Below are 56,717 nucleotides of genomic sequence, written 5' to 3' on the forward strand. Positions count from 1 at the left end.
GCTTCATCAACGCGGTCCCGTTCATGATTCCGGCGCTGGAAGCCGCGCACGGCACTCCGCTGTCCGAAACCGGGCTGCTGTCGGTCATGCCGAGCCTGGGCATGGTGGTGACGTTGATCGGCTGGGGCTACGTCGCCGACCTCATCGGCGAGCGGATCGTGCTGACCCTGGGCTCGATCATCACCGCGGCGGTTGCGTATGCCGCCTCGGCGGTGGATTCCCTGTTGGTGATGGGCGTGTTGCTGTTCCTCGGCGGCATGGGCGCGGCGAGCTGCAATCCCGCGTGTGGCCGGTTGGTGGCGGGCTGGTTCCCGCCCGAGCAGCGCGGTTTGGCGATGGGCGTACGCCAGACGGCGCAGCCGCTGGGGATCGCGATGGGCGCGCTGGCCATTCCCCGACTCGCCCAACATGGTCCACCCGCGGCCGGCTTGTTGTTTCCGGCGTTGGCGTGCGCGATGTCGGCGGTGGTCGCCGCCGTCGTCGCGCACGACCCGCCGCGTAAGCCGCGCACCGAGGCGCACGACGGCGAGCTTTCGAGCCCGTACCGCAACTCCGCGGTGTTGTGGCGGATCCACGGGCTGTCGGCGCTGATGGTGATGCCTCAGTCGGTGACCGTGACGTTCATGCTGGTGTGGCTGGTCCGAGAGCACGGGTGGCCGCTCGAGGATGCCGGCACGTTGGTGAGCTTCACCGCACTGCTGGGCGCGGTGAGCCGCATCCTGGCCGGCCGGTGGTCCGACCGCATCGGTTCGCGTATGCGACCGATCCGCCTGGTTGCGCTCGCCACCAGCGTGGCCCTGATGTTGCTGGCGTTCACCAATGACTTCTATCCCCCGCTGGCCGTGGGGCTGATGGTCGCCGCCGCGGTGATCACGGTGATGGACAACGGCTTGGAGGCGACCGCGATCACTGAGGTCGCCGGACAGTTCTGGAGCGGCCGTGCACTGGGTGTGCAGAACACCACACAACGACTGATGACCCTGGCCGGTCCGCCGATGTTCGGCGTGATCATCGGAGCATTCGGCTTTCCGGTGGCGTTCGCGCTGTGCGGCCTGTTCCCGCTGGCCGCCGTACCGGTGGTGCCGACCGGACTGGTACCACCCGGGCTCGAGGAGCGGGCGCAGCGACAATCCGCCGGTCGCCGGGTGGTTCGGTAGCCCATCGCGCCGCGTCGCCTGTGCGAGCATTGGCGGATGCCCGAAGAGCAGGCCGGCGCGGTCAGGCGCTGGTCGATCGTCGTCGTCTCGGTGTTCGTGACGGCAAGTGCCTTCCTCTTCATCAACGGCGTCGCCTTCCTACTCCCCCGGCTGGTCAGCGGACGCGGGACCCCGTTGGCCCAGGCAAGCCTGTTGGCGTCGATGCCCAGCTGGGGCATGGTGGTCACCCTGGTCGCCTGGGGCTACGTATTGGACCGGGTGGGTGAGCGAATCGTGTTGGCGCTCGGTTCGGGCCTCACCGCGGCGGCCGCTTACGCCGCGGCATCGGTGCATTCGCTGCTGGGGATGGGGGTGTTCCTGTTCCTCGGCGGCATGGCAGCCGCCAGCTGCAACACCGCCGGTGGCCGGTTGGTGTCGGGGTGGTTCCCGCCGCAACAGCGCGGGTTGGCGATGGGCATCCGTCAGACCGCGCAGCCCATCGGAATTGCCTTGGGCGCGTTGGTGATTCCCGAACTAGCCGAGCGCGGCGCCCATGCCGGGCTGATGTTCCCGGCGGTGGCGTGCGCGTGCGCAACAGTGGCCAGCATCGTCGCGGTGAAAGATCCGCCGCGCAAGTCCCGCCACACGGCCACCGACACAGAGTTGGCCAGTCCATATCGCGGTTCGTCGACGCTGTGGCGGATCCACGCGGCGTCGGCGTTGCTGATGATGCCGCAGACGGTGACCGTCACTTTCATGCTGGTCTGGCTGATCAACCACCACCACTGGTCGGTGGCAGCGGCCGGCGGGCTGGTGACCATCTCGCAACTGATCGGTGCGGGGGGCCGCATCCTGGCGGGACGGTGGTCGGATCGCATCGGTTCCCGAACCCGGCCGGTGCGCATCATCGCCGTCAGCGCCGCGTTGACACTGTTCCTGCTGGCTCTCTCCGACCAGATGAACACGCGATTCGATGTGTTCCTGATGGTCGCCATTGCGGTGATCGCCGTCCTCGACAACGGTTTGGAGGCCACCGCCATCACCGAGTTCGCCGGACCGTACTGGAGTGGACGCGCGCTGGGCATCCAGAACACCACGCAGCGGTTGATGGCGGCCGCCGGACCGCCGATGTTCGGTGCGCTGATCACCGCCGCCGCATATCCCCTGGCGTGGGCGCTGTGCGGCCTGTTCCCGCTGGCCGCCGTCCCGTTGGTGCCGACCCGCCTGTTACCGCCGGGCCTGGAGACTAGAGCGCGGCTGCAATCCGTGCGCCGGCATCGCTGGTGGCAGGCCGTTCGTCCCCGCGAGTCGCCAAGTATTGGGCTACGGCCCGATCCACCCGCGCTGCCGCCGCGTCCTCACCAAGATGGGCCAGCAGCAGCGCCACCGACATGATCGCCGCGGTCGGGTCGGCGATGCCCTGGCCGGCGATGTCGGGCGCGCTGCCGTGCACCGGCTCGAACATGGACGGATTGGTCCGGGTGGCGTCGATGTTGCCGCTGGCGGCCAGACCGATGCCGCCGCAAACCGCGGCGGCGAGATCGGTGATGATGTCGCCGAACAGGTTGTCGGTGACGATCACGTCGAAGCGGCCGGGATCGGTGGCCAGGAAGATGGTGGCCGCATCGACGTGCTGGTAGGCCACCTCGACGTCGGGGTACTGCGTGCCGATTTCCTGCACCGTCCGCAGCCACAATCCGCCTGCGAACGTCAGGACATTGGTCTTGTGCACCAGCGTCAGATGTTTACGACGCTTGCGCGCCCGTTCGAACGCGTCGGTCACCACCCGGCGCACACCGAACGCGGTGTTGACGCTGACCTCGGTGGCCACTTCGTGCGGGGTGCCGACGCGGATTGCGCCACCGTTGCCGGTGTAGGGCCCCTCGGTGCCTTCGCGCACCACCACGAAGTCGATCTCGGGGTTGCCCGCGAGCGGACTGTTGACGCCGGGGTACAGGCGGGCCGGCCGCAGGTTGACGTGATGGTCCAGCTCGAAACGCATCCGCAGCAGCAAGCCCCGCTCCAGCACGCCGCTGGGTACCGACGGATCCCCGATCGCACCCAACAGGATGGCGTCGTGCTCGCGCAGTTCGGGCACCACCGACTCGGGCAGCACCTCACCGGTGGCGTGGAAACGCCGGGCGCCCAGGTCGTAGGTGGTCTTCTCGACTCCCGGTTTGACGATGTCGAGCACCTTGAGCGCTTCGTCGATGACCTCCGGGCCGATGCCGTCGCCGGCGATGACCGCGAGTTTGGTCATGACAGGTCAACCACTTCGAGCTTGTTGGCGCCCACGGCCTGGGCGATCTCGGCGCGCACGTCGTCCGGAACATCCTGATCCAACCGCAGCAGGATGGTCGCCCTGTCACCCTCGGTGTCCTCGGACAGCTGCGCGGCCTGGATGTTCACCCCGGCCGATCCGAGCAGCGTGCCGATCTTGCCCAGTGCGCCGGGCTGGTCGGCGTAGTTGACCACCAGGTTGATGCCCTGGGCGCGCAGGTCGAAGTTGCGGCCGTTGATCTGGACGATCTTCTCGACCAGCTGCGGCCCGGACAGCGCGCCCGCGACGTTGACCACCGAGCCGTCGGCGGCCACGGCCCGCACGTCGACCACGCTGCGGTGGTTGGGACTCTCGGTGGCCGTGCTGATTTCGGCGGTCACCCCGCGTTCGGCGGCCAGCGCAGGTGCGTTCACAAACGTCACCGAGTCTTCGATCACCGCCGAGAACAGTCCGCGCAGCGCCGACAGCTTGAGCACCCCGACCTCTTCGGCGGCCAGTTCGCCGCGCACCTGCACCGACACCGACACCGGAAGTTCGTCCGACAGCGCCGCGGTCAGCACGCCGAGCTTGCGCACCAGATCCAGCCAGGGCGCCACCTCCTCGCTGACCACGCCGCCGCCGACGTTGACCGCGTCGGGCACGAATTCCCCGGCCAGCGCCAGCCGTACGCTCTCGGCGACGTCGGTGCCGGCCCGGTCCTGGGCCTCGGCGGTGGACGCACCCAGGTGCGGGGTGACGACCACCTGCGGCAGCTCGAACAACGGGCTGTCGGTGCACGGCTCGGTGGAGAAGACGTCCAGGCCGGCGGCCCGGACGTGGCCGTCGGTGATGGCGTCGGCCAGCGCCGCCTCGTCGATCAGGCCGCCGCGGGCGGCGTTGACGATGATGACGCCGGGCTTGGTCTTGGCCAGCGCCTCCTTATTCAGCAGGCCCTTGGTCTCAGGCGTCTTGGGCAGGTGCACCGAGATGAAGTCCGCGCGGGCCAACAGGTCGTCCAGGGGCAGCAGCTCGATACCCAACTGCGCCGCGCGCGCCGACGACACGTACGGGTCATAGGCGACCAGGTGGGTCCCGAAGGCGGCGAGCCGCTGGGCCACCAGCTGCCCGATCCGGCCCAGACCCACCACGCCGACGGTCTTGCCGAAGATCTCGGTGCCGGAGAACTTCGACCGCTTCCAGGTGTGTTCACGCAGGGTCGCGTCGGCCGCCGGAATCTGGCGGGCCGCGGCCAGCAGCAGGGCCAGTGCGTGCTCGGCGGCGCTGTGGATGTTCGAGGTGGGGGCGTTGACCACCAGCACGCCGCGGGCGGTGGCCGCATCCACGTCGACGTTGTCCAGCCCGACGCCGGCGCGGGCGACGATCTTGAGCTTGGGGGCGGCGGCCAGCACCTCGGCGTCGACGGTGGTGGCCGACCGCACCAGCAGCGCGTCCGCGTCGGGCACCGCGGCCAGCAGCTTCTCCCGGTCGGGTCCGTCCACCCAGCGCACCTCAACCTGGTCTCCCAGGGCAGCGACGGTTGATTGGGCGAGTTTGTCGGCGATCAATACAACAGGCAAGTTCACGCGGGCCAGCGTAGCGGCGTTGCCGCGGGCGCGGCAGCAGAGTCCCGGTCGGGCGCCGCGGGTCACCCGCATCGCCCCCGGCGGCGGCCGTCGGCACGACGGAGTCAGGCGGATCTGCCAGCGACCACCAGCGCTGCTGGGTACGATCCGGCCGTGTCCTGCCCTGCACGCCCAGCGATCTGCGTCAACATGATCGTCCGAAACGAGGCGGGGATCATTCGGGAGACCTTGGACAACATCGCGCCCTACATCAGCTCCTGGGTGATCGTGGACACCGGTTCCGACGACGGAACCCAGAACGTCATCCGCGATCACATGGCGCGCCACGGAATTCCCGGGGCGCTCCATCAGCGGCCGTGGCGCAACTTCGGGCACAACCGGTCCGAGGCGTTGGCCCTCGCTCAGGGCCACGGCGACTACATCTGGGTTCTCGACGCTGACGACAAGGTCGTCGGCAACCTCGATTTCGGCCAGTTGGGCGACGACCTCTACCAACTCCGTTATGGCCCGAGCTCCGACATGAATTGGCGACCGAACCTGTTCCGCGACGGGCTGCCGGTCCGCTACGAGGGCGTGATCCACGAGTACGTCATGGTGGACTCCGATTTCAACCACGACCGAGTCGATGGTGACTACTACATCGAGTCTGGCCGCCTCGGTGCCCGTAACTCGAATCCGCAGCAGAAGTACGAAAGCGACCGCGACCTGCTGCTCACCGAGCTCGAACGTAACCCCGAAGATGCCCGGTCGGTGTTCTATCTGGCGCAAAGCTATTTCGACTTGGGCGATTTCGAGAACGCCCGCAAGTGGTACGAGCACCGCGTCGAAATGGGCGGATGGGCCGAAGAGGTGTACTACTCGATGTACCGTGTCGGAGAGTCGATGTCGTCGATGGGTGCGCCCTGGCCGCAGGTGCAAGACGCCTACCTGCGGGCCTGGGAGTTCCGGCCGACTCGCGCAGAAGCGTTGTACGCCATCGCTTTTCGGTACCGCCTCGATAAGCGCTACCGACTGGGCTATCTGTTCGCCAAGCACGCCGCCGAGATCCCGTTACCCACCGAGGACACGTTGAATGTCAGCGCCGATACCTACAATTGGGGCGCGCTCGACGAGGCGGCCGTGTGCGCGTCGTGGATCGACGAGCACGCCGAAGCCGTGACACTCTGGCGGCGCATATTGGCCCGGCCCAACATCCCCGACCTCGATCGGCAACGGATTGCAGCCAACTGTGACAACAGTGCGCGGTTGATTTGAGCTGCTGCATCGACGTATGGCAGACGGGTGGCCGATGCCTGCCTGCCGGCGGCCGCCCCCGCGCTAATGCTCGAGCGGTATCTGTATCTGGAATTCTGTCCGTTCGCTACCGGGCGAGCCCGCGAGCCACACTCTGTGGCTGATACGCGGCCGGCAGGGCACCTGGTTTCTCCGGGACGCCGTCGGCTGTAATGGACGTATGGACGTCACCGTCGTCGGCAGCGGGCCCAATGGGCTTGCCGCGGCCGTCATTTGTGCACGCGCCGGACTGAAAGTCCAGGTGCTGGAGGCCCAGCCCACCTTCGGCGGCGGCGCCCGCACCCAGGTCGACGTCGAATACTCCGGCGTTTCGCACGACGTATGTTCGGCGGTGCACCCGTTGGCGATCGCGTCCCCGTTCTTCGCCGAATTCGATCTGGCCGCACGGGGTGTGCAACTGGCCATCCCGGAAATCTCCTACGCCAACCCGCTTCCGGACCGCCCGGCCGCGATTGCCTACCGCGATCTGCAGCGCACCTGTGCCGAGTTGACCGATGGCACGTCCTGGCGACGCTTTCTGGGCCCGTTGGTACGCGAGGACGACGCGGTGGTGAACTTTCTGCTCGGCGACAAACGGTCGGTCCCCGGTTCGTTGCTCACCACGGCGCGGTTGGGCACGCGGCTCCTGGCTCAGGGCACCCCGGCGTGGGCCACGCTGGGGGGTGAGGATGCCCGCGCATTGTTCACCGGCGTTGCCGCCCATGCGATCACGCCGCTGCCGTCCCTCGCGTCGGCGGGCGCTGGATTGATGTTGGCCACTCTCGCCCATTCGGTCGGGTGGCCTGTTCCGGTGGGTGGCACCCAGCTGATCTCCGATGCGTTGATCGCCGATCTGCGCGCGCATGGCGGTGAGTTGACGGCCGGCGTCGAGGTCACGTCTGCGCCGGATTCGGTGACCATTTTCGACACCGCGCCCACCACTCTGCTTCAGGTGTACGCAGACACAATTCCGGCCGGTTACGCGAAAGCATTGCGCCGCTATCGTTTTGGCTCAGGTGTCGCGAAGGTGGATTTCGTGTTGAGCGGTGAAATTCCGTGGGCGGACACGCGACTGCGCAACGCCCCGACGCTGCATCTCGGCGGTACCCGCGCACAGATGGCGCGCGCCGAGGCCGAGATCGCCGCCGGCCGGCATGCGGAATCGCCGATGGTGCTCGCCTCGTTGCCGCACCTCGTCGATCCCGGCCGGGTCGACGAGGCCGGCCGCCGGCCGTTCTGGACCTATGCTCACGTGCCGTCGGGGTCCAACGTCGACGCCACCGAAACGGTGACGGCCGTCGTCGAGCGGTTCGCGCCCGGTTTCCGCGACATCGTGGTAGCCGCCCGCGCGGTGCCGGCGGCGGCGATGGCCGACCACAACGCCAACTACGTCGGTGGGGACATCGCGGTAGGCGGGGCGTCGGTTCTCCGGGCAACGCTGGGCCCGACGCCGCGGCTGAACCCTTGGAGCACACCGATTCCCAAGGTTTACCTGTGTTCGTCCGCCACCCCGCCGGGTGCCGGTGTGCACGGGATGGCGGGCTATTACGCGGCCCGCACCGTGCTGCGTCGTGAATTCGGCATCACTGAGATGCCCGGGCTGGGCCCCGCAGCAGCGGATGATGCGACCGCAACGCGGTAGCGCGCTCAACCTCGGGTCGGTCGCCGGTACCGGCTCGAGGGTCGGGATACCGGGGATCGGTGCAGCGGACCTGGGCGAAGTCGTGCAACTCCCCGATGGGCGGTATGTCGCCATTTTCGGGGACGCGTTCGGCGGCGATCATGTCGGCGCCGAGCTGCACTACGCGTCGGTGGCGGTGCCGGTGGCGTTCGACGCCAACGATCGCCCGAGTTTCGGTGCTCCGCTGACCGGGCCGACGAACAGCCCGAATGTGTTGTTCCCCACTCCCCCACCGGCCCGCGGCTCCAACACACTGCCGGCGGGCAGCATCCGGATGCGCGACGGCACCGCCTTCGTGATGGTCACGGGCACAACGAGTTTGCGCCCCGACGGCGGCTCCTGGCTGGTTCTGGTTACCAACGATCCCGGGTCGGGCTGGCCGCCGGTGCGCGGATCATGGCGCCCCTGGACCCCCGGCGAACACGGAACCAGCCCGCTCAGCCACCCTACCCAGATCAGCGGATATCAGGCCGCCGACGGTTTCGTCTACATCGCCGCCGACTCGTTCGACCGCTCCCAGCCGGTAACCATGTATCGCGTCGCCGCGGGGCGGGTAGCCGACCGCGGCGTCTGGCGGCCCTGGACCGGTGCCGGATGGGGCGCCCCCGGCAAGGTCGCCACCGTGCCGATCGGCCGGGACCGGTTCGGTGAACTCAGCTTCCGGGAGATCGACGGCCGACCGGTGCTGGCCGGCTTCAACGCGTCCAACGGGCCCGGTGCGGTCGAGGTGCACGTCGGTTGCGGCAGCCCACCAGAAGTGCTCGCGCCGAACGCGTCTCGCACGATCGTCGTACAACAACACGATCCGGATCTACCCAACTTCGTCCCGCAGAACTACGGGGGTTACCTTGTGCCGCTGCCTGATTCAACGCTGGACAAGCTGAATCTGTTCGTCAGCCAGTGGCACACCCCCCACGATGGCCAGGGACGTCCGATCGGCCCACAGATCTACAACACCCAGCACATCGTCGTCAATGCCAACCGGGACCGGCCTACGCTGACCTCATGACCAAACTCGCGATCATTTACTACTCCGCCACCGGCCACGGCACCACGATGGCCAAGCGCGTCGCGGCCGCCGCCGAAGCCGCGGGCGCCGAGGTCCGGCTACGCCACGTGGCAGAGACCCGCGACCCCGACTCGTTCGCGCACAACCCGGCGTGGACGGCGAATTACGAAGCGACCAAAGACCTTCCAGCAGCCACCGGCGACGACATCGTGTGGGCCGACGCGGTGATCTTCGGTTCCCCCACCCGCTTCGCCGCCACGACATCGCAGTTTCAGACGTTCATGGACTCGCTCGGGGGTCTGTGGGCCCAGGGCAAACTGGCCGACAAGGTATACGCGGCGTGGACGTCCACCGAATCACCACACGGCGGGCAAGAGACCACGCTGGTCAGCCTCTACATGTCGTTGATGCACTGGGGCGGGATCCTGGTGCCGCCCGGATACACCGACCCGCTGAAGTTCGTCGACGGCAACCCCTACGGGGTGAGTTTGGTCGCCAACCGCGAGAACATCACCGAGCTCGGCGAAGCCACGATCAACGCACTGGATCATCTGGCCCGGCGGGTGGTCTCGGTGGCAGGGCGACTGGCCGCCGGTTGAGCGGGCCGCCCGTCGCGCTGATGCGGCACCCAAGTCCGCCGAGCGTCACGCTGGAGCAACGATCGGCGCCGAACGCCACTCTGGCGTGACGCTCGGCCCGCCGAACGCCACTCTGGCGTGACGCTCGGCGCCCGAGGTGCGGTAGGGCTGCCCGCCGCTAGGCGGTCTCGGTGATCGGGCGGTCCACCCAGCTCATCAGATCGCGCAGCTTCTTGCCGGTGACCTCGATGGGGTGCTCGGCGTTCTCCTTGCGCAGCGCCTCGAGCTCCTTGTTGCCGCCCTCGACGTTGGCCACCAGCTTCTTGGTGAAGGTGCCGTCCTGAATGTCGCGCAGGATCGCGCGCATCCGCTCCTTGGTGTCGGCGTCGATGACGCGCGGGCCGGACAGGTAGCCACCGAACTCCGCGGTGTCGGACACCGAGTAGTTCATCCGGGCGATGCCACCCTCGTACATCAGGTCCACGATCAGCTTGAGTTCGTGCAGCACCTCGAAGTAGGCCATCTCCGGCGGGTAACCCGCCTCGACCATCACATCGAAGCCGGTCTTCACCAATTCCTCGGTGCCGCCGCACAACACGGCCTGTTCACCGAACAGGTCGGTTTCGGTCTCGTCTTTGAACGTGGTCTTGATGACGCCGGCGCGGGTACCGCCGATGGCCTTGGCGTAGGACAGTGCCAGCGCCTCACCGTTGCCGGTCGGGTCCTGGTCCACAGCGATCAGCGCGGGCACACCCTTGCCGTCGACGAACTGACGGCGCACCAGGTGGCCGGGGCCTTTGGGGGCGACCATCGCGACGGTGACATTGGCCGGCGGCTTGATCAGGTCGAAGTGGATGTTGAGCCCGTGGCCGAAGAACAACGCGTCGCCGTCGTTCAGATTGGGCTCGATGTCGTTGGTGAAGATCTCGGCCTGCGCGGTGTCGGGCGCCAGCAGCATGATCACGTCGGCCCACTTGGCCACCTCGGCGGGCGTGTCGACCTCGAGGCCCTGCTCCTCGACCTTGGCCCGCGACTTCGAACCCTCTTTGAGGCCCACTTTCACCTCGACGCCGGAGTCGCGCAGGCTCAGCGAGTGCGCGTGCCCCTGGCTGCCGTAGCCGATCACTCCGACCTTGCGACCCTGGATGATCGACAGGTCTGCGTCGTCGTCGTAGAACATCTCCAATGCCTCTGGCACGTCTCTATCTCCTTGTAGTTGGGCAGCGAAAAATCTACTTGGCGGTGCCGATGCCGCGCGAACCGCGGGCCATGGACACCACGCCGGATTGGACGATCTCCTTGATGCCGAACGGCTCCAACAGCCGCAGCAGCGCTTCGAGCTTGCCGCGGTTGCCGGTGGCCTCGACGATCAGCGACTCCGGGGACACATCAATCACATTGGCGCGGAACAGGTTTGCCGCTTCGATCACCTGACTACGGGTGCCCGCGTCGGCTCGCACCTTGATCAGCGCCAACTCGCGGTCCACCGAATTGTCGTTATCCTGCTCGACGATCTTGATCACGTTGATCAACTTGTTGAGCTGCTTGGTGATCTGCTCGAGCGGAGTCGCCTCGGCGGAGACCACGATGGTCATCCGGGACATGTCCTTCTGCTCGGTCGCGCCCACAGCCAGCGACTCGATGTTGAAACCGCGCCGGGAGAACAACGCCGCAACGCGGGCCAGCACACCGGGCTTGTCTTCGACCAGCACCGACAAGGTGTGGGTCTTCGTCGAACCGGTAGCCATCAGGCGTGCCCTTCGGTGATGTCGTCGAACAGGGGACGAATCCCGCGCGCAGCCTGGATCTCGTCGTTGCTGGTGCCCGCGGCGACCATCGGCCAGACCTGAGCGTCGGCGCCGACGATGAAGTCGATCACCACCGGGCGGTCGTTGATCTCGCGCGCCTTCTGGATCATGTCGGCGACGTCTTCCTCACGCTCGCAACGCATTCCGACGCAACCCAGCGCCTCGGCCAGCTTGACGAAGTCGGGAATGCGGTGCGAGTGCGTGGCCAGGTCGGTCTGGGAGTACCGCTCCTCATAGAACAGGGTCTGCCACTGCCGCACCATGCCCAGGTTGCCGTTGTTGATCAGCGCCACCTTGATCGGGATGCCTTCGATGGCACAGGTGGCCAGCTCCTGGTTGGTCATCTGGAAGCAGCCGTCGCCGTCGATCGCCCACACCTCGGTGTCGGGCAGCGCGATCTTGGCGCCCATGGCCGCCGGGATCGCGAAGCCCATGGTGCCCAGACCGCCGGAATTCAGCCACGTGCGCGGCTTTTCGTATTTGATGAACTGCGCGGCCCACATCTGGTGCTGTCCGACCCCGGCCACGTAGATGGCGTCCGGGCCGGCGATCTCACCGAGTTTCTCGATGACGTACTCCGGTCCGAGGCTGCCGTCGCTCTGCGGGTCGTAGCTCAGCGGGTAGGTCTTGCGGACCCCCTCCAGGTACTCCCACCAGCCCGTCATGTCGATGTTGCCGGGCACCTCGTAGTGGCGCAGCATCTCGATCAATTCGGTGATGACGTTGCGGACGTCGCCGACGATCGGCACGTCGGCGTGCCGGTTCTTGCCGATCTCGGCGGGGTCGATGTCGGCGTGGATGACTTTGGCCTCGGGCGCGAACGAGTCGAGTCGTCCGGTCACCCGGTCGTCGAAGCGGGTGCCGAGCGCGATCAGCAGGTCGCTGCGCTGCAGCGCCGCCACGGCGCCGACCGTGCCGTGCATGCCCGGCATGCCGAAGTTCTGCGGGTGGCTGTCGGGGAACGCGCCGCGCGCCATCAACGTGGTGACCACCGGGATTCCGGTCAGTTCGGCCAGCTGCCGCAGTTGCTCGGTCGCCTGACCGCGGATCACCCCGCCGCCGACGTAGAGCACCGGCTTGCGGGCGGCGGCGATCAGCTTGGCCGCCTCGGCGATCTTGCGGTTGTGCGGCTTGGTATTCGGCTTGTAGCCGGGCAGATCCATCCGCGGCGGCCAGCTGAAGGTGCACTGGCCCTGCAGCACGTCCTTGGGGATATCGACGAGAACAGCGCCAGGACGCCCACTCGCGGCGATGTGGAAGGCCTCGGCGATCACCTGCGGGATCTCGTCGCCGGTGCGCACCAGGAAGTTGTGCTTGGTGATCGGCATCGTGATGCCGGAGATGTCGGCCTCCTGGAAGGCGTCGGTGCCGATCAGCTGTCGTCCGACCTGACCGGTGATGGCCACCACCGGGATGGAGTCCATCTGTGCGTCGGCCAGCGGGGTCACCAGGTTGGTGGCACCCGGGCCCGAGGTCGCCATGCACACCCCGACGCGACCGGTGGCATGGGCGTAGCCGCTGGCGGCGTGACCGGCGCCCTGCTCGTGGCGGACCAGCACGTGTCGCAGCTGCTGGGAGTCGAACAGCGGATCATAGACGGGCAGTACCGCGCCGCCCGGGATGCCGAAGATGACGTCGACGTCGAGCGCCTCCAACGATCGGATCACCGCCTGGGCACCGGTAACTTGGTGCGGCGCAATGCGTTTGGGCTGGCCCGTGGCCGGCTTCCGCGCGGCTTTGCCGGCATCGGAGGCGATGCTGGCCGCCTTCTCGGATGCGGGTGTGGGGGCCGGTGCCGGTGACTGCGTGGGTGCGCTCACTGTGTCCTCTTCGGGTGTTCTTCTTCGGCGTCTCGGGGCAAGAAAAAACCCCCGTCAGCTGGGCTGCTGTACGAGGGTCGCGTTGGTGCTCGATAGAGCTAGTCAGGCACCAACGCGCCGACTAAGTACTACGAGCATTCCAGACTTCATAGCGTCCGACGGTAGCCTTCGCACTGCTCAGCAGTCAAATCCCGGCGGCGATGCGATGATGCGTGGGTGGTTACCAAGTCGCCCGTCGTGCTCAAAGTGTCCCCGATGGCGCATCTCGCGGTGGGTTTCCTGACGTTGTGCCTGCTGGTCCCGGTACTGGCGTGGCCGCCGAGCGCTCCGGTGCTGGTGATCCCGGTGCTGCTGTCGGCGCTGATCGTCCGGCTGCGCACCGTGGCCGATGCCGACGGCGTGACGGTGCGGACCCTGCTCGGCAGCCGGTCGGTGGCGTGGGACGACATCGACGGGCTGCGGTTCCACCGCGGTTCCTGGGCGCGCGCGCACCTCAAGAGCGGCGCTGAGCTGCGGCTACCCGCCGTGACATTTGCAACGCTGCCGCTGCTGACCGAAGCCAGTGCCGGACGGGTTCCCAATCCGTACCGCTGATCAGGCGATTCGGTTGAAGCACTCCTCGATGTTGTCGAGTACGCCCGCCCGAAACGCGATGATGCGGGTGAAGCCGGCCGGGGTGTTGCCGCCGTTGACGTCACTGGCGGCTACACCGTTCATCAACAGCCCGATCAGCGCCTTGTCCAGGTCACCTGCCGTCAGCACCAGTTGCTTGCCGGAGGGGATCGAGACGGGCTGCGCCATGCCGCGCTGAGCGGCACCGGTCAGACACGCCGTCCGCACCGCGGTCATCGGCGTGTCCAGCGACAAACTCCGCTCGCGCTGCACCGCCAGCGCGTACCTCGAGGCGACGATGGACAGCGCGGTGTTGTCGCCCTGCAGCATCTGCGGATCGGTCATTCCTTTGCGGCCGCCGGGTTTGCCGATCTGCTGCAGGCTCGCCAGGTCGGCGATGACGGTGTTGCTCGCCGGGCAGTACGAGGCGCCCTGGGTGGGCTTGGCGTCCGAGCAGCCGCTGGACGTAAACGACAGGGTGGGCGGCGATTTCGGCGCAAACACCACGTTGAGGATGTCGACCAGCGTCTGAACGGTGTCTTCGTTCACGGTGACCTCGCCGGCCTCCGTGCCACCGGAGGAGCTTTCCTGCAAGGCCACCGGCAGGCCCTCACGGCGCTTCTTGATCTCGGAGGTGTCGATCTTGGCGCAGGTCCCCGACCCGCTGTCGAAGCCCATCTGGAACGCGCTGACCCGGTCGAACCCGGAGCCGTGCTCGGAGTCTTCGGACTCCTCGTATTCTTCCTCGTTCATGATCGGATCTGATGTCTTCAACATTCCGGCGATCACATGGCTCAACGCATCGCCGGTGCTCAGCGTGAACCGCGACGAGTGGCCCGCCGCGACCCACTGCAGATAGACCCCGGCGAAACAATCCGCCTGCTGCTCCATGACGATCGTCGGGGTCCGCGAACTGATCAATCCCCCGTTGTGCTGCAACGAGTGCCCGAATTCGTGGGCGAGAATCCCGACCACCGCCATATCGCCGAAATACTTCTGCGCCGCGGGGAACAACTGGCCCCGGTCCCATTTGACGAGATTGCAGCTCGGCGAGTACGAGGCATTGATAGACCCGGCGGACCTGTTCCGGCAGATGACCGGACTGCGCGAATCGCGCGAGTCATAAGACCAGACTTCACTGACGGCTTTGAATGGACGTTTGGCGGCGTCGGGCCAATTCGCCTTCCAGAATTCTTCGATGTCATTGAGTGCCAACATGGACAACCGGTCGATTTCGCCGTTGTCGGAGTTTTTCACCGCCCCGGTCGGTTTGGGCGCGTTCGGGCGGGGGCCGCTGGGCCCCTCACTCAGCGGCAGCCCCCCGACTTCGGTGGGGTCGTAGACACCTGACACGGCCCGTCCACTGACCATGGTCGTCTTGCCCGACGAACTGCAGCCGGCCAGGGCCAGACACGTAATCGCGGTCACGGCAACAACTTTGCCCCACTTCGTGGCCCGCTTCACTTGCCGCCGTCCAACTGGGGCAGCCCCACCTCGTAAGTGCCGTCGTCATCTTTGAAAGTCACCTTCACCTGGCGCGACTTTCCGCGAACGTTGACAGTGCAGGTGAAACTCTCACCTTTGTCGACCGTAGGGTCTTGGCCGCCATTGCATTTGACGTCCTTGATGTCACCGGAGCTGTAACCGGTGACCCGGTCCAACAGGACTTGTTGCACCTGAGCCTGCACATCGGCGACGGCGATTTTCTTGACGTCCTGATTCACCACCGCGGTCACGAGCACAACGACGATGACCACAATCAAGGCGGCGGCAATTCCGCCGATAATGAGGATTGGTTTATTCTTCGATCCGCTTTTCTTCGGCAGACCGGGCGGCGGACTGGGCTGACCGTATTGCCCCGGGGGTGGAGCATATTGGCGCGCCGGCGGTTGACCGTATGGTCCCGGCGGTTGACTGTAAGGCCGCGGCGGCTGACCGTATTGCGGCGGTCGCTGTACCCACGGGTTGCCGGGCTGCGGGGGATATCCGGCCGGGCGCCGCGGATCCGGTCGCTGCGGCCAAGGCGGCTGGTTGTAATCGCGGGGTGTGCTCACCGTGACCCCCATGGTCGACCCGACACCGACTGAACCACCGTCGCACGGAGCGACAACGGCTCTCAGGCTAAGTTATCAGCGGCCGGCTGACGAGGAGAATCTGCCGAATCAAGCCAGCGGATTGACGCCGTTGAGCAGCACCCACACCGTGATACCGGCGGCGATCCCGCTCAGCAGCGCCACGAACGAGCCGATGAAAGGCCGGGTGGCCCAGCCGCGGCCCGCGTCCAGACCGTAACGACCGGGACCGGCCAGGATGACGGCGACAGCCATCACGATCAGGCTGATCTGGTATTCGTGCCCGTCGGGCAGGAAATAGGTGAACGTGTTCGAGCGCGGCCGGGCCGAGGCGCTGGCGAGCAACCCGTTGATCAGGAAGGCCAGTGCACCCGCGGCAGCGATCGGGGTGAACAGTCCCAGCACCAGCAGTACGCCTGCCACGATCTCCCCGCCGGCACTCACGTAGGCCAGGATGTCGGCGTGCTGGTAGCCGACGTCGGTCAGCGAGTTCTTGAATGCGTGCAGACCTGAACCACCCCACCAACCGAACAACTTCTGCAGTCCGTGGGCGATCAACACCGCACCGAGTCCGATCCGCAGCACCATCAACCCGAAGTTCTGGGTACCGCGCCGCCCGGCGGTGTGCAGCCGATCTTCCTCGTCGTCGATGTCGATGGCGGCCGGCGCCACCGGCACCTGGCGGGCGGGTTGCGGCGAATGGACGTAGGGCAGCGGCTCCTGCGCGTCGAGCAGGTGGTACCCCGAGCCGCTCTCGCCGGCATCGAGGGGCGGGATGATGGTCGTGGTTCCGGTGTTGCCGAAGTTGGTGGAATACCCCGCCGGGGTCAAGTCGTCCTCGGGGTCAACCAGGCTGGCCGTAGCGGGACGGCTGGAGGTTGGCACTGCGGTACTGCCCGGCCGCTGCCAATGCGAATCATTCGAACTGGTCACGGGTGCCAGGGTAAGGGCAATTTCGCCGGAAGCTGGGATTTGAGCGGCGCTTCTGTCTGTTAAATCCGCAGTTCGGCCGATCGGCAGGCTGTCCCGACCACGATTTCCCGTAGCCTGTCGGTCATGCGATTACGGCGGTCGGTTCGGTGCGCGCTGGTGGCGCTGTCCGCCGCGGTGCTGGTGTCGAGCGGTTGCGCGCGGTTCAACGACGCCCAATCACAACCGTTCACCACGGCGCCCGAGCTCAAGCCGCAGCCCAGCTCGACGCCGCCCCCACCGCCCCCGTTACCGGCGACGCCGTTTCCGAAGGAATGTCCGGCACCCGGGGTGATGCAGGGCTGCCTGGAAAGCACCAGCGGTCTGATCATGGGGGTCGACAGCAAGACGGCGTTGGTCGCCGAGCGCACCACCGGCGTGGTCCGGGAAGTCTCCGTCAGCGCCGAGCCCAAAGTGAAGATGGTCATCCCGGTGGACCCGTCCGGGGACGGCGGCTTGATGGATATCGTGCTGTCCCCCACCTTCTCGCAGGATCGGCTGATGTACGCCTACGTCAGCACTCCCACCGACAACCGGGTCATCCGCATCGCCGAGGGCGACGTGGCCAAGGACATCCTGACCGGAATTCCCAAAGGCGCCACCGGCAACACCGGGGCGTTGATCTTCACCAGTCCGACCACCCTGGTTGTGCTGACCGGTGATGCCGGCAACCCGGCACTGGCCGCGGATCCGAAATCGTTGGCGGGCAAGGTATTACGTATCGAACAGCCCACCACGCTGGGTCAGGCGCCGCCGACGACGGCGCTGTCGGGCATCGGTTCCGGTGGGGGCCTGTGCATCGACCCCGTCGACGGGTCGCTCTACGTCGCCGACCGCACCCCCGGCGCGGACCGGTTGCAACGCATCACCAAGAAGTCCGAGGTCTCCACCGTGTGGACCTGGCCGGACAAACCCGGCGTGGCCGGCTGCGCGGCGATGGACGGCACCGTGCTGGTCAACCTGATCAACACCAAGCTCACCGTCGCCGTCAGGCTCGCAGCCAAGACCGGTGCGGTCACCGGCGAGCCCGACGTGGTGCGCAAGGACACGCACGGCCACGCGTGGGCGCTGCGGATGTCGCCGGACGGCAACGTCTGGGGCGCGACGGTGAACAAGACGGCCGGGGACGCTGAGAAGCTCGACGACGTGGTGTTCCCGTTGTTCCCTCAGGGTGGCGGATTCCCCCGCAACAACGACGACAAGACCTGACGGTCAGGGCACGTCGAGGGTGAACCTCAGGCCGTAGCGGCCGTTCACATCGGACCGGCTGCCGTCGTGCAGGCGCTGCGGAGCTTCCTGGCCGGGATCGAGATCCTCGTCGAGATCGGACAGGTACAGCAGGTCCTCGGGGCCGTCGGGCGCCCACGCCGCGACCGGTTCCAGCAGGTAGGCCACATGATCGCCGACCGGGCTGCGGCTGTAGGTCCGCGCGACGAACCAGGCCGCCGCGTCATCGAGGATCGGCATTCCCGCCGGGCCGCCGCGCCAGGGACAGCGGGCGAAGGTCTCGGCGGCGCCGTCGCCGCGGCGCCCGAAAAGCTCAGCCAGCACCTGCTGGTTGCGCGGCAGGACATGCAGCGCTACATATTCCGACCGATTCGCCACCTCGTGGATGCGACTGTCCAGCGGCACACTGACCATGAAGCTGGGCGGTTGCACGCTGGTCTGGCTGGCGAAGGCGACCAGAGCTCCCGCCGGCTGACCGTCGGCCTGCGTCGTCATCACGAACGCCGGCGAATCCAGCATGGACATCAGGACATCGAACGGTTCCTCGATCACCTCACCATGATGCGCGGTCGGCGGCCCGTCCTGACGGTTTTTCTGGTGGATCGAAGGCCGGATTCATAGCGAATACCGAACAACGGGTTACGGGTCGTGGCCGGGTTTGACGTCGAGGACGTCGGCGAACCTGATGACCTGCACATCGCTGTCGGCGAACCAGGCGTCGACGGGTTCGAGGAGATAGCCGGTGTGGTCGCCGAAGTCGATGCGTTTCACTGTCTTGCCGACCATCCAGGCCGCCGCGCCGTCCAGAATCGGCATGTCCTGCGGACCGTGGTGCCAGGCACAGTGCGCGAACTTGTCCAGCTCGTCGTCGGTTTCGCCGCCGAAGAGCCGGGCCAGGTTCATCTCGCGCTTGGCGAGGAGGTGCACGGCGAGGTGGTCGGAGCGCCGCGCCACGCCGAAAGTGTGGTTGGTGCGCGACAGTCCCACCAGGAACCGTGGCGGATCGATACCGACCTGGGTGGCGAAACCGACCAGGCAGCCTGAGCGTTCGCCGTCGGCCTGGGTGGTCACCGCGATCATGGCGGCGTCCATCAGCTCAGTCAGCCGGTACAGCCAGTCCTTGCCCACTCGATCATGATGTACCACCGGATCGTCGGCCGATCACGCGTGTCCGGGCCGGAAAGCCGCCTACCCCTGTCCGCACGCCGCCAGCACGAGCTCGCGCACCCGTGCGGCATCGGCCTGTCCCCGGGTGGCCTTCATCACCGCACCCACGATCGCGCCGGCCGCGGCCACCTTGCCACCCCGGATCTTCTCCGCCACATCAGGATTGGCGGCCAAAGCCTCGTCGACTGCGGCCTGCGTCACCGAGTCGTCGCGCACCAGCTCCAGGCCGCGCGCCGACATCACCTGTGCCGGTTCACCTTCCCCGGCCAGCACCCCTTCGACCACCTCGCGAGCCAACTTGTTGGACAGCTTGCCCTCCTCGACCAGCGCGATGACCGCCGCGACCTGGGCCGGGGTGATGGGCAGTTCGTCGAGCCCGGTGCTGGCCTCGTTGGCCTTCTGCACCAGGAAGTTTCCCCACCACGATCGCGCCTCTTTGCTTGCTGCGCCGTGCTTGACGGTCGCAGCGACCAGCTCCACCGCACCGGCGTTGACCAGGTCGCGCATCACCTCGTCGGAGATGCCCCACTCGTCCTGAATTCGCTTGCGGCTCAACCACGGTAGTTCAGGGATGGTGTGGCGCAATCTCTCCACGAGCTCGCGGCTGGGCGCCACGGGCTCGAGGTCGGGTTCGGGGAAATACCGGTAGTCCTGCGCGGTTTCCTTCGCGCGACCCGGGCTGGTGTAGCCGGCCTCGTGGAAATGCCGGGTTTCCTGGACGATTTCGCCGCCGGCCAGCAGCACGGCGGCCTGACGCTGCATTTCGTAGCGCACCGCCACCTCGACGCTTTTCAGCGAGTTGACGTTTTTCGTCTCGGTGCGGGTGCCGAATTCGGCGGCGCCTTTGGCCATCAGCGACACGTTGGAGTCACAGCGCATCGAGCCCTGGTCCATCCGGACATCGGAGACGTCCAGCGATCGCAACACCTCGCGCAGCGCGGTGACGTAGGCCCGTGCGATCTGCGGTGCCCGGTCCCCAGCACCCACGATGGGTTTGGTGACGATTTCGATCAGCGGCACACCCGCCCGGTTGTAGTCGATCAGCGAGGTGGTGGCGCCGTGGATCCGGCCGGTCTCGCTGCCGATGTGGGTGAGTTTGCCGGTGTCCTCCTCCATGTGCGCGCGTTCGATCTCGACCCGCCAGGTGGTGCCGTCCTCCAGCGGCGCCTCCAGGTAACCGTTGATGGCGATAGGCTCGTCGTATTGCGAGATCTGGTAGTTCTTGGGCATGTCGGGGTAGAAGTAGTTCTTCCGGGCGAACCGGCACCACGGCACGATCTCGCAGTTCAGCGCCAGCCCGATGCGAATGGCCGACTCCACCGCAACCTGGTTGAGCACCGGCAGCGACCCGGGCAGACCCAGGCACACCGGGCACACCTGCGTGTTGGGCTCGCCGCCGAACACGTTGGCGCAGCCGCAGAACATTTTCGTGGCGGTGGACAGCTCGACGTGCACTTCCAGTCCGAGTACCGGGTCGAACTGTGCGATGACCTCGTCATATTCCAGCAGGTCAGCCCTAGCAATCGTCATGGACACCGATCCTAACGGTGACTGCGGGGGCGGTCCCGCCAGCGTCAGCCGAAGAAGGCGGCGGCGTCGTCGTAACGGCTTTCGGGCACCAATTTGAGTTGACGTACGGCGTCGGCCAGCGGAACCCGGCCGATGTCCTGGCCCCGCAGCGACACCATCTGTCCGTACTCGCCGGCGTGCGCCGCATCGGCGGCGTTGACCCCGAACCTGGTGGCCAACACCCGGTCGTAGGCCGTCGGAGAGCCGCCGCGCTGGACGTGACCCAGCACGGTCACCCGCACGTCCTTGTTGATGCGCTTCTCCACTTCCGATCCGAGTTGGGCCGCCACCCCGGTGAACTTTTCGTGGCCGAACTCGTCAATGCCGCCTTCGCGCAACGCAATTGAGCCTTCGACGGGCTTAGCGCCTTCGGCCACCACGCAGATGAAGTGCGAATCTCCGCGCTGGAAGCGACGTTTGACGAGACGACACACCTCCTCGACGTCGAAGGGTTGCTCGGGAATGAGCGTCATGTGCGCTCCGGAGGCCAGGCCGGCGTTCAGCGCGATCCATCCGGCGTGTCGTCCCATCACCTCGACCAGCATCACCCGCTGGTGGGATTCGGCCGTGCTGTGCAGCCGGTCGATGGCGTCGGTGGCCACCGTCAATGCGGTGTCGTGGCCGAAAGTGACGTCGGTGCAGTCGATGTCGTTGTCGATGGTCTTGGGCACACCGACCACCGGGACATTCTCCTGCGCGAGCCAGTGCGCGGCCGTCAGCGTGCCTTCGCCGCCGATCGGGATGAGCACGTCGATGCCGTTGTCGTCGAGGGTCTGCTTGACCTGGTCCAGCCCGGCCCGCAACTTGTCCGGATTCACCCGCGCGGTGCCCAGCATGGTTCCGCCCTTGGCCAGCAACCGGTCGTTGCGGTCGTCGTTCTTCAGTTGCATGCGCCGGTTCTCGAGCAGCCCACGCCACCCGTCCTGGAAGCCGACCACCGACGAGCCGTAGCGGGCGTCGCAGGTCCGCACGACCGCCCGAATGACAGCGTTGAGGCCGGGACAGTCGCCGCCGCCCGTCAGTACTCCGATGCGCATGGGTTCATCTTGCCCCGTGGCCCGGCTGATGGCGCGAGCAGACGCAGAATCGCATAGAAACCGCTGATTTCGTGCGATTCTGCGTCTGCTCGCCAACCGTCGGAGCGGCCCTCAGACAGCGGTGGGCAGCGGCCCGCGGGCGGCTTCGTAGGCGGCTCCGACCCGGTAGAGGCGGTCGTCGGCGAGAGCGGGCGCCATGATCTGCAGTCCTACCGGCAGGTTGTCGTCCGGGGACAGCCCGGACGGCACCGACATTCCGCAGTGGCCGGCCAGGTTCAGCGGCAACGTGCACAAGTCGAACAGATACATGGCCAGCGGGTCGTCCACCTTCTCCCCCAGCCGGAAGGCGGTCGTCGGCGTGGCCGGCGAGACCAGCACGTCGACGGACCGGTAGGCCTCGTCGAGGTCGCGGGCGATCAGCGTGCGGACCTTCTGCGCCTGGTTGTAGTAGGCGTCGTAGTATCCGGCGGACAACGCATAGGTGCCAATCATGATGCGGCGCTTCACTTCTGGCCCGAAGCCAGCCGCGCGGGTCAGTGCCATCACTTCTTCGGCACTGTGTGTGCCGTCGTCGCCGACCCGCAAGCCGTAGCGCATCGCATCGAAGCGCGCCAGGTTGCTCGACACCTCCGACGGCAGGATCAGGTAGTAGGCGGGCAACGCGTAGTCGAAGTGCGGACAGTCGACTTCGCTGACCTCGGCGCCCAGCGATGTGAGCTGCTCGACGGCGGCTTCGAACGACCTGAGCACCCCGGCCTGGTAGCCCTCGCCGCTGTGTAGCTGGCGGACCACGCCGACCCGCACGCCGTTGAGGTCACCGCTCGCACCGGCCTTGGCGGCGCCCACGACGTCGGGCACCTCGGCGTTGATCGAGGTGGAGTCGCGCGGGTCGTGACCGGCGATCACCTGATGCAGCAGCGCGGTGTCCAGGACGGTGCGCGCGCACGGTCCACCCTGGTCCAGCGACGACGCGCATGCCACCAGCCCGTACCGGGACACCGTGCCGTAGGTGGGTTTGACGCCGACGGTCGCGGTCAGCGCGGCGGGCTGGCGGATCGAGCCGCCGGTGTCCGAACCGATGGCCAGCGGTGCCTGAAATGCGGCCAGGGCCGCCGCGCTGCCGCCACCGGAGCCGCCGGGGACGCGTTCGACGTCCCACGGGTTGCGGGTCGGGCCGTAGGCGGAGTTCTCGGTCGACGAACCCATCGCGAACTCGTCCATGTTGGTCTTGCCCAGGATCGGGATGCCCGCGGCCCGCAGCCGGGCGGTCAGGGTGGCGTCGTACGGCGCTTGCCAGCCCTCGAGGATCTTCGAGCCGCAGGTGGTGGGCATGTCGGCGGTGGTGAAAACGTCCTTGAGGGCCAGCGGCACCCCGGCCAGTGCCGACGGCAGCTCCTCCCCGGCGGCCACCTTGTCGTCGACGGCGGCGGCGGCCGCCAGCGCGGCGTCGGCTGCGACGTGCAGAAATGCGCCGTACTGCGCGTCGGTGGCGGCAATCTGGTCCAGGCAGGCCCGGGTGAGCTCGGTCGACGACAGTTCTTTGGCGGCGATCTTGGCGGCCAGGGTGGCCGCGTCGAGCCGGATGATGTCCGTCACTGGCTCTCTCCGAGGATCTGCGGGACGGCGAAGCGCCCGTCGACGGCTTCGGGTGCCGCGGCAAGCGCCTGCGGCTGGGTCAAGGACGGTCGGGGCTCATCCGGCCGGGTGACGTTGACGTCCTTGAGCGGGTTGTCGGTGGCTTCCACGCCGGTGACGTCGACGGCCTGGATCTGGCTGACGTGGTTGATGATGGCGTCGAGTTGACCGGCGAAACTGTCCAGCTCGGAGTCGGTCAGTGCAAGCCGAGCCAGCCGGGCCAGATGGGCCACCTCGTCGCGAGAGATCTGGGACACGAGCGAAAAGCCTAACCTCCGGCGACGATGCATCCCGGCACGGGATGTTGAGCAGCCGGAGGACGCGGCTACGGCGTTACCCTCGTCATGGATCACACCGAGCATCGGATCGATAGTCGTGCGAACAGACCTCGGGCATTACCGCCTGCTCCGGCCGCTGGCCCGGTCGCGCTGCGAAGTGTACGAGGCCGAGAACACGATCAGCGGGCAGCGGGTCGCCCTGAAGATCCTGCCGACGCGCCGCGCGCCCGACACGCTGCGCGCGCAGTTGCGCCAGGACATGACCATCACGGTGCAGCTGCGCGACGAACCTCATCTCGTTCCCGTCGACGAGTGGGGCGAACTCGACGGCCGGTTCTACCTGCAGATGCCGCTGCTGGCCGGTAGCGATCTGCAGACCCTGCTGGACCGCGACGGTCCACTCGAACCGGCGGCAGCAGCCGACCTGGTGGATCAGCTCGCCGCGGCACTGGAGGCCGCGCACCGGGCCGGTCTGATCCACACCGGGATCGCACCGCAGAACATCCTGGTCGGGGACGACGGTTCGGCGTATCTGCTGGGTCTCGGTTACCGCGATTTCCTTGCGCAATGCGAGGCGTACGACGACGTTCTGGACCCGGGCCACACGCTCGCCGATGCCCGGATCGGTTGGCCCCCTGAACAGTTCACCGGCAACGGGCTGTCCGAGCGCGCCCATGTCTACGCCCTGGCCGCGGTGGCGTATGCCTGCCTGACCGGCGCGCCCGCCGACCGGGCCGGCACTGCGACGCCCAGCCAGCTGCGCGCGAGCCTGCCCACGGCCGTCGACGACGTGGTGAATCGGGGCATGTCCCGGGATCCCGCGGATCGCTTCGCCACTGCGACACATCTGGCCCACGCGATCCGCGACGCACTGGTCGACCCGCACGTCGACGAGCCGCCGGCACAGTTCGGGCAGTATCGGTTGCTGCGGCGACTGCCGGGCCGGCGCCATGCGTGTTACGAGGCCGAGGACACCACCACCTCGGCGCGGGTTGCGGTACAGATGTTCAGGGCACGCGATGCCGACGATCCCCTGGTGCGTCGGGTGAAGCGCGAGGTGAGCATGGCGACGCTGGTGCTGCGGCCGCTCGGGGAGCCACAGCTCGTGCTGGTCGATCACGTCGGTGAGGTCGACGGCCAGTTCTACGTGCAGCTGCCCTACATCGAAGGCGTGGCGCTGGGCACGTTGCTGGATCGGTACGGACCGCTGAGCCCGTCGCGGGCCGTACAGGTCGTCAGCCACATCGCGGGTGCGCTCGACGCGGTGCACGGCGCGGTGCCGCTACCGGGAGCGGTGGTGCCGGATCGGATTCTGGTGAGCCGACACCACCTGGCTTACCTGATGTGCGAACCGGTATTGCAGGACGACGATCCCGACTCGAGTCCCCTCGACAGCGAACCGCCTGTCTTCGGGTATCTGGCTCCGGAACGCTTCCAGACCGGCGACCGCACCAATGCCGGGGACCGGTATTCGCTGACGTGCATCCTGTACGCGTGCCTCACGGGTGTGTCGCCGTTCGGCGGCAGCGCCGCAGAGCAGATCCGTGGACTGCTCGCCAACGACGCGCCCAGACCCAGCGAGGTGAACACGTGGGTGCCGCGCACCTTCGATGCGGTGATCGCGCGCGGCATGGCCAAAGACCCGCAGCAGCGCTACCAGAGCGCGGGAGAGCTGGCGGCGGCTGCCCGCGCAGCGCTGGAGTCGGTGGCAGCGCCGACGATGGAGGAAGCCATCCCGCTTCCTACCGCGGAGATCTCCGCGGTCACCGTCCCGCTGCAGCTGCCGGGCTGTGGCGTGTGCGGCCACGGCGTTGTCGTCGACAGCGGCCGGTCGCAGGCCGACGAGTTGTTGTGCGAGAGCTGCCGACGGCAGGGATTGCCGGGCGAGTTGGTTCGACGCCTGCAGGGCGCCTCGGACGAGCCGGTGACCGTCGCCGGTTTCGTGTTGCTGGAGACGCTGGACCGGGGCGGCGGACCCGGCCAGCTGTTTCGCGCCCGCAAGCAGGTCACCGGGGACATCTGCGTGTTGCGCGTGGTGGCGAAGACCGCGGTAGCCCCCGACGAGGCCCGGCGGTCGGCGCCATTGGCGGACCTGTCGGGCTTGCGCAACCCCAACGTCGTCGCCCTGCAGGAAGCCATACCGCTCGGCGAGTTCCTGTTGGTCGTCTCGGAATACTGCCCGGGTGACACGGTGCAGGGACTCGTCCGGCGGCTGGGCCGGCTCTCGGTCCGCCAGGCGATGTCAGTGGTCCTGCCGTGCCTGGACGGGATCGACGCGGCGCACAGCTTCATGCGCAGCGACGGCTCGATGGGCGTCATGCACCGCAACATCACCCCGGCCAGCCTGCTGCTGACCTGGACCGGCCCGCATCCGGTGACCAAGATCGCCGACTTCGGCTTCGCCACGCCGACACCGCCGGACCCGGAGTTCACCCCGCGGCCGCAGGTGGTCCGACCCGACCGGTCGGCCCGGGACGTCGACACCTGGCGGATGGGCGCCTGCCTGTACTACATGCTGTCCGGCGCGGCGCCCCGGCAGCCTTCGGACAGCAGAGATCCCGCCGAGGTCGTGATGAGCACGACAGCTACGCCGATCCGCCGGCTGAACCTCGAGGTGCCGCCGCGACTCGCGGCCGTGATCGACGACGCCGTGACCGACGCTCCGCACATCAGCATCCCGACGGCCAGCCACCTCGCGGCGGCGCTGCGCGCAGCGATGCGCTTCAGCTGAGAGCCGACATGCCCTCGCGGCTCGGCTGTGCAACAGTGTTGGCCGTGCCGTCGTATCTGTTGCGCATCGAGTTGATCGACCGACCAGGCAGTCTGGGGTCGCTCGCGGTTGCACTCGGTTCGGTGGGGGCCGACATCCTGTCGTTGGACGTGGTGGAGCGCAGTTCGGGGTATGCCATCGACGATCTGGTGATCGAGCTGCCGGCGGGTTCCATGCCGGACACGCTGATCACCGCCGCCGAAGCGCTGCCCGGGGTGCGGGTGGACAGCGTCCGCCCGCATACCGGACTGCTGGAGGCGCACCGCGAGCTGGAACTTCTCGACTTGGTGGCCGCGGCCGGTGGCCCGGAGGCAAAACTGCAGGTGCTGGCCGATCACGCTCCCCGAATCCTGCGGGTGGGCTGGTGCACGGTGTTGCGCAGCACACAGGGCAAGCTGCAGCGACTGGCCGCCAGCGCCGGAGCGCCGGAGACCCGCGCCGACGCTGCTCCCTGGTTGCCGATCGAGCGCGCCGCGGCGTTGGACGGTGGCGCCGACTGGGTCCCGCCGGCCTGGCGGGACCTGGACACCACCATGGCCGCCGCGCCGTTGGGTGACCCGCAGACGGCGGTGGTGCTGGGCCGGCCGGGCCCGGAGTTTCGCCCGTCGGAGGTAGCTCGGCTGGGCTACCTCGCAGGCATTGTCGCGACGATGTTGCGCTGACGACCTGCGACTCGGTCGTCCTGGTCGCGCTGTGGCGCTATATTGAGGTTCCCATCCAGGCGGGGCGAGACTTTGCTGCAAGCGCAGCGAACTGTGCGACAGGCAACGCGGCAAGGAACCGATGGACAGCTCCGCTCCTCTCAGTCTGAACGCGATCATCACCGCGGTCGCCACCAAACTCCTGGGTGCGACCACCGGCAACGCCGCGCAGATCAGCACCGAGGTGCTGGCCGACCTGGTGAGTTTCCTCGATGTCGACGTGAGTTTCCTGCGGCACAACGACCACAGCATTCATGCGACGGTGTTGGTGGCCGAATGGCCGCAGCGGCCGAACATCCCGGATCCGGACCCGCTGCACACCATCTACTTCGCCGACGCCGACCCGATTTTCGCGATGGCGGAAAACGCCAAGAAGCCGGTGCTGCTGCGGCCTGACGCCCAGAGCGACGTATACCGGCGAATCGTCGCGGAGGCCACCGGCATACCGGCTGTCTCGGCGGCGTGCTTCCCGTTGTTGTCCGGTGACGTCACCACCGGCGTGCTCGGTTTTGTGAAACTGGGCGACCGCCGGTGGGACGACGACGAGATCAATGCGATGACCATCATCGCCACAATGTTCTCCCAGGTCCAAGCCCGGATAACCGTCGAAGACCGGTTGACCTACCAGGCCGCGCACGACGACCTGACAGCGCTGCCCAACCGGCAGAGTCTGCTGGCGCACCTCGACGGGCGGCTGGCCGGCGATGACGGACCGGTGGCGGTGCTGTCCTTCAATCTCGACCGGCTCAAAGCCATCAACGACTATCTGGGCCGCGCGGCCGGGGACCAGTTCATCCGCGATTTCGCGACCGAGACCCGGGCGGCGTTGCAGGGTCGGGGCCTGATCGCCCGGGTCGGAGGTGACGACTTCGTGGTGGTGCCCACGGCGACGATGGACCTGGCGCAGGCGCGACGACTGGCGGAGGACCTCAGTGTTCGGCTCACCGACCACGTGCGGGTGGACGGCGAGATTCTCAATCGCACCGTCAGCGTCGGCGTTGCATTCGGTACGCCCGGCAAAGATTCCAGCCTGAGTTTGCTGCGGTACGCCGACGAGGCGCTGTCGGCAGCCAAGGCGTCCGGGGAGCGGATCGGCGTCTTCTCCCCCGAGATGCTCAGCCGGCGGGAGTTGCGCGCCGAGATGGAATTGCATCTGCAGCACGCCATCGAAACCGGCGCACTGACCGTCGTCTACCTGCCTGAAGTTCACATGGTGACGGGCAACATCCTGGCGGTGGAGGCGTTGGTGCGCTGGCAGCACCCGACGCGGGGGCTGCTGTTGCCCGACCTGTTCATTCCGGTCGCGGAATCGTTGAACCTGGCCGGGCAACTCGGTGAGTGGGTGCTCAACGCCGCGTGCGCCGACATGGCGCGCTGGCGGGCGGCCGGGGTGGGGGCCGCCACCATGCTGCGTGTCAATGTCTCGCCGGCCCAGCTGGTGGCGCACGACCTGGTGCGCGCGGTGGACCGCGCGATCAGCCGGTGCGGACTCGACGGCACCGCGATCGGCCTGGAGATCACCGAGAGCATGCTGATCAGAGACCTGGTCAGCACGAGAACAGTGCTGAGCGGGCTCACCGATATGGGGATCGACATCGCCATCGACGACTTTGGCACCGGGTTCAGCGGGATGGGCCTGCTCAGAACGCTGCCGGTGAGCACGTTGAAAATCGACCGGGGGTTCGTTCACGATCTGGAGACCAACAGCGACGATCTGGCGATCGTGCGCGCGGTCCTTGGCCTCGCTCAGGCCCTGGACCTCAACGTCGTCGCCGAGGGCGTCGAGACCGCAGGCGCGGCCCGAGCCCTGCTCGATCTGGGCTGCTTCCGCGCCCAGGGCTTCCTGTTCAGCCCGCCGCTGACCGCGGCGGCCACCCAGCGACTGCTGACCGTGGGCTCGGTGCGCACCGATTTCTGAGTGCGTTCAGTCGGCGCCGCCTTCCTCGACGGCCGGCCCCTCAGCCAGCAACTTTCGGAAACCGTCCTCGTCGAGCAGGGGTACCCCGAGTTCGACGGCCTTGTCGTACTTCGACCCGGGCGCGTCGCCGGCGACCACGTAGGAAGTCTTCTTCGACACCGAGCCGGCCGCCTTGCCGCCGCGGGACACGATGGCTTCCTTGGCCTCGTCGCGCGAGAAACCGGTCAGCGAACCGGTGACGACGATGGTGAGCCCCACCAGATTGCGCGGCACACTGTCGTCGCGCTCGTCGGCCAGCCGCACCCCGGCCGCCCGCCATTTCTCGACGATCTCGCGATGCCAGTCGACGGTGAACCACTCGGTGACCGCGGCCGCGATGGTGGGCCCCACCCCCTCCACCGCGGCGAGTTGCTCGGTGGACGCGGCGACGATCTCGTCCAGGCTGCCGAACTCAGTGGCCAGGGCGCGAGCCGCGGTCGGACCGACATGCCGGATCGACAGCGCCACCAACACCCGCCACAACGGCGCGGCCTTGGCCTTGTCCAGGTTGGCCAGCAGCCGTTTGCCGTTGGCCGACAGACCGCCGGCCTTGGTACGGAACAAGTCGGTACGCAGCAGGTCCTCTTCGGTGAGATCGAACAGGTCGCCCTCACTGTCGACCACATGCGCCCCCAGCAACGCCACACCCGCTTCGTAGCCCAGCCCTTCGATGTCCAGGGCGTTGCGGCTGGCGACGTGAAAGATCCGCTCCCGCAACTGCGCCGGGCAACGCTGGGTGTTGGGGCACCGGATGTCGGCGTCGCCTTCCTTGGCTGGCGCCAGCGTAGTTCCGCATTCGGGACACGTTGTGGGCATGAGGAATTCGCGCTCGGAGCCGTCCCGCAGATCGACCACGGGGCCCAGCACCTCGGGGATGACGTCGCCGGCTTTGCGGATCACCACGGTGTCACCGATCAGCACACCCTTGCGTTTGACCTCCGAGCCGTTGTGCAGGGTCGCCTGGGACACCGTCGAACCGGCGACCTTGACCGGTGTCATCCAGGCGAACGGCGTCACCCGCCCGGTGCGGCCCACATTGACCCGGATGTCGAGCAGCTTGGTCTGAGCTTCCTCGGGCGGATATTTGTAGGCGATCGCCCAGCGCGGAGCCCGCGACGTGGCGCCCAGCCGCCGCTGCAGGGCCACTTCGTCAACCTTGATGACGACGCCGTCGATCTCGTGGGCCACCTCGTGCCGGTGCTCACCCCAGTAGTCGACGCGCTCTTGCACGCCGTCGAGGTCGTCGACCAGCGCGGTGTGGTCCGACACCGGCAGTCCCCATCCCTTGAGCGCCAGGTACGCGTCGTGCTGGGTGGGCGGGCGGAAGCCTTCGGTGTGACCCAGGCCGTGGCAGATCATCCGCAGCTTGCGGCGCGCGGTGACGGCCGGATCCTTCTGGCGCAACGATCCCGCCGCGCTGTTGCGCGGATTGGCGAACGGCGGCTTGCCGTCTTCGACGAGGCTGGCGTTGAGCGCCTGGAAATCATCCACCTGGAAGAACACCTCACCGCGTACTTCGAGCACGTCGGGGACCGGGTAACGATCGTCGGCGGTGAGCCGGTGCGGGACGTCGTCGATGGTGCGTGCGTTGTTGGTGACGTCTTCGCCGGTGCGCCCGTCACCCCGGGTCGCCGCGCGGGTCAACCGGCCGTTGCGGTACACCAGCGACAAGGCCACGCCGTCGATCTTGAGCTCACACAGGTAGTGCGCCGCGTCGCCGACCTCGGCGTGCACGCGGGCGGCCCAAGCGGCCAGTTCCTCGCTGCTGAACGCGTTGTCGAGGCTGAGCATCCGTTCCAGGTGCTCGGCGGCTTCGAAGTCGGTGGCGAATCCGGCGCCGCCGACCAGCTGGGTGGGCGAATCGGGAGTACGCAGCTCGGGATGCTCGGTCTCGAGCGCTTCCAGCTTGCGCAACAACACGTCGAACTCCGCGTCGGTGATGATCGGCGCGTCGCGCACGTAGTACCGGAACTGGTGTTCACGGACCTCCTCAGCCAGGTCCTGCCACTGCCGCAGGATTTCGGGGGCAGTCTGGTCGGCTGCTGAGGAGCTCACTCTCGCAGGCTAACCGAGCGCTCCGACACGTCGCCCGGCAACAGACCGCCGCAGCTGGACAGGTCCTCGGACGGTCCGACTACAGTTTGACGATGGCACCGCGACGCCCACCGACCCGGGCGGCAGCTGAGGCCGGCAGGCCGGTGGCGGGCGACGATCTCGAAGACCGCATCCTCGACGCAGCGCTGGCGGAGTACATGGACTTCGGCATCCATCGGTCGAGCATCGACAGCGTGGCCAGACGACTCGGTGTCGACCCCAGGACCGTGACGCAGAAGTTCACCAAGGCTTCGCTGGCCGACGCGGTGATGGTGCGCGAGGCGCGGCGTTACCTGGCCAACGTGGGCCAGCGCATCGCCGGGGACACCCTCCGCGCCCGAGTCGAGGAAGGTTTCGTCGCCGGCGTCTCCCGTCGCCGCGAACAGCACATCCTGCAGGCGCTGCTCGACCGCGACCCGGTGGCGGCGATGGCATTCCTGGTAGGTCCCGACGCGGGCCGGCTGCTGGAATACGCGACCGAAGTCACCCGCAGAGCACTCGCAGAGGCGCCGGACGCGTCCGCGTACACCGCGGCCAGCCTGGACGCCGCCGCGCTCGCCATGATTCGGCTGGCGCACTCGATGTCCAACGCCCCACCGGATCGCGAGATGGACGACCACTATCTACGCTCGATCGCCCGCAGCGTCCTGCTGCCGATCCTGATGCCGGTCTGCCGCTAGTCGCCGATCTGGTCGGGATCGTCGGCGAACGCTTCAGCGGCCCGGCGAGCAAGCTCAATGGCAGTGCGCGCCCACTCCGACGTGGCGTCCGCCAGGCCGCAAGCCGGAGTGACGCCCACCCGGTCCCGCAAGGCCGCACGCCCGAACCCGAGCCGGTCGACCACGCCGACCAGGGCGACCGCGACCTCCTCGGCGGACGGCCGCCGCTCCGGGGCGGCAGCGGGCACCACGCCCAGCAGGATGCCACGACCCGAGTCGACCAAGGCCGCGATGGCGTCCAAGTCGGCGGCCTTGAGCGTGCCGACATCCACCGACACCGCGCTGAACTGACTGCGCTGCAACAGATTCCAAGGCAGGTCCGGGGCACAGCTGTGCAGCAGCGCGTCCCCGCCGACCGCCTGCACGCAGGTGTTCAGCAGGTCGGCGGCAACAGTTTCGTCGAGCGGGCGGACCGGACTCAGTGCCGTCACCCCGGTCAGGCCCCCGCCCAGTGCGGTCGGCAGCGTCGGTTCGTCGAACTGGACCACCACCGGCGTGTCGAGGCGGCGCGCCAGCGTCGCGCGATGGCGGGCTACGCCCTCGGCCAACGAAGCGGCCAGGTCCCGTAGTGCGCCGGGATCGGTGATCGCGCGGTGGCCGTTGCTGAGCTCCAGCCCGGCGGCCAGCGTGACCGGTCCCGGAGCCTGCACTTTGACCACCCGGTCGCCGCCACGCAGACCTGCTGTCTCCCAGGCCTCCTCCAGCGCATCCATGTCCTCGTCCAGCAGGCTGATCGCGCGGCGCGTCACCGCGCCCGGGCGCGCCACCACGCGGTAGCCGCGCGGCACCGTGTCGACGGCAACGTCGACCAGCAGCGCGCCCGCGCGTCCGATCAGGTCGGCACCCACTCCCCTGCCGGGCAACTCGGTCAGATGGGCCATCGCACCCGCCAGTTCGCCGACGACGACCTCTGCGGCCCGGCGCGCGACAGTCCCGGGCCAGGAGCCGATCCCGGTGGCCTTGACCGGCAGGTCCGCGAAAACACTCACCGGCCAACCGTATTCGACTTCGCTTTGCGCACCGGCTGGCAGGGGTGTTTAGTGCGTTGCACGGGTCGCGATTTTCCGTCCGCCAACAGGCGGCGCGCGGGTAGGTTTGACGCAGAAGGGTGGCAGATGGCCAGACTGCTGTGGTGTTGCGCGCTGTTGCTGACCGCCGCGTGTACCCGGGTGGTGGCCGGCGAAGCGTTGCCCAAGTTCGACGCCGTCCCGGTCGGGGTGCTCGACGCGGGCGCGGTGCTGCTGGACCAGTCGCGGATGCGCGCCATCACCGGCGCGGGTGAGCATCTGACGATCATCCCGTCGATGGACGGCAGATACCCCGTCGACGTCGACAGCCTCGCTGCCACCGCACCGCCGGAGTGCCGCTTCGTGTTCGCCGAGACCGCCACCTTCGGCCCGGAAGTGAAGGCGTTTCACAAGACGACGTTTCAGGACCCGCCACAGGGCCGGTTGATCTCGGAGGGCGCGGCGAGCTACACCGACACCGACACCGCCCGACGCGCGTTCGACGCGTTGGTGGCCACCGTCGACAGTTGCGCGGCCAGTTCGATGGGCTGGCTGCTCGTCGACGACTGGAAGGCCGGTGCCGACTCGCTGCGGATGCGGCCGGGCAACTGCGGCCGTGACTACCGGGTGCTCTCGGTGGCGTTGCTGGAAGTCACCTTCTGCGGCTTCCCGGAATCGGTGTCGGAGATCGTGCTGACGAACATCGCTGCCAACGTGCCCGGCTGACCATCCGGCCGCCCGATCACGACCCCCGGGACGTAGCCGCGATAGTCGCGCTGCCGATCACCTCGTCGCCGTCGGGGTCGGGACGGTAAAGCACCAGGGTCTGCCCGCGCGCCACCCCGCGCAACGGGGCACGCAACTGCACGACGAGTTCGTCGTCCACCAATTCTGCTACCGCACTGGTGATTTCACCGTGTGCCCGGACCTGGACCTCGCACTCGATCGGGCCGGACGGCGGGTGGCCGCCGGTGAAGACCGGCTCCCGGCCGGTCACTGCCAGCACGTCGAGGTCGGCCACGTTGCCGACGTGCACCGTCGCGGTGTCGGCGTCGATGGCCGTCACATACCGCGGCCGGCCGTCCGGGCCGGGTCCGGCGATGCCCAGCCCCTTGCGCTGCCCGATGGTGAACCCGTGCACGCCGTCGTGCTCGGCCACTACGGTCCCGTGCTGGTCCACCACGCTGCCCGGACGGACGCCGATCCGGGCGCCCAGGAACGCCTGGGTGTTGCCGGACGGGATGAAACAGATGTCGTGACTGTCCGGTTTGTCGGCGACGGCCAGGCCACGGCGCGATGCCTCGGCGCGGATCTGCGCCTTGGGGGTGTCGCCGATCGGAAACGCCGCGTGCCGCAATTGCGCGGCACTGAGCACGGCCAGCACATAGGACTGGTCCTTGGCACGGTCGACAGCGCGGCACAGTCGGCCGTCGGCGAGTCGCGCGTAATGCCCGGTGACAACCGTGTCGAAGCCGAGTGCCAATGCACGCGCCGACAGTGCCGAGAACTTGATCTGCTGATTGCACCGCACGCAGGGATTCGGAGTTTCCCCGCGGGCGTAGGACGCCACGAAATCGTCGATCACATCCGCCTGGAACTTCTCGGCGAAATCCCAGACGTAGAACGGTATTCCGAGTACATCGGCCACCCGGCGCGCATCGGCGGCGTCTTCCTTGGAACAGCAGCCCCGGGATCCGGTGCGCAGGGCGCCCGGCGCGGTTGACAGCGCCAGATGCACGCCCACGACGTCATGTCCGGCATCGACCATGCGGGCGGCGGCGACCGAGGAGTCGACGCCACCGCTCATTGCGGCGAGGACCTTCATTACGAAAGCCCCGCTGCGGCCAAAGCCGCCCGGCGCGCCCGCGCCACCGCGGCGGGCAGCACCTGCAGCGCGGCATCGACGTCAGCGTCGACGCTGCTGTGCCCCAACGACAGTCGCAACGACCCACGGGCACTGGCCGGATCGGCGCCCATCGCGAGCAACACGTGCGAGGGCTGCGCGACACCGGCCGTGCAGGCCGACCCCGTCGAGCATTCGATTCCGTTGGCGTCCAACAGCATCAGCAATGCGTCGCCTTCACACCCGCGAAAGGTGAAGTGCGCGTTGCCCGGCAGTCGCAGCGGATCGAGGGCGCCGTTGAGGTGGACGTCGTCGATCTCGGCGAGCACACCCGCCACCAGGCGATCGCGCAATGCGCGCAGCCTCGCGCTATTGACTTGCAGTCCGTCCACGGCGAGGCGGGCGGCGGTGGCCATTCCGACCGCCCCCGCGACATCCGGTGTGCCGGAACGGATATCGCGCTCTTGACCGCCGCCATGCAATTGCGGCACACAACTGACGTCGCGCCGCAGCAGCAGCGCACCCATCCCCGGCGGGCCGGCGAACTTGTGCGCGGCCACGCTCATCGCCGACAAGCCGCTGGCCGCGAAATCGACCGGCAACTGGCCGACGGCCTGGACAGCGTCGCTGTGCATGGGAACGCCGAATTCGGCGGCGACCGCGGCCAGCTCGGCGACCGGCATGACCGTGCCGACCTCGTTGTTGGCCCACATCACCGATACCAGCGCCACGTCTTCGTGGGTCTCTAGCTCCGCGCGCAGATCGGCGGCGGACACCGAGCCGTCGGGCGCGGTCGGCAGCCAGCTCACTTCGGCGCCTTCGTGCTCGGCCAGCCAGTTCACCGAGTCCAGCACCGCGTGGTGTTCGACCTCGGTGGTGATGATGCGCCGCCGGCCCGGCTCCGCGTCGCGGCGGGCCCAGAAGATCCCCTTGACGGCCAGGTTGTCGCTTTCGGTCCCGCCGGCGGTGAACAACACTTCGGAGGGACGCGCGCCCAGCTTGTCGGCAACCAGCTCACGGGACTCTTCGACCCGGCGGCGCGCCGCCCGGCCCGCGGTGTGCAGCGACGCGGCGTTGCCGACGGTGCCCAGGACGGCCGTCATCGCCTCGATGGCGGCGGGGTGCATCGGGGTGGTGGCGGCGTGATCGAGGTAGACCATGACCCGGCTTACGATACCGGCCTGTCCGGGCGACGACGCAGGCCGCAGCGGCCGCAGCCGGCCGTAGGGTGAAGAAGTGCCCAGCCCAGCCCCGCCCGCGCAACCCGAACTTCCGTGACCGACCGATCCGAGGCTGACGGCGCCCGGGAAACCCGGCGCTGGTGTTTTGCCGACCAACTCGGCCCGCACTTCCTCGACAGACCCGATCAGCTCGCGCTGCTGATCGAGTCCAGGGCGGTGTTCGAACGACGGCGTTTCCATCGCCGCAAGGCCCATCTGGTGCTCTCCGCGCTACGGCATCGCGCCGCCGAACTCGGCGGGCAGGCCGTGTTCCTGCAGACCCGCACCTACCGTGAAGCCCTCGCACAGGTTGACGGCCCGCTCAGCGTGTGCCAGCCCACGTCGTGGGCCGCGGACCGATTCGTGCGTTCGCTGCCGTCGGTCGAGGTGTTGCCGGCCCGCGGCTTCTGCACCACCGGCGACCAGTTCGAACGGTGGGCGGGCGGCCAGCGCACGCTGCGGCTGGAGAACTTCTACCGCAGCGCGCGCCGCCGGTTCGATCTGCTGATGGACGGCGACGAACCGGTCACCGGTCGATGGAACTTCGATGCCGACAATCGGGAGCCCGCGCCGAAGAACGAACCAGCCCTGGGGGTGCCCGCCCCGTGGCGGCCCGACGAGGACGAGATCGACGAACAGGTCCGCGCGGATCTGGACCGCTGGGAACGCGACGGCGAGGTCGCGTTCGTCGGATCCGACGGCCCCCGCGAATTCGCCGTCACCGCAACCGAAGCCCAGCAGTCGCTCGAGGTGTTCCTCCGGGATCGGTTGCCGCACTTCGGTCCGCACGAAGACGCCATGCTCGCCGGTGACCGTTTCATGGCGCACAGCCTGCTCTCGGCCCCGATGAACCTGGGCCTGCTGGATCCGCTGCAGTGCGCCTATGCCGCCGAGGACGCCTACCGGGACGGCACTGCGCCGTTGGCAAGCGTGGAGGGTTACATCCGCCAACTCATCGGCTGGCGCGACTACATCTGGCACGTCTATTGGCATTTCGGCCGAAATTACCGCCGCCGCAACGCATTACATGCCCACGCCGCTCTCCCGGACTGGTTCGCCGAATTGGACGCCGACGCCGTCGAAGCGCACTGCCTCAGGGACGTACTGGCCCAGGTCCGCGACCACGGCTGGGTGCACCACATCCCGAGGCTGATGGTGCTGTCCAACTATGCGCTGCAACGGGGTTGGCACCCGAGTGCGGTCACCGACTGGTTTCACCGTTGTTTCGTCGACGGCTACGACTGGGTGATGGTCGCCAATGTCGTTGGCATGTCATTGCACGCGGACGGCGGGTTGATGGCGACCAAGCCGTACGCCGCGGGCGGGGCATACATCAACCGGATGAGCGACTATTGCGGTGGCTGCCGGTATCGTCCCGGTGTCCGCGTCGGCGACGACGCCTGCCCGTTCACTGCCGGGTATTGGTCCTTCCTGTCCCGGAATAGCGAAGCGCTGCAGGGCAACCACCGGATGAAGCAGCCGCTGGCCGGCCTGGGCCGGCTCAAGGATCTCGACGAAGTACTGGCCCAGCAGCGTGGAATGGGCAATCGCCCACCTTAATTGGCGGCCAGTAGCAACTTTTCGATGCGATGCAGCGCCAGCGCACACACCGTCAGGTACGCCGACGCCCACCACGGCGCGCTGAATGTGACCCGCGCTCCGCCCTCGGTCGGGTCGACGCGGTGTGACGTCGCGGGGATACCGGCGACCTTCCACGCCCAGAATCTGCCCGGCTGGAACTCGGTGACCAGGAACGGCACTCGCACCAGCAGCGATGTCTGAACCACACCCGCTGCTCCCAGCGCGAGCTCGGAGTACAGCGGGTCCAGTTCGGCGCCGCTGATCGAAGGCCCCCATTTGGGCCATGCGTCCAGATCGACCAGGAGCTGCCAGGCCGCCTCGCGCGACGCGGATATGGTTCGGTGCACACTGAGCATCTGCAGGGGTTTCCCCGCTGCGCGGCTACCAACCGCTCGATCCCGCAATTCCCTTGAACGGACCGGCAATCCGGCTGGTGATCCAGCCACCGTAGAAGCCGCCGGGTTGCGGAGTCACCTCCTCGCCGTCCACCGTGCACCGGTCCACCCGGGCCGCCAGCACCGCGATCGCGTGCGCGATCGCGGCGAACGGCGCTGTCGGCCGCTCGTAGGTCCATGCCGCGCCCGGTGCCTGCCGTTGGGCGGTCACCAGGTCGAAGTAGCTGGCCCGGCCCTTCCATTCGCACCAGGACGCCCCGGGGGCCGGATGTAGCGCGCCTTCGACGAAGGCCTCGCGGGGCAGGTAGTACGTCGGCGGGTGACTGGTCTCCAACACCCGCCACGAACGGGTTACCCTGGCGATGGTCTGACCACCCAGTTCGATGGTTATCGAGCCGGTGAAAACGTCCAGCCGCGGCGGCCGCGGATAGTCCCACACCGATTCCTGTCCGGGTCCCGCAGGATCGGGCTGCGGCCAACGACTCAGCACCATCGCCCCATTGTCCATGCGACTACGCCGTCAGCGCGTATCCGTGACCCTGACCGACGGTCTCGGTGGGTCCCCGTACCGCGGACTGGCACCGTCGGGCCAGTGCCCGCCGGTCCGCACCCGGCAGTTGCAGGGATTCCACCCGCACCCTGGCGATCGTGCGGCGCACCTGAACCACCCGGTAGACCGATCGCAGCAGGGTGTCGCTCCCGACGAAGGCCGGCGCGGTCGACACGCTGCCGTCGATGTCGTGATAGGTCAGCCGCAGCGGCTGCACCGGACGGGCGGCGTCGATCGCGGCCTGGAACATCGCCGGGTAGAAGCTCCCGTAAGCCAGACCGCACCACGTGGTGCCCTCCGGGAAGGCCACCACCGTGTGACCGGCCCGCAGCCGGCGCGCCACGGCGTCCACCACGCCGGGCAGCCGTCGCAGACTGGTCCGTTCGATGGGGATGATCTGCAGGATGCGGGCCACGATGCCGGTCGCGGGCCCGCTGAACATGTCGGCCCGGGCCACGAACGAGCCGGGCAGCACCGCACCGATGGCGAAAATGTCCAGCCAGGACACGTGGCTACTGACCACCAGAACGCCCCGTAGATTTCGGATGGGGCTGCCCGACACCGTGATTCGCACGCCGAGGACGCGCAATGCAAGTCGGCAGTAGGCGCGCTGCAGATGCGTGCGACCGGGTAGCGGCACGCCCAGCAACGGCAGGCCCGGCGCCAGCAACAGCAACAACGCGATCCGCAGCGCGACCCGCAGACGAACCCGAATCGACTGTGGCGCAACGGAAGCACCCGAACGTACACAGCTTGCGTCGCACGATGCGCGGGGCAACCAGGAGTGCCCGGCCGGGGCGAGCTGGGTCACCGGCCGGCCCCCGCGCCCAGTTGCGCGACAGCCGAAACCGACCGCAGCCGTTTGAGATAGCGGGTGTCGGCGTCCTTTTTGCCCAGCAGTACGCAGAAATCCCCGACGCCGAAGTCCGGGTCGTGGGCGGGCTCGCCGCAGACCCGGGCGCCCAGGCGCAGGTAGCCCCGCATCAGCGCCGGGATCGCCGGGCGGGCCGGCGGTGTGATCTCGCCGAGCCCTTTGCCGTCGATGCGCACCGGCCGGTACGGCCGAACCCGGTACTGCGCGGCGTGCCGGGCGAGCACGAAGTCACGCACGCCGCGAAGCTGGCTGCCGGGCGCCTCGCCGTCGGTGTCGATCGGCACCGATACGCAGCCGGTGACGTGGTCGTAGTCACAGCGATCCAGATAGGCCAGAATCCCCGCCCACATCAGCAGCACCACGCCGCCGTTGCGGTGCCCGTCGCGCACCGCCGCGCGGCCCATCTCGACCAGCGACGGACGCAGTGCATCGAAGGCGCGGACATCGAATTCCGTTGCGGTGTACAGGCCGCCGGCGGCGATGGCACCGGCCGGTGGCAACATCCGGTAGCAACCCACCAGTTCGCCGGTGTCGTCGTCGCGCACCAGGAGGTGGTCGCAGAATTCGTCGAACCGGTCACTGTCGCGGCCGTCGCAGGCCGCGGGTAGCGAGAAGCCCGGGGTGCTGCTGAACACGTCGTAACGCAACCGTTGTGCCGCTTCGATGAGGCTGGGATCGGTGGACAGCAAAAGGGAGTAGTGCGGGCCGGCGGCCGACCCCGCCCTGGTCGAAGCCGCCCGACCACGTTGTTTTTCACTGGGTATGAGGACAGAAGCGATACTCATGCCAACAACGTGGCGTAGCCGTTCAGCTAATCGGCATCGGCGTGCTGACGGGTCGGTGCACGTCAGATGACGAACAGACGCAGAATCGCCCCGGAAAGGATGTTCCGGGGCGATTCTGCGTCTGCTCGCGCAGGGGAGTGTTAACCCTTGCGGGCCTTGATTCCCTCGGTCAGCTGCGGGGCCACCTTGAACAGGTCGCCGACCACGCCGTAGTCGGCGATCTCGAAGATCGGCGCTTCTTCGTCCTTGTTGACCGCGACGATGGTCTTGGACGTCTGCATGCCGGCCCGGTGCTGGATCGCTCCCGAGATGCCCAGGGCGATGTACAGCTGCGGCGACACCGTCTTGCCGGTCTGGCCGACCTGGAACTGGCCCGGGTAGTAGCCGGAGTCGACCGCGGCGCGCGAGGCACCCACCGCGGCGCCGAGCGAGTCGGCCAGTTCCTCGACGACCTTGAAGTTCTCCTCGCTGCCGACGCCACGGCCGCCGGACACCACGACGGTGGCCTCGGTGAGCTCCGGCCGGTCACCGGCTACCGCAGGCTCCCGCGAGGTGATCTTCGTCGCGTTCTCGGCCGGCTCGGGCACGTCCACATTGACCACCTCACCGGCGCCGTCGGACGGCTCGGCGTCGATGGCGCCGGCCCGGACCGAGATCACCGGGGTGTCGCCGTTGACCTGCGACTCGACCGTGTAGGCCCCACCGAAGATGGAGTGCACGCCTTTGCCGCCCTCCTGCACGCCGACCACGTCGACCAGCAGGCCCGACCCGATGCGGGCCGCGAGCCGACCGGCGATCTCTTTGCCGTCGGCGTTGGAGGAAACCAGTACCGCGGCCGGTTGCGACGACTCGGCCAGCGACGCCAGCACGTCCACGTACGGCGTGATCAGGTAGTTGTCCACCACCTCGGACTCGGCGACGTAGATCTTCTCCGCACCGGCGGACTTCAATCCGTCGATGAGCGGCTCGGCCGTGCCCGGCGCACCGATGACGACGGCGGCCGGTTCGCCCAATGCGCGCGCTGCGGTGATCAACTCGGAGGTGACCTTCTTCAGCGCACCCTCGGCTTGCTCGACAAGCACCAATACTTCAGCCATGAATTTTCGCTCTCTCGTTTCGTGGAGTTGCGTCAGATGATCTTTTGACCGACCAGGTACTTGACGATGTCGTTGCCGCCCTCGCCCTCGTCGGTGACTTTCTCACCGGCGGTCTTCGGTGGCTTCGGGGTGGACGACGTGACCGTCGAACCGGCGTTCTCCAGGCCCACCTCGTCGGGCTCGACGCCGATCTCGGCGAGCGTGAGCACGGTGACTTCCTTCTTCTTGGCGGCCATGATGCCCTTGAAGGACGGGAAGCGCGGCTCGTTGATCTTCTCGTTCACGCTGACCACCGCCGGCAGGGTGGCTTCCAGGGCGAAGACGCCGTCGTCGGTCTCGCGCTCGGCCGTCACCTTGTCGCCCTCGACGGCGAGTTTCCGCACGTGGGTGAGCTGCGGCAGGCCCAGGTACTCGGCGATGATGGCGGGCACCGCGCCGCCCGAGCCGTCGGTGGCCTCGTTGCCGGCGATGACCAGCTCGGTGCCCTCGATGGTGCCCAGTGCGCGGGCCAGCGCCCATGCTGTCTGCACCACGCAGGAACCCTTGAGGCCGTCGTCCTTGAGGTGAACGGCCTTGTCGGCGCCCATCGACAGGGCTTTGCGGATCGCTTCGGTCGCGCGCTCCGGGCCGGCGGTCAGCACGGTCACCGAGCCTTCGCCGCCCTCGCGCTCGCGGATCTGCAGGGCTTCTTCCACGGCGCGTTCGTTGATCTCGTCCAGGACTGCGTCGGCGGCGTCGCGGTCCAGCGTGTAGTCGCCGTCGGACAGCTTGCGCTCCGACCAGGTGTCTGGGACCTGCTTGATCAGGACCACGATGTTCGTCATGAGTGGGGTTCGTCCTCCTCGAAGGCGTCCGGCAGCGACGCTGCAAGACCTGGGTCACGTGTTCCGCAACCGCACAGCGCATGTTACTAGTGGGTAACTTTGTGCGGTCCGCTCTCACACCATAGCGGGTCGTAGTGCACGTTCTTTCGGCTGGATCCACTGTCCGGTTCGCGAATCGGGTGCCAGGCATTAGCCTGCCTTAGCAATGAGCGCATTCGTCCCCCACCTTCCCGCCGGGAGTCCGCCCGCGAGCGATCCGGTCATGATGCTGACCGGGGAGCGCACCATCCCCGACCTGGACATCGAGAACTACTGGTTCCGCCGTCACGAGGTGGTCTATGAGCGCCTGGCGCCGCGCTGCGCGGGCAAGGACGTGCTGGAGGCCGGTTGCGGCGAGGGTTACGGCGCGGACCTGATCGCGGGGTCGGCCCGCCGGGTGGTCGCGGTGGACTACGACGAGGCCGCGGTGGCGCACGTGCGCAGCCGATACCCCCGGGTCGAAGTGCTGCAGGCCAACCTCACCGAGTTGCCGCTGCCGGATGAGTCGGTGGACGTGGTGGTGAACTTCCAGGTCATCGAGCATCTGTGGGACCAGGGCCAGTTCATTCGCGAGTGTGCGCGGGTCCTGCGGCCGTCCGGGCTGTTGCTGATCTCGACCCCGAATCGGATCACCTTCTCCCCCGGCCGCGACACCCCGATCAACCCGTTCCACACCCGCGAGCTCAACGCCGATGAGCTCACCGACCTGCTGCAGGACGGCGGCTTCGGTGAGGTCGGCCAGTACGGGATCTTTCATGGTCCGCGGTTGCAGGAGATGGATGCCCGGCACGGCGGGTCCATCATCGACGCGCAGATCGACCGGGCGGTCAGGGACTCCCCCTGGTCGCCCGAACTGATGGCCGACGTCGCGGCCGTCACCACCGCCGACTTCGACCTCGTCGAGGCCGGCGCCGCATCTCACGACATCGACGCCAGCCTGGACCTCGTGGCAATCGCGGTGCGCCGTTGACCTCCTCCCCACCGCCGGTGCCCGGCATGTTCACCCTGGTGCTGCACACCCACCTGCCCTGGCTGGCCCATCACGGCCGCTGGCCGGTCGGCGAGGAATGGCTCTACCAGTCGTGGTCGGCGGCCTACCTGCCGCTGTTCCGGGTGCTGCGCACGCTGGCCGAGGAGGACCGCCGCGGACTGATCACGCTGGGCATGACGCCGGTGGTCAACGCCCAGCTCGACGATCCGTACTGCCTGGACGGGGTGTACCACTGGCTGGCGAACTGGCAGCTGCGCGCGGCCGAAGCCGCCAGCGTGCGGACCATTCCGGCGTCGAAATCGGCCAACTATCAGTCCTGCACACCGGAAGCCTTGCGCGCCTTTGGGATTCGTGAGTCGGCCGAGGCCGGCGCGGCTCTTGAGGAATTCGCGACCCGGTGGCGGCACGGCGGCAGCCCGTTGCTGCGCGGTCTCGTCGACGCCGGCACGGTGGAGCTGCTCGGCGGCCCGCTGGCCCACCCGTTCCAGCCGCTGCTGGCACCGCGGCTGCGCGAGTTCGCGCTGCGCGAAGGCCTGGCCGACGCTCGGCTTCGGCTGGGACGTGCCCCGACGGGAATCTGGGCGCCGGAATGCGCCTACGCTCCCGGCCTGGAACACGACTACGCGGGCGCCGGGGTCAGCCACTTCATGGTCGACGGCCCGTCGCTGCACGGCGACACCGCGCTGGGCCGGCCCGTCGCCGACACCGATGTCATCGCCTTCGGGCGGGACCTGCAGGTCAGCTACCGGGTGTGGTCGCCGAAGTCCGGCTACCCCGGGCACGCCGCCTACCGCGACTTCCACACCTACGACCACCTCACCGGCCTCAAGCCCGCCCGGGTCACCGGCCGCAACGTGTCCTCGGAAGGCAAAGCGCCCTACGACCCGGAGCGCGCCGACCATGCGGTCGACGTGCATGTCGCCGACTTCGTCGAGGTGGTGCGCAATCGGTTGTCGTCCGAATCCGAGCGGATCGGCCGGCCGGCCCACGTGGTCGCGGCGTTCGATACCGAACTGTTCGGCCACTGGTGGCACGAAGGACCGACCTGGCTGGCGCGGGTGCTTCGGGCGTTGCCGGCCGCCGGCATCCGGGTGGGCACGCTGCACGACGCGATCGACGCGGGCTTCGTCGGCGGCCCGGTCGAATTACCGCCCAGCTCTTGGGGTTCCGGCAAGGACTGGCAGGTGTGGAACGGCGAGAAGGTGGCCGATCTGGTCCAGCTCAACGCTGAAGTCGTCGACACCGCGCTGGCCACCGTGGACAAGGCGCTGGCCCAGACGGCGTCGCTGGACGGACCTATCCCCCGGGACCACGTCGCCGACCAGATCCTGCGCGAGACGCTGTTGACGGTGTCGAGCGACTGGCCGTTCATGGTCAGCAAGGACTCCGCCGCCGACTACGCCCGCTACCGCGCGCACCTGCATGCGCATGCCACCCGCGAGATCGCCGGGGCACTGGCATCCGGCCGGCGCGATGCCGCAACGCGCCTGGCCGACGGGTGGAACCGGGCGGACGGACTCTTCGGTGCGCTGGATGCCCGTAGGCTCCCCCAATGAGTTGCCGTCCGTGCCGCGAGCGGCCTCATCTGTGCGGCGACACGCCGCTGCAGACGGCAATTCGGGGGCGCTCGAGGCCGGACGGCGGTTGCGCATGAAGATCCTGATGGTCTCGTGGGAGTACCCGCCGGTGGTGATCGGCGGGCTGGGCCGGCACGTGCACCACCTCGCGACGGCGCTGGCCGCCGCGGGTCACGACGTCGTGGTGCTGTCCCGGCGCCCCACCGGTACCGACCCCAGCACCCATCCGTCGTCCGACGAGATCAGCGAAGGCGTCCGGGTGATCGCGGCCGCGCACGACCCGCACGAATTCAGCTTCAGTACCGACATGATGGCCTGGACGCTGGCGATGGGCCACGCCATGATCCGCGCCGGCTTGCCCCTCACCAGACCGGGCAGCGACCGCCCCTGGCGCCCCGACGTGGTGCACGCACACGACTGGCTGGTGGCCCACCCGTCCATTGCGCTCGCCCAGTTCTACGACGTGCCAATAGTTTCCACGATGCACGCGACCGAGGCGGGTCGGCATTCCGGCTGGGTGAGCGGCGCCATCAGCCGTCAGGTGCACGCCGTGGAGTCCTGGCTGGTTCGCGAATCCGATTCGCTCATCACGTGTTCGGCCTCGATGCGCGACGAGATCACCGAGCTCTTCGGTCCCGGCCTGGCAGAGACGACGGTGATCCCCAACGGGATCGACGCGGCGCGTTGGCCGTTCGCCGCGCGGCGCCCCCGGACCGGACCCGCCGAACTGCTCTACGTCGGACGGCTGGAATACGAGAAGGGCGTGCACGACGCCATCGCCGCGCTGCCGCGGATCAGGCGTACCCATCCGGGCACCACGTTGACGGTCGCAGGCACCGGCACCCAGCAGGACTGGCTCATCGAGCAGGCACGGAAACACAAGGTGCGCAAGGCAACCCGATTCGTCGGGCACTGCGAGCACGACGAGTTACTGCAATTGCTGCACCGCGCCGACGCGGCGGTGTTGCCCAGCCACTACGAGCCGTTCGGGCTGGCCGCGCTCGAAGCCGCCGCGGCGGGCGCGCCGCTGGTGACGTCGAACATCGGCGGCCTGGGCGAAGCGGTGATCGACGGCGTCACCGGGGTCTCGTTCGCACCCCGCGACCTCCCCGGGCTGGCCGGGGCGGTGCGCACCGTGCTCGACGATCCCGCGGCCGCGCAGCGCCGCGCAAGCGCCGCCCGCGAGCGCCTGACCTCCGACTTCGACTGGCAGACAGTGGCCGAGCAGACCGCTCAGGTGTATCTGGCGGCCAAACGCGGTGAGCGGCAACCACAGCCGCGGCTGCCCATCGCCGAGCACGCCCTGCCGGATCGCTGACGGCGGGTCAGTGCCCTACTGCAGTCCGATCGCATCGGCACAGTAGCGCCACAACCGTTCCCGGGCGTCTTGGCTGTGGCGCGTGGACAGCAGATAGTGCTGCGGGCGCACCCGCCGGTCATGCCAGAAGCGGCCGGTCGGCGGTGCGGGCCGGGTCGCGGCCAGCCACACCGCGGTGTCGGCGCCCTCCTCGGGTGAGCGCAGCAGCGGACCGGTGACCCGCCGGAACCCGGGCAGCGCCGCCGCCACACCGGGCGTGTCCGCCCAGCCGGGATGCATTGCATAGCAACGGATTCCGGCCCACCGGCGGGCCAGCACCGGGGTCAGCGCCACCTGCATCCGCTTGGTGCGGGCATACGCGATGGCGCCACGGTATCTGCCGCGGCGGTACTCGGGATCGTCGACAGCCAGCGGCTGGGTGTACATCCCGCCGGACGACATCAGAATGACCCGCGGATCGGCGGACTCGGCCAGCAGTGGACTCAGACATTCGGTCAGCAACACCGGACCCAGGACGTGGGTGGCCAAAGTCAGCTCGTGCCCGTCCGCCGACTCGGTGCGCGTCTCGGGCAACACCCCGGCGTTGTGCACCAGCACATCCAGCCGGCGGCGGCCGGCCAGCCCGGCGGCAAAGGCCCGCACCGCCGTCAGGTCGGACACGTCGCACACCACGACAGTGATGTCGGCATCGGGATTGGCCTCGACGAGCTCGGCACGGGCCTGCTCGCCCCTCTCCCGGTCCCGCACGGTCAACAGGACTTCAGCGCCCAACTGTGCCAGCCCGGACGCGATCGCCTTGCCGATGCCGCGATTCGCCCCGGTGACCACCGCGGTCCGGCCCCGCAGCGCCAGCGCCGGCGGGTCGTCCGCCCAGTCGAGATTGCGGACCCGGTACCCCACCCGGGTGTAGCCCGCGACCACCGACCGGTCCATGGCGGTGTCGACCAGGTTCCGCACACCGCCGAGTACATCCATGCAGGGTCCTGTTCCCTCAAACCGCACCGACACACCTGTGGGATCGCAGGTAGCGTCGTGAGATGGGCCTCACTTTCTCGAGCGTCGTCAACGCGCCCCGCGACCAGGTGTTCGCCTGGCACTCCCGACCCGGCGCCTTCGCCCGCCTCTCGCCGCCCTGGTCGCCGATGCGGTTGATCTCCGAGGCCGAGTCACTCGCCGACGGGCGCGCCACGCTGGGTTTGCCCGGCGGTCTGCGCTGGCTGGCTCAGCATCAAGCCGACTTCTACGATCCGCCAAGGCGTTTCGTGGACGAGCTGACCAGCGATGGGCTGGCTTCGTTACCGCCGCGGTTGATCCGGCGGTGGCGACACACCCACGATTTCGAGGAGGTCGGGGACAACCAGACGCGGGTGATCGACCGGGTGGACACGCCGGTCCCGCCCACGATGCTGCGCCCGATGTTCGTCTACCGGCACCGCCAGTTGGCCGACGACCTCGCCGCGCACACGCGGGCGGCCGAGCACGGCCTGTCCCCGGCGACCGTCGCCGTCACCGGCGCGTCCGGACTGGTGGGTACCGCGTTGACCGCGCTGCTGAGCACCGGTGGCCATCGCGTCATCCGACTGGTTCGGGGTAGCGCACACGGTCCGGATGAGCGACGGTGGGACACCGATGAGCCGGACCCGGAACTGCTCGCCGGGGTCGACGCGGTGATCCACCTGGCGGGTGCCTCGATCGTCGGCAGGTTCACCGAGAAGCATCGAAAAGCCATCTACGACAGCAGAATCGGGCCGACACGCCGGCTGGCCGAGCTGGTGGCCCGCACCGCCGACGGCCCGCGGGTGCTGATCTCGGCCTCGGCGATCGGCTTCTACGGGTCTGACCGGGGCGACGAGCCCTTGACCGAGGACAGCACGCGCGGCGACGGGTTCCTCGCCGACGTCGTCGCCGACTGGGAGGACGCGACGTCCCCGGCCCGGCAGGCCGGTACCCGGGTGGTGCTGGTCCGCACCGGCATCGTGCAGTCCCCCCGCGGCGGCACCCTGCACCTGATGCGGCCGCTGTTCACCGCCGGACTCGGCGGCCGGCTCGGTGACGGTCGGCAGTGGCTGTCCTGGATCGGGATCGACGACCTGATCGACATCTATCACCGGGCGCTGTGGGATTCGGACCTGTCCGGTGCGGTGAATGCCGTTGCCCCACAACCGGTTCGGAACAAGGAGTACACGCGGTCGCTGGCCCGCGTCCTGCATCGGCCGGCGGTGTTGCCGGTGCCGCCGCTGGGTCCCCGGATACTGCTGGGCGCCCAGGGCGCGCGTGAACTCGCGCTGGCCAGTCAACGGGTGAGTCCGGCGCGACTGGTCGGGGCCGAGCACCCGTTCCGCCATCCCGGGCTGGAGCCGGCGCTGCGGCACCTGCTCGGTCGCACCGGTTAGCCCGCAACCGTACCCTGTTCGGGCCGGTCCGCCGGCGCAGCAGACGGCACCGCGCGGGGCTGGGTCTTGCGCTGCCACACCGACCAGGCGGCCGCCACGGCCAGCACGGCGCCGACGATCATCGTCGGCCAGAACAGCAGTTGGATCAGCCACAACCGCCGCTGCAGACGTACCACTTTCTGCTCGCCGCGCCGGAGGCGGTGCAAGGTCGTATTCACGCCTCGGATGTACCCGGTGCCGATATGTTGAAACCGGGGCCCGGCGGCCCTTTGCCGACGGTGAGATGTCGATCACGTTGCCGCCAGGTCAGTCCTGCTGATGACGTGCCATAAGCACCGCTAACCTATGCGGCATCGTTTGCCGTGGTTGCTGGGCGAGGGCAGCGGGAACCCTCTGTTTCAACGCGGCAGAGTCGCGCGAGCACCGGTAGTAGTCAACCGATATATGGAGGTAGTCATGGCTAAGAGCGGACCCCTGGAAGCTGTCAGTGGCGTTGTCGAGGGCATCAAGGGCCTGATCAAGCAGGTCATCGGTCTCGTCTTCGGTAACGAGAAGCTGGCCCAAGAGGCCAAGGCCCAGCAGGACAAGGCCGACGCGCAGCGCGAGGCCGCCAAGAAGGAAGCGGCCGCCGAGTCCGCTCGGGCCGGCGCCAAGGCCGCCGAAGGTCGCCAGAAGGCCAACCAGTAGCACGTAGCTGAGCAAAGGGGCCCGGTCCTATGGCCGGGCCCCTTTCGCGCATCAGGTTCAATCCGCGTCGCGGCCCTCGCGGCTGCGCGCATAAGCGCTCTTGCGCAGACCCGCAAGCCACCCCGGATACAACTCCACCCCGGGCGCGCTGTTACGCACCGGGTCGAACGAGAAGTCGGCCTCGGACTCAGGCTCCAGTTCGTTCAAGCTGAGCCGACCCAGCGAATCGAAGTCTCCGGTTCCGCGCGCCTGATCGAGTTGCAGCTGAATTCCGCCGTTCCGGATGCTGTCTCGCACGTCCTCGAGTGACAGTCCGCGTCCGGCGATGTCACTGACGATGCGAGCCCTGAGCCACCAGTTCGCGCCTTGGTAGCGCAGCGGCATCAGGCTGGTCAGTGTCTGCGCTGACCACGAGGTCACCGGATGCAGCCCGATGACCCGGGTCAGCACACCGGATCCGGCGGAGACGAGCAGTACGTCCCACGGTCCGCCGGCGTCGACCTGCGGCGGGATGCGCAGCGCGAGTCCGATCGCGTCGGGAACCGCTCCCGGCATCCCGACAGCCTTGGAGAATCTCGCCACCACGGCGCAGGTCGGAACCGGTAGTCCCTGGCTCGCCGGAGCGACGCGCTGCAGGGTGCCGGCGGCCAGCACGCCGGTGGGGTGAAAAACTTTGCGACGCCGAAGTGCCGCTCCCCACTGGAAGGGCAGGGCGAGGCGATCAGAGATGTCCACCTGCGAGGTGTTCCCCGGTCGGCCACGGCGAAACAGCGCATCGCGCTTCGACTATTACTGTCGATGGCATGCCGTCGTACCCGGGGAGCAGGTAATGGGTTTGTGTGATCGTCGTCCGCCGGGCACTCCCGACGCCGCGGTGCGAGCCGCCGGCAAGGTCTCCGAGGCACTCGAGACCATCGAGCGGGCCCGCGGCCACCTGTATTCGTTCCACCAGCTCATCGGCCACGCCGACCTGCAGCTGGATGCCGCGGTGGAACTGCTGCGAGAAAGCGGAGACCTCGGGCTGGCCGATGCGATCAGCCGCGAGTTGATCGGCCGCAACATATTGCCGGGCAGGTGGAGCTTCCAGGTCGTCGAGGACTTCGACGACGGCTATTACCGATGCTTCCACAAGACCGAAAAGGCGATCCGGGATCAACTCACCGGGGGCAATCGACACGTGTTCGAGGCCGAGATGAAGGAACGTCGGCGCACCGACAGCCACCCGGATCACGTGGCGACGCCGGCAGACGCAGACCCTGCCGAGGACTGAACAGCCCACTCCGGCAATCACATTCGGCGTCGGTTACCGGCGGTCACATCGAATCCAGCACGCCGCACCGTCCGTCCGACCTGCCCCGCCGACTCGGATCGCCACCGGCAGGCCAGACCCGACTGGCGTGTCCGATGATCATTCACTAAATTAACGATTAATCCTATGAAGAGAGTGCAGAGGCGAGCGTGGACGGACCGCCGGCTGGGCACAGCCACTGGTTTGTTTTCCCGGCGAGGGGGTACGAAGCGTGAATCAGAGCCGTTCTGTTCAGCGACTCACGGACGTTGACAAGGAGGCTTCGGTGCAAGCTGTGCGTGAATTCCCGCGGGTGCGCCTGGCCCGGACCAGCCTGACCGGAGCGGCCACTCTGCCTCCGATCGATCAGTTCGACACCTGGCGGACCGGCCTGCGCGAGGAGGTGCTCGCCGAGGTCGCCGAGTTCGTGTCCGCGCGCTGCGCCGACGAGTTGGGCGACTGCGGAGTCGATGTGGCCGGCAACATCCTGTTGGAGTTCGTCAAGGGTGGCAAATGCCTGCGGTCGACCTTCATGTACCTGGGCTGGCTGTGCGGCGCACCACCCAGTGCAGCCGCGTTGTCGGCCACCGCGAGCCTGGAGTTGTTGCACGCGTTCGCGCTGCTGCAGGACGACGTCATGGACGATTCCCCCGCCCGGCGCGGACGGCCCGCGGCGCACATCCAGTTCACCGACTGGCATCAGGCGCACGGCATGTCCGGCTCGTCGCGGCGTTTCGGCGAGTCCGCCGCAACCCTGCTCGGCGATATGTGCCTGATCTGGGCGGAGCAGATGCTGCGCGACTCCGGCCTCGGCCATCACTATCTGCAGCGGGCCTGGCCCCGTTACGACGCCATGCGCACCGAACTGGCCGTCGGCCAATTCGCCGATCTGGCAATGGATATGCGCAACTTTCCCAAAATCGACTCGGTGCTCGGGGTGGCCAGACGCAAGTCCGGCAACTACACGGTGCGCAGGCCCCTGGAGATCGGCGCCGCGATGGCCGGCTGTGACGAGCTGACGCTGACCAGGCTCGGTGAGTACGGTTTCGCCGTCGGTGAAGCATTCCAGCTGCGCGACGACATCCTCGGCATCTTCGGATCACCGGCGAGCACCGGCAAACCCAACGGCGGGGATCTGCTGGAACGAAAAGCCACCAGCGTGGTGGTCGCCGCCTACGAGATGGCCGACGTGCCGACCCGCCGCGAGTTCGGCGAACTGATGAACGTCGACCAGCTCGACGACGCGGCGGTGGACTACTGGCGCGGTCTGATCTTCTCCACCGGAGCGGTGCAGTGGATCGAGGAGCTGATCGCCACCCGTGTCGATGCGGCACTGAAATCCTTGGACCGCAGTGGAATCGACACGGTGCTCAAGACCGCGTTGACGGAGATGGCCGGCGTGTGCACGCGCCGGGCGGCATGAGTCCGCGGGACCGCTGATGCGCACGGTGCCAGGGAAGACGGACCGCGTCGTCGTCGTGGGCGCAGGGTTCTCCGGACTGTCCGCGGCGTTGCATCTCGCCGGCCGCGGCCGCGAGGTCACGGTGCTGGAGCGCGAGCCCTGGCCCGGGGGGCGGGCCGGCCGGCGCGACGTGGGCGGCTATCAGATCGACACCGGGCCCACGGTGCTCACCATGCCCGACATCATCGACGAGGCGTTCGCCGCCGTCGGCGAATCCAGCGACCGGCACCTGGAGCTGCTGCACATCGATCCGGCGTACCGGGCGAAGTTCGCCGACGGCAGCAGCATCGACGTCCACAGCGACGCCGACCGGATGGCCGCGGCGGTGCAGGAGTTCGGCGGCCCGGGCGAGGCGGCGGGCTACCGTGCCCTGCGGCAATGGCTGGACAACTTGTACCGCACCGAGTTCGCCGGATTCATCGACGCCAACTTCGATTCGCCGCTGTCCATGCTGACTCCGCAGCTGGCCAAGCTGACGGCCATCGGCGGATTCCGCCGTTGGGAGACGATGGTCAAACGACACATCAGCAATCCGCTGTTGCGGCGCGTGTTCACCTTCCAGTCGCTCTACGCCGGGGTCGCACCGCAGCACGCGCTGGCGGTCTACGCCGTCATCGCCTACATGGACACCGTCTCGGGGGTGTACTTCCCGCGCGGCGGCGTGCGGGCACTGCCGGACGCACTAGCCGCGGTGGCCGCCGGTGCCGGTGTCGAATTCCGTTACCGGACAACGGTGACCGATCTGGAGCGCAGCGACGGGCGGGTGACCGCGGCACTCACCGAGGACGGCCAGCGCATACCGTGCGACGCGGTGGTGTTGACCACCGAACTGCCGCTCACCTACCGGCTACTGGGCCGGCGACCACGACGGATCCTGCCATTTCGCGCGGCGCCGTCGGCGGTGGTCCTGCACGTCGGCTGTCGCGCCGTGCCGTCCCAGACCGCGCACCACACGATCCTGTTCGGGGACGCCTGGGAGCAGACCTTCACCGACATCGTCCGAGACGGCCGGGTCATGCGGGATCCGTCCCTGCTGGTGACTCGTCCGACCGCCAGTGACGCGAGCCTGGCACCGGCCGATCGCGACCTGCTCTATGTGCTGGCACCGGCGCCGAACCTGTCCCGGCGGCGGGTCGATTGGTCCACCGCGGCGCACCCCTACGCGGACAGCATGCTCGAGGCGGTGGCGCAACGGCTGCTGCCGGACCTGCGCGACGGGGTCGAACTGCTGCACCTCGACACGCCCGCCGACTGGGCCCGGCAGGGCATGACGGCCGGCAGTCCGTTTGCGCTCGCGCACACCTTCGCCCAGACCGGTCCCTTCCGGCCGGCCAACCTGGTACGCGGAATCGACAACGCGGTGCTGGCCGGGTCGTCGACCGTGCCGGGTGTCGGTGTTCCGACGACGCTGATCTCCGGACGGTTGGCCGCCGACCGCATCACCGGGGTTCCGGCCCGGTCGCCGAGCACGATCGACCTGAAAGCCCGATTGCCGTGATCCGCACCGAATTGGACGCCGCAGGCATCGACGATCCCGGGTTGCGCGCCGCCTACCGGCGCTGCCGGCAGATCGCCGCCGAGCACGGCCGCACCTATTTCCTGGCCACCAGGTTGCTGGCTCCCGACCAGCGTCCCGCGGTGCACGCGCTGTACGCCTTCGCCCGCCACGCCGACGACATCCTCGACGAATTCAACGCCGATCTCGATGTGGACGCGCGGGCCGATCGGCTGCAACAACTTTCGGAGAAATTCTTCGCCGGCGCCGGGTGCCGCGACGAACCCGTCCTCATCGCGGTCGACGACACCGTGCGCCGCTACCAAATCGCCAACGATCTGTTCGAGGACTTCCTCGCTTCCATGCGAATGGACCTGACCGTCACCGACTATCCCGATCGGGCCGCGCTCAACCGCTACATGCGCGGCTCCGCGGAAGTCATTGGCCTGCAGATGCTTCCGGTGCTCGGCACCGTCGCCGACCGGGACGAGGCCGCGCCGTACGCGGCCGCGCTGGGCCAGGCGTTCCAGCTCACCAATTTCCTGCGCGATGTGGACGAGGACCTGCTGCGCAACCGGATCTACCTGCCGGCCGACGAACTCGCCGCGCACGGCGTGGACCGCGAACTGCTGTGGTGGTGCCACGACCACCGCCGCACCGATGCCCGGGTGCGCAACGCCCTGGCAGCGCAGCACGAGATCACCCGGGACATCTACGCATTCGCCGCCGGCGGCATTCCGCTGCTGGCACCCCGGTCACGTCCGTGCGTGGCTACCGCGCTGACGCTGTACTCGGAGATCCTGGATTGCATTGAGGACAGCGACTTCTCGGTGTTCAGCCAACGCGCGACCGTCGCAACGACGCGACGGCTTCAGGTCGCCGGGGGCGCACTGTTGCGGTCGTGGCGGGCGCGCCTCACCCACGCCGGGACCGGCCCGCAGCGCCGAAGGTCCGGTGCCGCATGAGCGATCGCTGGCAGTATCTGGTGGTGCTCGGCCTGTGCCTGCTGATCACCGCGCCGCTGGAGATCTTCGGCCGTGGCGTGTACCGCAGGGCCGGCCGGGTCGTCCGCTCGCTGCTGCCGGTGGCCGCGGTGTTTCTGGTGTGGGATGCGGTGGCGATAGCCTTGGGGATCTGGACGTATGACGACAGGTACATCGTCGGCATCCACGTCCCGCCCCGCATTCCCCTCGAGGAGGTGCTGTTCTTCGTGGTGATTCCCTTGTGCGGCTTGCTGACCTACAACGCGGTGTCCACGATCCTGGACTGGAGCAGGCGCCGATGACCGGTCTGGGTTACACGTTGCCCGCGGTGGTCGCGGTGGTGGGCGTGTGCGCACTGGAACTGGCGGTGTTGCGCACCGGACTGTTCCGACGACCCGCCTACTGGCTGTCGATGGTGATCGTGCTGGGTTTCCAGATCCCGGTCGACGGCTGGCTCACCAAGCTCAGCGACCCGATCGTCATCTACAACGAACGACAGACCAGCGGCCTGCGCTTCCCGTTCGACATCCCGATCGAGGACTTCTTGTTCGGCTTCGCACTGGTCACCGCAGTGCTGCTGTTGTGGGAGCGGCAACGGGAACGGGGTGACCATGAATAAGACGGGACTGTCCCGCGGCGACGTCCCCGCCGCCTTCGACGTCGGCGCTGACGCCTACGACCGATTGGTGGGCGCCAACCCCGGCTATCACAGCAACCTGCGACTTTCGGTGCGCCGCATGGGCATTCCGGACCGCGGACGTGGCCTGCGCATCCTGGACGCCGGCTGCGGCACCGGCGCGTCGACGGCTGCGCTGCTCACCGCCGCTCCGGAGGCGGACATCATCGCCGTCGACGCGGCCGGCGGCATGCTGGACGCAGCGCGGGCGAAATCGTGGCCGGCCAACGTCCGCTTCGTGCACTCGCGTATCGAAGACCTCGGCCAGCACGACATCACCGGGCCGTTCGACGGCATCTTCGCGGCTTACCTGCTGCGCAATCTGACCGATCCGGACGCCCAACTGCGCGCCTTCGCGACCCTGCTCAAGCCTGGCGCCACCCTGGCGGTGCACGAATACTCGGTGCGCGACTCGGCCGTCGCCACCCGCATCTGGCACGCCGTCTGCTGGGGCATCATCATCCCGGCCGGCTTGTGGCGAACCCGCAGCACCACGCTCTACCGTCACCTGTGGCGCAGTGTGCTGGCCTTCGATGGCGCGGCCGCGTTCCGGCGCCGCATGTCCGACGCCGGGTTCGGCGCGGTACGCAGTGAGACCATGCCGGGCTGGGAACGCAATATCGTGCACACTTTCCTGGGCAGGGCACCGCAATGACCGATCGCCGCCGGTGCACCCACCCCGCCTCGCCCGGATTGCCCGACGCCACAGCGCTTTCGGCGCAGCCACGCGTGGTCGTGATCGGCGGCGGCATCGCCGGGCTGGCCGCCGCGACCGGGCTCGCCGAGCGCGGTATCGCGGTCGAGGTGGTGGAAAAAGAGCACTACCTCGGCGGCCGGGTGGGTGGCTGGACCGAGCAGATCGACGGTGCCGAACTGGCCTGCAACCGTGGCTTTCACGCCTTCTTCCGCCAGTACTACAACCTCAGGGAGCTGCTGCGACGGGTCGATCCGCAACTGCGCATGCTGACACCGGTCGAGGATTACCCCTTGATCGACGGCGCGGGCCGGCGCGACACCTTCCGGGGGCTGCCCCGCACACCACCGTGGAACGCACTGCTGTTCGCGTTGCGCAGCCCGACGTTTCGGCTGGCCGACCTGGTGCGGCTGGACCCCGCGGCCGCGGCGCCGCTGGCGGCCGTCTCGGTGCCGGAGATTTATCACCAGCTGGATCACCTCGACGCCGACACCTTCTTGAAGAGCATCAATTTCCCGGAATCGGCACGGCATCTCGCGTTCGAGGTTTTCTCGCGCAGCTTTTTCGCCGAACCCGCGCAGCTCTCGGCCGGGGAGTTGGCGACCATGTTCCACATCTACTTCCTGGGGTCCAGCGAAGGATTGATCTTCGACGTCGCCGCCGCCAATTTCGAAACGAGCCTGTGGAATCCGCTGCGGGACTACCTGAGTGAACGTGGGGTACGGTTCCGGCTCGGTACCGAAGTTCAACACCTGGACACCGACGGCCCGAAAGCGTATCGCGTGCACACGGATTCGTCCGATCCGCTCGATGCCGACGGGGTGGTCCTGGCCGCCGACGTGCGCGGGCTGCAGCACATTGTGGCCGCGTCGAACGAGCTGGGCAGCGAACTGTGGCGCAGCCAGATCCGCCGGTTGCGTACCGCTCCCCCGTTCGTGGTGCACCGCCTCTGGCTGAACCGCCCGGTCCGCGCCGACCGACCGC

General features: G+C 68.2%; 53 protein-coding genes and 1 pseudogene (2 of these 54 running past the window's edge). 27 read left to right on the plus strand and 27 right to left on the minus strand.

The window, feature by feature from the left end:
* Positions 1-1,157, plus strand: partial view of an MFS transporter gene (locus ACZYZ9_RS15235; protein ID WP_463827077.1) — the 3' portion only. The gene continues 79 nt to the left of window position 1, outside the view; 1,157 of the gene's 1,236 nt are visible here — the last part of the coding sequence; its start codon lies beyond the left edge, outside the window; the stop codon is at positions 1,155-1,157.
* Between the two features lie 36 nt (positions 1,158-1,193).
* A pseudogene (locus ACZYZ9_RS15240) lies at positions 1,194-2,249 on the plus strand (MFS transporter); the annotation flags it as partial.
* 133 nt (positions 2,250-2,382) lie between these two features.
* Here ACZYZ9_RS15240 and ACZYZ9_RS15245 read toward each other — a convergent pair.
* Both ACZYZ9_RS15245 and serA read right to left on the minus strand, forming a co-directional pair.
* A complete protein-coding gene (locus ACZYZ9_RS15245) occupies positions 2,383-3,396 on the minus strand; it encodes a 3-isopropylmalate dehydrogenase (RefSeq protein ID WP_463827078.1) in 1,014 nt (337 codons plus the stop codon).
* Complete coding sequence (serA, locus tag ACZYZ9_RS15250) at positions 3,393-4,979, minus strand: phosphoglycerate dehydrogenase (RefSeq protein WP_463827079.1); 1,587 nt, start codon at positions 4,977-4,979, stop codon at positions 3,393-3,395. Before serA ends, ACZYZ9_RS15245 begins: the two co-directional genes overlap by 4 nt.
* Positions 4,980-5,132: 153 nt before the next feature.
* On the opposite strand from serA, the gene ACZYZ9_RS15255 reads away from it, so the two are divergent.
* The 4 genes from ACZYZ9_RS15255 (at position 5,133) to wrbA (ending at position 9,540) form a co-directional block, all read left to right on the plus strand.
* Positions 5,133-6,233, plus strand: a complete 1,101-nt coding sequence (locus tag ACZYZ9_RS15255; protein ID WP_463827080.1) for a glycosyltransferase — start codon at positions 5,133-5,135, stop codon at positions 6,231-6,233.
* Positions 6,234-6,432: 199 nt separating this feature from the next.
* The gene (locus ACZYZ9_RS15260) at positions 6,433-7,893 is read left to right on the plus strand and encodes a phytoene desaturase family protein (protein WP_463827081.1); all 1,461 of its coding nucleotides are present in this window, start codon (positions 6,433-6,435) and stop codon (positions 7,891-7,893) included.
* A complete protein-coding gene (locus ACZYZ9_RS15265; protein ID WP_463827082.1) occupies positions 7,874-8,941 on the plus strand; it encodes a DUF4185 domain-containing protein in 1,068 nt (355 codons plus the stop codon). Before ACZYZ9_RS15260 ends, ACZYZ9_RS15265 begins: the two co-directional genes overlap by 20 nt.
* Entirely contained in the window at positions 8,938-9,540 is a 603-nt protein-coding gene (gene wrbA, locus ACZYZ9_RS15270) for an NAD(P)H:quinone oxidoreductase (protein WP_463827083.1), read from the plus strand. The genes ACZYZ9_RS15265 and wrbA overlap by 4 nt, the downstream gene beginning before the upstream one ends.
* 157 nt (positions 9,541-9,697) lie before the next feature.
* On the opposite strand, the gene ilvC is transcribed toward wrbA, so the two are convergent.
* The 3 genes from ilvC to ACZYZ9_RS15285 are packed head-to-tail and all read right to left on the minus strand — an operon-like array spanning position 9,698 to position 13,147.
* Positions 9,698-10,699, minus strand: a complete 1,002-nt coding sequence (gene ilvC, locus ACZYZ9_RS15275; RefSeq protein ID WP_463827186.1) for a ketol-acid reductoisomerase — start codon at positions 10,697-10,699, stop codon at positions 9,698-9,700.
* A gap of 52 nt (positions 10,700-10,751) precedes the next feature.
* Positions 10,752-11,267: an acetolactate synthase small subunit gene (gene ilvN / locus ACZYZ9_RS15280; protein ID WP_463827084.1), complete on the minus strand. Its 516-nt coding sequence runs from the start codon at positions 11,265-11,267 to the stop codon at positions 10,752-10,754.
* Positions 11,267-13,147, minus strand: a complete 1,881-nt coding sequence (locus tag ACZYZ9_RS15285) for an acetolactate synthase large subunit (RefSeq protein ID WP_463827085.1) — start codon at positions 13,145-13,147, stop codon at positions 11,267-11,269. Before ACZYZ9_RS15285 ends, ilvN begins: the two co-directional genes overlap by 1 nt.
* Positions 13,148-13,402: 255 nt before the next feature.
* Between ACZYZ9_RS15285 and ACZYZ9_RS15290 the strand changes: the two genes are divergently transcribed.
* The gene (locus tag ACZYZ9_RS15290; RefSeq protein ID WP_463827187.1) at positions 13,403-13,741 is read left to right on the plus strand and encodes a PH domain-containing protein; all 339 of its coding nucleotides are present in this window, start codon (positions 13,403-13,405) and stop codon (positions 13,739-13,741) included.
* Here ACZYZ9_RS15290 and ACZYZ9_RS15295 read toward each other — a convergent pair whose 3' ends face one another.
* The 3 genes from ACZYZ9_RS15295 to ACZYZ9_RS15305 form a co-directional block, all read right to left on the minus strand.
* Positions 13,742-15,130 carry a neutral zinc metallopeptidase gene (locus ACZYZ9_RS15295; RefSeq protein WP_463827188.1) on the minus strand — a complete coding sequence of 463 codons (1,389 nt, stop codon included), beginning with the start codon at positions 15,128-15,130 and terminating at the stop codon, positions 13,742-13,744.
* A gap of 89 nt (positions 15,131-15,219) precedes the next feature.
* The gene (locus ACZYZ9_RS15300; RefSeq protein WP_463827086.1) at positions 15,220-15,495 is read right to left on the minus strand and encodes a DUF4333 domain-containing protein; all 276 of its coding nucleotides are present in this window, start codon (positions 15,493-15,495) and stop codon (positions 15,220-15,222) included.
* 426 nt (positions 15,496-15,921) lie between these two features.
* Positions 15,922-16,764, minus strand: a complete 843-nt coding sequence (locus ACZYZ9_RS15305; RefSeq protein ID WP_463827087.1) for a DoxX family protein — start codon at positions 16,762-16,764, stop codon at positions 15,922-15,924.
* Between the two features lie 123 nt (positions 16,765-16,887).
* Between ACZYZ9_RS15305 and ACZYZ9_RS15310 the strand changes: the two genes are divergently transcribed.
* Positions 16,888-18,009 (plus strand): PQQ-dependent sugar dehydrogenase, encoded by a 1,122-nt coding sequence (locus tag ACZYZ9_RS15310; protein WP_463827088.1) that lies wholly within the window; start codon positions 16,888-16,890, stop codon positions 18,007-18,009.
* 3 nt (positions 18,010-18,012) lie between these two features.
* On the opposite strand, the gene ACZYZ9_RS15315 is transcribed toward ACZYZ9_RS15310, so the two are convergent.
* The 6 genes from ACZYZ9_RS15315 to gatC form a co-directional block, all read right to left on the minus strand.
* Complete coding sequence (locus ACZYZ9_RS15315) at positions 18,013-18,552, minus strand: flavin reductase family protein (RefSeq protein WP_463827189.1); 540 nt, start codon at positions 18,550-18,552, stop codon at positions 18,013-18,015.
* A gap of 114 nt (positions 18,553-18,666) precedes the next feature.
* Positions 18,667-19,155, minus strand: coding sequence for a flavin reductase family protein (locus ACZYZ9_RS15320; RefSeq protein WP_463827089.1), 489 nt, complete (start codon positions 19,153-19,155; stop codon positions 18,667-18,669).
* Between the two features lie 60 nt (positions 19,156-19,215).
* Complete coding sequence (gene gatB / locus ACZYZ9_RS15325) at positions 19,216-20,724, minus strand: Asp-tRNA(Asn)/Glu-tRNA(Gln) amidotransferase subunit GatB (protein ID WP_463827090.1); 1,509 nt, start codon at positions 20,722-20,724, stop codon at positions 19,216-19,218.
* Positions 20,725-20,768: 44 nt separating this feature from the next.
* Positions 20,769-21,800 carry an ATP-dependent 6-phosphofructokinase gene (locus ACZYZ9_RS15330; protein ID WP_463827091.1) on the minus strand — a complete coding sequence of 344 codons (1,032 nt, stop codon included), beginning with the start codon at positions 21,798-21,800 and terminating at the stop codon, positions 20,769-20,771.
* Positions 21,801-21,911: 111 nt separating this feature from the next.
* On the minus strand, positions 21,912-23,396 hold the full coding sequence (gene gatA, locus ACZYZ9_RS15335; protein WP_463827092.1) for an Asp-tRNA(Asn)/Glu-tRNA(Gln) amidotransferase subunit GatA: 1,485 nt from the start codon (positions 23,394-23,396) through the stop codon (positions 21,912-21,914).
* Complete coding sequence (gene gatC, locus ACZYZ9_RS15340; protein WP_463827093.1) at positions 23,393-23,692, minus strand: Asp-tRNA(Asn)/Glu-tRNA(Gln) amidotransferase subunit GatC; 300 nt, start codon at positions 23,690-23,692, stop codon at positions 23,393-23,395. Before gatC ends, gatA begins: the two co-directional genes overlap by 4 nt.
* Before the next feature lie 118 nt (positions 23,693-23,810).
* Between gatC and ACZYZ9_RS15345 the strand changes: the two genes are divergently transcribed.
* The 3 genes from ACZYZ9_RS15345 to ACZYZ9_RS15355 all read left to right on the plus strand — a co-directional run bounded on the left by ACZYZ9_RS15345 (position 23,811) and on the right by ACZYZ9_RS15355 (position 29,102).
* Positions 23,811-26,444 carry a protein kinase domain-containing protein gene (locus tag ACZYZ9_RS15345; protein WP_463827094.1) on the plus strand — a complete coding sequence of 878 codons (2,634 nt, stop codon included), beginning with the start codon at positions 23,811-23,813 and terminating at the stop codon, positions 26,442-26,444.
* A 44-nt stretch (positions 26,445-26,488) separates the two neighbouring features.
* The gene (locus ACZYZ9_RS15350; RefSeq protein ID WP_463827095.1) at positions 26,489-27,145 is read left to right on the plus strand and encodes an ACT domain-containing protein; all 657 of its coding nucleotides are present in this window, start codon (positions 26,489-26,491) and stop codon (positions 27,143-27,145) included.
* Between the two features lie 121 nt (positions 27,146-27,266).
* Complete coding sequence (locus tag ACZYZ9_RS15355; protein ID WP_463827096.1) at positions 27,267-29,102, plus strand: bifunctional diguanylate cyclase/phosphodiesterase; 1,836 nt, start codon at positions 27,267-27,269, stop codon at positions 29,100-29,102.
* 6 nt (positions 29,103-29,108) lie between these two features.
* On the opposite strand, the gene ligA is transcribed toward ACZYZ9_RS15355, so the two are convergent.
* Entirely contained in the window at positions 29,109-31,196 is a 2,088-nt protein-coding gene (ligA, locus tag ACZYZ9_RS15360) for an NAD-dependent DNA ligase LigA (RefSeq protein WP_463827097.1), read from the minus strand.
* A 92-nt stretch (positions 31,197-31,288) separates the two neighbouring features.
* On the opposite strand from ligA, the gene ACZYZ9_RS15365 reads away from it, so the two are divergent.
* A complete protein-coding gene (locus ACZYZ9_RS15365; RefSeq protein ID WP_463827098.1) occupies positions 31,289-31,915 on the plus strand; it encodes a TetR/AcrR family transcriptional regulator in 627 nt (208 codons plus the stop codon).
* Here the strand turns inward: ACZYZ9_RS15365 and ACZYZ9_RS15370 are convergent.
* Positions 31,912-32,943, minus strand: a complete 1,032-nt coding sequence (locus ACZYZ9_RS15370) for a uroporphyrinogen decarboxylase/cobalamine-independent methonine synthase family protein (RefSeq protein WP_463827099.1) — start codon at positions 32,941-32,943, stop codon at positions 31,912-31,914. The two genes, ACZYZ9_RS15365 and ACZYZ9_RS15370, sit on opposite strands and share 4 nt — an antisense overlap.
* A 126-nt stretch (positions 32,944-33,069) precedes the next feature.
* Between ACZYZ9_RS15370 and ACZYZ9_RS15375 the strand changes: the two genes are divergently transcribed.
* Positions 33,070-33,687: a sensor domain-containing protein gene (locus ACZYZ9_RS15375; RefSeq protein WP_463827100.1), complete on the plus strand. Its 618-nt coding sequence runs from the start codon at positions 33,070-33,072 to the stop codon at positions 33,685-33,687.
* Between the two features lie 16 nt (positions 33,688-33,703).
* Here the strand turns inward: ACZYZ9_RS15375 and mnmA are convergent, their stop codons facing one another.
* On the minus strand, positions 33,704-34,786 hold the full coding sequence (gene mnmA / locus ACZYZ9_RS15380; protein ID WP_463827101.1) for a tRNA 2-thiouridine(34) synthase MnmA: 1,083 nt from the start codon (positions 34,784-34,786) through the stop codon (positions 33,704-33,706).
* Positions 34,786-35,964, minus strand: coding sequence for a cysteine desulfurase family protein (locus tag ACZYZ9_RS15385; protein ID WP_463827102.1), 1,179 nt, complete (start codon positions 35,962-35,964; stop codon positions 34,786-34,788). The genes mnmA and ACZYZ9_RS15385 overlap by 1 nt, the downstream gene beginning before the upstream one ends.
* A gap of 114 nt (positions 35,965-36,078) precedes the next feature.
* On the opposite strand from ACZYZ9_RS15385, the gene ACZYZ9_RS15390 reads away from it, so the two are divergent.
* Positions 36,079-37,584, plus strand: a complete 1,506-nt coding sequence (locus ACZYZ9_RS15390) for a cryptochrome/photolyase family protein (protein WP_463827103.1) — start codon at positions 36,079-36,081, stop codon at positions 37,582-37,584.
* Here ACZYZ9_RS15390 and ACZYZ9_RS15395 read toward each other — a convergent pair.
* The 6 genes from ACZYZ9_RS15395 to ACZYZ9_RS15420 all read right to left on the minus strand — a co-directional run bounded on the left by ACZYZ9_RS15395 (position 37,581) and on the right by ACZYZ9_RS15420 (position 42,130).
* Entirely contained in the window at positions 37,581-37,961 is a 381-nt protein-coding gene (locus ACZYZ9_RS15395; RefSeq protein WP_463827104.1) for an SRPBCC family protein, read from the minus strand. The two genes, ACZYZ9_RS15390 and ACZYZ9_RS15395, sit on opposite strands and share 4 nt — an antisense overlap.
* A 25-nt stretch (positions 37,962-37,986) precedes the next feature.
* Entirely contained in the window at positions 37,987-38,493 is a 507-nt protein-coding gene (locus ACZYZ9_RS15400; protein WP_463827105.1) for a DUF427 domain-containing protein, read from the minus strand.
* A gap of 19 nt (positions 38,494-38,512) precedes the next feature.
* Entirely contained in the window at positions 38,513-39,361 is an 849-nt protein-coding gene (locus ACZYZ9_RS15405) for a lysophospholipid acyltransferase family protein (RefSeq protein ID WP_463827106.1), read from the minus strand.
* The gene (locus ACZYZ9_RS15410) at positions 39,358-40,209 is read right to left on the minus strand and encodes a GNAT family N-acetyltransferase (RefSeq protein WP_463827107.1); all 852 of its coding nucleotides are present in this window, start codon (positions 40,207-40,209) and stop codon (positions 39,358-39,360) included. The genes ACZYZ9_RS15405 and ACZYZ9_RS15410 overlap by 4 nt, the downstream gene beginning before the upstream one ends.
* Before the next feature lie 140 nt (positions 40,210-40,349).
* On the minus strand, positions 40,350-41,306 hold the full coding sequence (locus tag ACZYZ9_RS15415) for an electron transfer flavoprotein subunit alpha/FixB family protein (RefSeq protein ID WP_463827108.1): 957 nt from the start codon (positions 41,304-41,306) through the stop codon (positions 40,350-40,352).
* A gap of 32 nt (positions 41,307-41,338) precedes the next feature.
* The gene (locus ACZYZ9_RS15420; protein WP_463827109.1) at positions 41,339-42,130 is read right to left on the minus strand and encodes an electron transfer flavoprotein subunit beta/FixA family protein; all 792 of its coding nucleotides are present in this window, start codon (positions 42,128-42,130) and stop codon (positions 41,339-41,341) included.
* A 205-nt stretch (positions 42,131-42,335) separates the two neighbouring features.
* Here ACZYZ9_RS15420 and ACZYZ9_RS15425 point away from each other — a divergent pair, with 205 nt between their 5' ends.
* The 3 genes from ACZYZ9_RS15425 (at position 42,336) to ACZYZ9_RS15435 (ending at position 46,055) form a co-directional block, all read left to right on the plus strand.
* Complete coding sequence (locus ACZYZ9_RS15425; protein WP_463827110.1) at positions 42,336-43,139, plus strand: class I SAM-dependent methyltransferase; 804 nt, start codon at positions 42,336-42,338, stop codon at positions 43,137-43,139.
* A 26-nt stretch (positions 43,140-43,165) separates the two neighbouring features.
* Positions 43,166-44,716 (plus strand): 1,4-alpha-glucan branching protein domain-containing protein, encoded by a 1,551-nt coding sequence (locus ACZYZ9_RS15430; RefSeq protein ID WP_463827190.1) that lies wholly within the window; start codon positions 43,166-43,168, stop codon positions 44,714-44,716.
* A 94-nt stretch (positions 44,717-44,810) separates the two neighbouring features.
* Positions 44,811-46,055 (plus strand): glycosyltransferase family 4 protein, encoded by a 1,245-nt coding sequence (locus ACZYZ9_RS15435; protein ID WP_463827111.1) that lies wholly within the window; start codon positions 44,811-44,813, stop codon positions 46,053-46,055.
* Between the two features lie 15 nt (positions 46,056-46,070).
* Here ACZYZ9_RS15435 and ACZYZ9_RS15440 read toward each other — a convergent pair whose 3' ends face one another.
* Positions 46,071-47,030, minus strand: coding sequence for an SDR family NAD(P)-dependent oxidoreductase (locus ACZYZ9_RS15440; protein WP_463827112.1), 960 nt, complete (start codon positions 47,028-47,030; stop codon positions 46,071-46,073).
* 62 nt (positions 47,031-47,092) lie between these two features.
* On the opposite strand from ACZYZ9_RS15440, the gene ACZYZ9_RS15445 reads away from it, so the two are divergent.
* Positions 47,093-48,448, plus strand: coding sequence for a TIGR01777 family oxidoreductase (locus ACZYZ9_RS15445; RefSeq protein ID WP_463827113.1), 1,356 nt, complete (start codon positions 47,093-47,095; stop codon positions 48,446-48,448).
* Here ACZYZ9_RS15445 and ACZYZ9_RS15450 read toward each other — a convergent pair.
* Positions 48,445-48,666, minus strand: a complete 222-nt coding sequence (locus ACZYZ9_RS15450; RefSeq protein ID WP_463827114.1) for a hypothetical protein — start codon at positions 48,664-48,666, stop codon at positions 48,445-48,447. The genes ACZYZ9_RS15445 and ACZYZ9_RS15450 overlap by 4 nt on opposite strands.
* 238 nt (positions 48,667-48,904) lie before the next feature.
* Here ACZYZ9_RS15450 and mbp1 point away from each other — a divergent pair, with 238 nt between their 5' ends.
* Positions 48,905-49,135: a microaggregate-binding protein 1 gene (gene mbp1 / locus ACZYZ9_RS15455; RefSeq protein WP_463827115.1), complete on the plus strand. Its 231-nt coding sequence runs from the start codon at positions 48,905-48,907 to the stop codon at positions 49,133-49,135.
* Between the two features lie 57 nt (positions 49,136-49,192).
* Here the strand turns inward: mbp1 and ACZYZ9_RS15460 are convergent, their stop codons facing one another.
* Positions 49,193-49,870, minus strand: coding sequence for a phosphodiesterase (locus ACZYZ9_RS15460; protein WP_463827116.1), 678 nt, complete (start codon positions 49,868-49,870; stop codon positions 49,193-49,195).
* 94 nt (positions 49,871-49,964) lie between these two features.
* Here ACZYZ9_RS15460 and ACZYZ9_RS15465 point away from each other — a divergent pair, with 94 nt between their 5' ends.
* The 8 genes from ACZYZ9_RS15465 to ACZYZ9_RS15500 all read left to right on the plus strand — a co-directional run.
* Positions 49,965-50,405 carry a hypothetical protein gene (locus ACZYZ9_RS15465; RefSeq protein WP_463827117.1) on the plus strand — a complete coding sequence of 147 codons (441 nt, stop codon included), beginning with the start codon at positions 49,965-49,967 and terminating at the stop codon, positions 50,403-50,405.
* Between the two features lie 304 nt (positions 50,406-50,709).
* A complete protein-coding gene (locus ACZYZ9_RS15470; RefSeq protein ID WP_463827118.1) occupies positions 50,710-51,846 on the plus strand; it encodes a polyprenyl synthetase family protein in 1,137 nt (378 codons plus the stop codon).
* Between the two features lie 16 nt (positions 51,847-51,862).
* The gene (gene crtI / locus ACZYZ9_RS15475) at positions 51,863-53,383 is read left to right on the plus strand and encodes a phytoene desaturase family protein (RefSeq protein ID WP_463827119.1); all 1,521 of its coding nucleotides are present in this window, start codon (positions 51,863-51,865) and stop codon (positions 53,381-53,383) included.
* Positions 53,380-54,345 carry a phytoene/squalene synthase family protein gene (locus tag ACZYZ9_RS15480; protein WP_463827120.1) on the plus strand — a complete coding sequence of 322 codons (966 nt, stop codon included), beginning with the start codon at positions 53,380-53,382 and terminating at the stop codon, positions 54,343-54,345. The genes crtI and ACZYZ9_RS15480 overlap by 4 nt, the downstream gene beginning before the upstream one ends.
* Positions 54,342-54,665, plus strand: a complete 324-nt coding sequence (locus tag ACZYZ9_RS15485; RefSeq protein WP_463827121.1) for a lycopene cyclase domain-containing protein — start codon at positions 54,342-54,344, stop codon at positions 54,663-54,665. Before ACZYZ9_RS15480 ends, ACZYZ9_RS15485 begins: the two co-directional genes overlap by 4 nt.
* Positions 54,662-54,982 carry a lycopene cyclase domain-containing protein gene (locus ACZYZ9_RS15490; RefSeq protein WP_463827122.1) on the plus strand — a complete coding sequence of 107 codons (321 nt, stop codon included), beginning with the start codon at positions 54,662-54,664 and terminating at the stop codon, positions 54,980-54,982. The genes ACZYZ9_RS15485 and ACZYZ9_RS15490 overlap by 4 nt, the downstream gene beginning before the upstream one ends.
* Positions 54,975-55,694, plus strand: coding sequence for a class I SAM-dependent methyltransferase (locus ACZYZ9_RS15495; protein WP_463827123.1), 720 nt, complete (start codon positions 54,975-54,977; stop codon positions 55,692-55,694). Before ACZYZ9_RS15490 ends, ACZYZ9_RS15495 begins: the two co-directional genes overlap by 8 nt.
* Positions 55,691-56,717, plus strand: partial view of an FAD-dependent oxidoreductase gene (locus ACZYZ9_RS15500; RefSeq protein ID WP_463827124.1) — the 5' portion only. The gene runs 497 nt beyond the window's last position; only the first 1,027 of its 1,524 coding nucleotides appear in the window; its start codon is at positions 55,691-55,693; its stop codon lies beyond the right edge, outside the window. The genes ACZYZ9_RS15495 and ACZYZ9_RS15500 overlap by 4 nt, the downstream gene beginning before the upstream one ends.

The organism is Mycobacterium sp. IDUB_28, from assembly GCF_055419285.1.

Coding starts and splice junctions, on each gene's coding strand:
- ACZYZ9_RS15245 (WP_463827078.1), bottom strand. CDS start 3,396: ATGACCAAACTCGCGGTCATCGCCGGCGACGGCATCGGCCCGGAGGTC.
- ACZYZ9_RS15260 (WP_463827081.1), top strand. CDS start 6,433: ATGGACGTCACCGTCGTCGGCAGCGGGCCCAATGGGCTTGCCGCGGCC.
- ACZYZ9_RS15265 (WP_463827082.1), top strand. CDS start 7,874: ATGCGACCGCAACGCGGTAGCGCGCTCAACCTCGGGTCGGTCGCCGGT.
- wrbA (WP_463827083.1), top strand. CDS start 8,938: ATGACCAAACTCGCGATCATTTACTACTCCGCCACCGGCCACGGCACC.
- ilvC (WP_463827186.1), bottom strand. CDS start 10,699: ATGTTCTACGACGACGACGCAGACCTGTCGATCATCCAGGGTCGCAAG.
- ilvN (WP_463827084.1), bottom strand. CDS start 11,267: ATGGCTACCGGTTCGACGAAGACCCACACCTTGTCGGTGCTGGTCGAA.
- ACZYZ9_RS15290 (WP_463827187.1), top strand. CDS start 13,403: ATGGCGCATCTCGCGGTGGGTTTCCTGACGTTGTGCCTGCTGGTCCCG.
- ACZYZ9_RS15295 (WP_463827188.1), bottom strand. CDS start 15,130: ATGGTCAGTGGACGGGCCGTGTCAGGTGTCTACGACCCCACCGAAGTC.
- ACZYZ9_RS15310 (WP_463827088.1), top strand. CDS start 16,888: ATGCGATTACGGCGGTCGGTTCGGTGCGCGCTGGTGGCGCTGTCCGCC.
- ACZYZ9_RS15315 (WP_463827189.1), bottom strand. CDS start 18,552: ATGTCCATGCTGGATTCGCCGGCGTTCGTGATGACGACGCAGGCCGAC.
- gatB (WP_463827090.1), bottom strand. CDS start 20,724: ATGACGATTGCTAGGGCTGACCTGCTGGAATATGACGAGGTCATCGCA.
- ACZYZ9_RS15330 (WP_463827091.1), bottom strand. CDS start 21,800: ATGCGCATCGGAGTACTGACGGGCGGCGGCGACTGTCCCGGCCTCAAC.
- ACZYZ9_RS15355 (WP_463827096.1), top strand. CDS start 27,267: ATGGACAGCTCCGCTCCTCTCAGTCTGAACGCGATCATCACCGCGGTC.
- ACZYZ9_RS15365 (WP_463827098.1), top strand. CDS start 31,289: ATGGCACCGCGACGCCCACCGACCCGGGCGGCAGCTGAGGCCGGCAGG.
- ACZYZ9_RS15375 (WP_463827100.1), top strand. CDS start 33,070: ATGGCCAGACTGCTGTGGTGTTGCGCGCTGTTGCTGACCGCCGCGTGT.
- mnmA (WP_463827101.1), bottom strand. CDS start 34,786: ATGAAGGTCCTCGCCGCAATGAGCGGTGGCGTCGACTCCTCGGTCGCC.
- ACZYZ9_RS15385 (WP_463827102.1), bottom strand. CDS start 35,964: ATGGTCTACCTCGATCACGCCGCCACCACCCCGATGCACCCCGCCGCC.
- ACZYZ9_RS15395 (WP_463827104.1), bottom strand. CDS start 37,961: ATGCTCAGTGTGCACCGAACCATATCCGCGTCGCGCGAGGCGGCCTGG.
- ACZYZ9_RS15400 (WP_463827105.1), bottom strand. CDS start 38,493: ATGGTGCTGAGTCGTTGGCCGCAGCCCGATCCTGCGGGACCCGGACAG.
- ACZYZ9_RS15410 (WP_463827107.1), bottom strand. CDS start 40,209: ATGAGTATCGCTTCTGTCCTCATACCCAGTGAAAAACAACGTGGTCGG.
- ACZYZ9_RS15415 (WP_463827108.1), bottom strand. CDS start 41,306: ATGGCTGAAGTATTGGTGCTTGTCGAGCAAGCCGAGGGTGCGCTGAAG.
- ACZYZ9_RS15420 (WP_463827109.1), bottom strand. CDS start 42,130: ATGACGAACATCGTGGTCCTGATCAAGCAGGTCCCAGACACCTGGTCG.
- ACZYZ9_RS15425 (WP_463827110.1), top strand. CDS start 42,336: ATGAGCGCATTCGTCCCCCACCTTCCCGCCGGGAGTCCGCCCGCGAGC.
- ACZYZ9_RS15430 (WP_463827190.1), top strand. CDS start 43,166: ATGTTCACCCTGGTGCTGCACACCCACCTGCCCTGGCTGGCCCATCAC.
- ACZYZ9_RS15435 (WP_463827111.1), top strand. CDS start 44,811: ATGAAGATCCTGATGGTCTCGTGGGAGTACCCGCCGGTGGTGATCGGC.
- ACZYZ9_RS15440 (WP_463827112.1), bottom strand. CDS start 47,030: ATGGATGTACTCGGCGGTGTGCGGAACCTGGTCGACACCGCCATGGAC.
- ACZYZ9_RS15445 (WP_463827113.1), top strand. CDS start 47,093: ATGGGCCTCACTTTCTCGAGCGTCGTCAACGCGCCCCGCGACCAGGTG.
- mbp1 (WP_463827115.1), top strand. CDS start 48,905: ATGGCTAAGAGCGGACCCCTGGAAGCTGTCAGTGGCGTTGTCGAGGGC.
- ACZYZ9_RS15465 (WP_463827117.1), top strand. CDS start 49,965: ATGGGTTTGTGTGATCGTCGTCCGCCGGGCACTCCCGACGCCGCGGTG.
- crtI (WP_463827119.1), top strand. CDS start 51,863: ATGCGCACGGTGCCAGGGAAGACGGACCGCGTCGTCGTCGTGGGCGCA.
- ACZYZ9_RS15485 (WP_463827121.1), top strand. CDS start 54,342: ATGAGCGATCGCTGGCAGTATCTGGTGGTGCTCGGCCTGTGCCTGCTG.
- ACZYZ9_RS15490 (WP_463827122.1), top strand. CDS start 54,662: ATGACCGGTCTGGGTTACACGTTGCCCGCGGTGGTCGCGGTGGTGGGC.
- ACZYZ9_RS15495 (WP_463827123.1), top strand. CDS start 54,975: ATGAATAAGACGGGACTGTCCCGCGGCGACGTCCCCGCCGCCTTCGAC.